Below are 41907 nucleotides of genomic sequence, written 5' to 3'. Positions count from 1 at the left end.
TTCTTGCCACCATCGCTGTGTTCAACGAACAAAACTTAGCGCCAGCGTCGGGGCGCCAGGACCACACGACTTCGCCGTCCGCTGATGTTGCGTTCGTCTTTCGCAACACCCGCGTCCACCGCATCTCACCGCAACGTTCGTGACGATCGCGACCCGCCCCTCATCTGCCGTGAGACGCGCGGAGTTAAATCACTGATTTGCCCGACGGCGGAAGCGGAATGTTTTTCGCTACAGGGCTGGACGGGGCAAATCAGGTTGAAATCGCAGGTGAATTTTTCTTCGTCATTCCGGGGCGATGCGACAGCGTCGAGCTATGATGTGCAATTGCACATCAGAGAATCCATTTCTCCGCTCGTGCATGCGGCTAGATGGATTCCGGGCTCGCGCTGCGCGCGCCCCGGAATGACGGAGAGTGAGGCGCGCGGCCTATCTTGAGACGCCGCTTGCAACGGCTCGCCGGGATTGGGCGAAGCCGAGGCAGCATCGAGCCATGACGCGCAATTGCGCGTCAGCGAATTGCATCACGAAAACCGGCGCACGGGCCGAGATGCAGACAAACGGATTTGATTCGTGCCCATCAAGCACTCCGCAGAATATCAGACGCTCCGCACAAGAAAAAGGAAACGACCGACGAGGAGCCGGCCATGCACAGGACACTCGATCCCACTCAAGACAGCAGGGCCCGAGAGCGGGCTCTCTCCCTGCCGCTGGAAGAGCTCGATCCCGCAGATCCCGAGCTGTTCCGCTCCAACACCCATTGGCCCTATTTCGATCGGCTGCGCAAAGAAGATCCGGTCCACTACACCAGCGACAGCATGTTCGGCCCGTATTGGTCCATCACCAGATACGAGGACATCATAGATGTTGAAGCCAATCATGCGGTGTTCTCCTCGGCCTCGGCGCTTGGCGGCATCACCCTGGTCGACGTGACACCCGACCTGCGCCGCGAGAGCTTCATCAGCATGGATCCTCCGCGCCATGCCGCTCAGCGCAAGACGATAGCTCCAGTATTCACGTCAACACATCTCGAACAGTTGGCAATCGGCATCCGTGAGCGCTCTGTCGAATGCTTCGACAATCTGCCGACCAGTGAGGTGTTCGACTGGGTCGGCCGGGTCTCGATCGAGCTGACCACGCAGATGCTGGCCGTCCTGTTTGATTTTCCCTTCGAGGATCGTCGAAAGCTGACGCGCTGGTCTGATCTGGCAACGACCATTCCGGGCCCCGGAGGTGTCGTTGCGACCGAGGACGAGCGGCAGGCTGAACTTGAAGAATGCGCGCGATATTTCAGCCGGCTCTGGGACGCGCGCATCAACCAGCCGCCGAAAAGCGATCTGTTGTCGCTGATGGCGCACAGCCCGGCCGCGCGCGACGTGGATCCGAAAAATTTCCTCGGTAATCTGCTGCTTTTGATCGTCGGTGGGAACGAGACTACTCGCAATACCTTGTCGGGCAGCATCTATGCGGTCAACCGGCATTGGGATCAGTATCAGAAGCTCAGGAAGAGCCCTGCCCTGATCGATAATTTCGTGCAGGAGGTGATCCGCTGGCAGACGCCAGTTGCCCATATGCGGCGGACGGCACTTTCCGACATCGAGTTCCGCGGCAAGCGGATCAGGAAGGGCGATAAAGTCGCGATGTGGTATGTCTCGGGCAACCGCGACGAAGAGGTCATCGAGAAGCCTTACGAGTTCATCATCGATCGGGAGCGACCGCGCCAGCATCTGTCGTTCGGCTTTGGTATTCACCGCTGCGTCGGGCTTAGGCTCGCCGAGCTGCAGCTCAAGATCATCTGGGAAGAAATCCTGAAGCGTTTCGAGCGTATAGAAGTGGTCGACGAACCGAGGCGAGTGTATTCGAATTTCGTCAATGGCTACGAGACCCTGCCTGTTCGGATTGCCAGATAGCGAACGCCGGAGTCCGCTCATGGCCCGAGGCGGTGAGTGGCTTTCAGGAACTCGCCGGCACGCTCGCCGATGACGACGCATGGGGCCATGGTATTGCCGGTCGTCACCCGCGGCAGGACCGATCCGTCGGCGATCCGCAAATGATCGAGACCGTAAACGCGCAAGTCGTGGTCGACCACCGACATGGCATCGCGCCCCATCTTGGCAGTGCAGGTTTGGTGCGAGTGGCTGACCGTCGCGTTACGGATGAACGTTTCCAGCCCGGAATCGTCGACCGGTCCCGGCACGAGTTCTCTTTTCATGAAAGGTCGCAAGGCCGGTGAATTGCCGATAGCCCTGCAGAACTCGACACAGGTCTTCAGCGCCTTCAGATCGGCGGGATCGTCGAGGCAGTTTGCATCGATCTCGACTGGGTCGTCTGGATTGGGTCCGGTCAGTCGGAGGCAGCCCCGGCTGGCGGTGCTCAGCACCGCATTTGTCAGTGACCAACTATCGGGCGGCAGCGGATCCTTGGCGGCCTGCGGACTGGCATAGGGTGCCTCGACCATGAGCGTCTGCAGGTCCGGCACCTCGAGCGCGGAGTCACTGCGCCAAAGTGCGGTCGCTTCCGTCAAATTGTTGCGGCGTTCAATAGGCCCACACGACTCCCAGACGCATGGTGCCATGAAGTGATCCTGGAAGTTCTGGCCAACGCCGGGCAGATGCTGGACAAGAGGAATGCCGAAGCGTTTCAGCTCGGCCTCATCGCCGATACCGGACTGCATGAGCAGCTTGGGCGTGTGAATGGCGCCCAGCGACAGCACGACTTCGCCAGCACCGATGCGACGCATCTTGCCCTCATACGCGACCTCCACGCCGGTCACTCGCTTGCCGGCCAACGTTAGACGAGTGACGAGTGCGCCTGTCAGGACCGTGAGATTTGAACGATCCATGATAGGATAGACATAGGAACGGAAGATGGATTGCCGTCGGCCATCGCGGACGCACAGGTTGGTGAGGGCGGCGCCTCCATGGCCCTCCATCATCACGCCGTTCTGGTCATCGAACGTCGGAACGCCGGCGGTGGCAAAGGCCTCGATCATCGCGGCGGCGAGAGGATGCGGATCAGGCGCCGGTTGCACGAAGACCATCCCCCCGGAGCCGCGGCGGGCTGCATCCGGTGCGCCGTGCCAGTCCTCGATGCGCCGATAGATCTGCAGCACGGATTGATAGTTCCAGCCGTCATCACCGGCTTCCGCCGCGAAGCCATCCCAATCCGCTTTGTGGCCGCGCGACCAAACCATCACGTTGATACTGGATCCGCCACCGAGCACCTTGCCCATGGACATGGGAATGGCGCGATCGTTCAGCCGAGGATTTGGCATCGCGTTGAAGGACCAGTCGTGTTCGCCACGGCGAAGGGCGGGCCAACGCGACGCGCTCATGATGTCAGGCACGTCATCGCTGCCGCCGGCTTCGAGCAGGAGAACGCTGACGTCGGCATTTTCCGCCAAACGCCGCGCCACTACTGAACCCGATGACCCCGACCCGCAAATGATGAAGTCATAGTGGGACTTCAACTCAGCTCTCAGCTTCTGCTGATTGGCCTGAACACGAGCGGCAAGGTCGTCGGCCATGATCTTCCTCTTGCACGATCGCCGTCGTGGGGCGGCGCTTGCCTGATCTTCCTCGGCGAATTCTATCAGGAGTCCGAAGCGCCGCTGTTATCGATGAGCGGCATCACCGAAGTGTGTCCCGCCCAGGCAAAGGTTACAGCCGCAACACTTGGCGTCTGAGGACGCGAGAATCACGGGGTGGGTTGGTCGAGCCACACGCATCGTAACTTCCACGCGTGAGAGTGATGGCGTAACGCACGGGTGAGAGGCGCAACGGATGGCGGATTACGTTTTTTGGCTGCACTCGTTGAAGCGACGGAGAACGGGACGCTGGATCATGAACCGATTAGACGGAATCGGATCATGATCTCATCTTTGTTCAAGCATGAGTTCCGTGCAAACGGTTCCCGTTTGTCGGATGCGGAGCGCTCGCCGCTTTAACAAGTTGTAAACTTCTCCCGATCAATTTGACGGACTTCGCCCACATAGCAAGGAGCTCCAAATGTTGCGCCGCGAGCGTAAAGAGTTGGAACAAAAGCTTGCGCAAACCCGAAGGCTGGCACAGGAACCGACCGATCTGTTTACGCGCGAACGGTTGGCGGAGCTTATCGAGGACTTGGAGTTTCAGTTGGAGGCCGGTCGCGTCGCCGCCTAGGCTCGCGTATCGGAGCGATCTTCCGTCCGCAGATGATGCGCTCATCGGTGGCGAAAGCGTTTACCGTATTTCTCAGTCGGCTGCCGTGACGATGTAGTCGGCGAATTGTACGTGGCTATCGGCCTTTGACCACAGGCCGACGCGACCCGAGACGGGCTGCGCCAATGTGTGCTCGAGATAGAGCTTGCCATCGAGATAGCCCTCGACCTTTGTACCGATGATGCGAACCTTGAGGTCGTGCCATTGGCGCGTGGCGGTCGGCGTGTTGCGCACCCATTTGACCGACGAGCGCTTGCCGTTCTCGAACTTCCAGAGCACGAGGTTGTTTTCCAGACAATTGGCGCGGACGGTCAGGTAATTGCCGTTCGGCTTCAGGTTGAACAGGATTCCGGCACCCTGATCGATGCGGCCGGACAATCCCTGGAAGCGCACGGTGATCTCGCCGTTGGTGAAGTTTTCGATGTTGGGCGCGATCACGTAGGGGAAGTAGGCATAGGCCTGGACCCGATCGAGGAATTCGGCGTAGCGCTCGCCATACAGCGCGCGCGCCTTGTCGGCGATCCCGGCAGACGATTGTCCCTCCTTCCACTGCCGGCCGTCCACCGCAAGCACCTTCTTGCCGCTATCGCTCTCGATGTGCCAGATGCCGACGACCGGCACGAGCGATTTCGGCTCAGTGCCCACGGTTTCGTCGACAAAGTCGATTTTTGTCGGCTGCCCGGCGAGTGCCGGCAGCGCCAGCGCTGCGAGAACCATCGCAGCAGCGATGGGCTTGATGCTTCCTCCTGCGGTCATGATTGGGCTCCTTTGCAGGTGAACAGGGATTTGGCCGGCGGGCGCCGGCTCCACCACCAGGCGCCCGCGATCAACAGCGGCAGTCCGCCGACGAACCAGAACAGTGCAGCATCTGCCGTGGCGACCAGCGGATAGCCCGGATATTCGTCACTGGGTGCGGGCGCGAGCGGTTGCTTGCCGGCGAGGGAATACAGCAGCGGCAGGACTTCGCGCGGACTGGTCGAGCGGCTGACATCCGATCGGGCGCCGTATGAGTATTCGATTTCGCCATAAGCATCATTGGCCGGTTGGCTGGCGGCATCGCGATGGCTGCCGGCGACAATGATCGAGACGTTCGGCATCGCGCGATCGAGCTTTGCCAGCACGTTGCGTTGCAGATCGGCGTAGCGTGGATCCTCGGGGGCGAGATTCACCTTGATGATCAGAGGCAGTCGGAGCGTGGCGAGCAGCCGCTGATCGGCAGCCGGGAAGGAGTTTCGCCGGTCCTCGGTGACATCGACCGATTGCCTAATCTGCGTCGCCAGACCGAGCGCCAGCAAGATGGCGAGCACGCATGGGGCAGAACGCATGCACTTGGTTTGCGTTGGGACGCCGGGCGGCAACCAGATGGACGCGAGGGCGGACAGGCCTGCGATTGCGCCGGTCACGCCGAGCACCAGCCCGGCGGAGAGCAAGCCTTGTTCGAACGGGCGCAGCGCCTGCGTCAGTGATAGTTGCGCGACAAAGGCCGCGAGGCCGGAATGGCCGGCGAGGGTGAAGTCGAGCACCCATGATCCGATCGTCACTGCCAGCGCGATGATGGCTGAAGTGGCCGCGCTATCGGCAATGGTCGCGGCGAATAATGCAATCGCGCCCACGAGCAGGCCGTAGAGCAGATGGCCGAACAAGAGGTTCACGGTCTCGGACGCCGCAAGATGCCCGCCCAGCATCGCCCAGATCGCGAGTGCTGAAAGGGCGGGAATGCTTACCAGAATCCAGGCCGCGAGCACGGCGGCGAGCTTGGCAAGAATGAGCGTCGAGGATCGATAGGGCAACTGGACCAACAGGCGCAGCGCGCCCGATTCCTTTTCCTGGCCCAGCGCGCGGATCGCCACGAATGGGAACAGCAGCGTGACCGCGACGTAGAACGCGCCGAATGTCGGCACCAGGACGCCGTCGAGCGGCGACAGGCTTGCCGCCAGTACCGGAGATTGCTGCGCCGACGCGCTCGCTTCGCCATAGAGCGAGACGGCTTGAACGAAGCTGTAGCCGATCAATGGACAGACCAGGAGCAGCATCGTCCAGAGCGCCCGGCCGCAGACAATCTCGGCCAATTCCTTTGCAAGCAGCGGAGCAAGCGGCGCCTCGCGAGCGAGATGTGGTTCAGGTGAGCGCAAGAAAAATCTCCTCCAGCGAGCCGTTCGCCAGCGCGGTTATCGCGCGCAATTCGCCGAGAGTGCCGATACCGCGTACCTTTCCTCCGGCGAGGAGCAGAAAGCGGTCGCAGGCACGCTCGGCATCCGCGAGCTGGTGGATGGCGAGGATGAAGGTGCGTCCCCGCGCCGCTTCCTGGCGGATCACGTCGATGATGGTGCGCGTCTGCCTGATGTCGAAGCCATCGAACGGTTCGTCCATCACCAGCACGTCATGCGGGGTCAGCAGACCGAGCCCGAGCAGCAGCCGGCGGTTGTAGCCCTTGGACAGCGCATGCACGCGCTTGCCGAGGGCCGGCGTCAATCCGACGGCAGCGATCGTTGCGGCCGTCTGCGCTGCCGTTCGCTTGTAGACCTGCGCAAAGAAAGTCATGACGTCGATCGCGAACCGGTCCTGATAGGGCCGTATGCCATCGGGCAGATAGAACAGCGCTTCCTTTCTCCGCGGTGGGGGCAATTCCTCGCCGCACCAGAAAACAGTGCCTTGCTCCGTCGCGAGCAAGCCCACAAGCGATTCCAGCAAGGTCGTCTTCCCGGCCCCGTTCGGACCGACAATGCCGAGGATTTCACCGGCCGCGACGGAAAATGAGACATGCGCGACCGCCGCCTCCTGGCCGTACCGCTTAACGAGGTCTTCCACGCGAAGGAGCTCGCGGGACGTATCGTGAGCAGTAGCAGCCGCGGAGATCATGGACCCGGCCCAATCGCGGCGGGCGTACCCATGGGCGGCCCTCTCACTTCTGCGCCACCGCCGTTTTATCGAGCGCGGCGCGGATGCCTCGGGCGAGCTTTTGCGCGTCGTCGTTGGCCCAGAAATGGATGAAGAACATCCGCGGCTGCTCGTCGAGCATGTGGCTGTGGATCGCGGTCACCTCGATGTCGCCGGCGCGCAGGGCTCGGATCAGCGGATTGACCTCGTCGCCGGTGACGAGGAAGTCGCCCGTGATGGCGGCTTTGCCGCCGCCGGTCGGCTGGAAGTTGATGCCGTTGGCACCGCCCATCGCGGGGGTGACCGTCATGCCTGCTTCGGTCGCCGGCTCGCGGCGCGGGATCGTGAACTGATCGACGCCGCCGGTGACGTTCCCTTTGGCGTGCATGATCTCGTCGAGCTTCGCGGTGTCGAGGTCGACGGTGGGGGCAGGGCCGGCTGATGTCGCCGGCGGTTCGAACGGCGTCTTGCTGCCGGTCGACAGCGCCTCGTGGATCGCGCTAGCCAGCTTCACCGGATCGCCATGTCCGGCGACATGCATGTAGAACGTTGCCGGCGAGGCGCGCAGGATGTGGTTGTGGACCGCCGTGATGTCCAGTCCGCTGTTCAAGAGCTTCGTCATGACTGGCGTGATCTCGGATTCGAGCAGGACGAGATCGCCCATCACCATCGCCTGACCATCCATGGGAGTGAAGGCCACCCAGCCGCCGAGCGCGAGCGCGGGCTTGATCGTCACGCCGTCGAGCGTGACATGCAGATCGGACCGCGGCAGGCCATAGCGATGGGCCTCTCCGCTGACGGTAGCGGTCTTGCCGAGCGCTGTATCCACCTTTTTCCAATCGATCGACTGCGCGTGAGCTTCCGAGATGAACGGCTCCGCAAAGATGTTCCAATCGACGGACTGCGCCGATGCGAGGCTCGGTAACAGCAAGGCCGCGGCGATGGCGGCAAAACGAGGTTTCATGGTCATGGGGATTGGCTCCTCTTGTTGGCGTTCCTGTAGTCGAGATGCTTGTGCTTGCGACCGCGGCGCGCGGCCCTACCGCCGTTCCTTGATTTGACCGCTGCTGTCGACGACGATCTGGACCTCCTTGCCGTCTTTGACGGCCTTCACGACGATGCCTTCGGCGGTCGATTTCATCTCACCGACCTGCGAGTAGCCGGCCGACTCGAGCTTCGCGACGAGTTCCTGTTGCGTCAGGGCATAGGCAGGCGACAGCACGCCCGCCATCGTCAGGCAAAGGGCTGCGCCAGAGATCAGTCGCATCATGGTCCTTGCTCCCAGCTTGTGCCTCCAGCCCATTGTTTACTGCTATCGTCATTCGGCTCGCCGCCACATGCGCTTCGGTCAGATGATGCCAGTCAGGCGCCACAGGACGCCGGTGATGCAGGACGCTGCGAGGACGAAAAGCATTCCTACATTGAAGCGAAAAATCGCAGTCGCCGCCGCGAGCGACAGCGCAAGCGCCGGCCGATCCACGCTGCGCAGTACCGGCGCATCGAAGAAGAGACCGAAGCCTTGCACCGGAAAAGTCTGCCGGAAGATCGTGTGCAGCGCGAACCAGATGGAGAGATTGAGAATGACGCCGACGACCGCGGCGGTGATCGCCGAGAGTGCGCCGGCGAGCGCCTTGTTGCCACGTAACGCCTCGATGTAGGGCGCCCCGACGAAGATCCAGAGAAAGCACGGCGTGAAAGTGACCCAGGTCGCGAGCAATCCGCCGAGTGTGCCGGCCAGCATCGGGGATAGCCCGCTCGACTCACGGAACGCGGCCATGAAGCCCACGAACTGGACCACCATGATGAGCGGCCCCGGCGTGGTCTCTGCCATTCCGAGGCCGTCGAGCATCTCGCGCGGGGTTACCCAGTGATAGTATTCGGCGGCCTGTTGGGCGACGTAGGCCAGCACGGCGTAAGCCCCGCCGAACGTCACCATCGCCATCTTGCTGAAGAAGATCGCTATCTGGCTGAACACATCGCTCGGTCCCAGGGCGATAAGCAAGGCGAAGACAGGAACAAGCCAGAGCGCAAGCCAAGCCGCGCCCACACGCAGGGTGCGCGCGGCATTCGGCCGGACGTGATCCGGCACAGCTTCGCCGAGCATGCTGTCGATCACGGCAGAACTCTTTCCGCCGTGTTCGAGGGCTGCGAACTCCGGCCTTCCGAGCCGGGCGCCAACGAAGCCGGTGATGGCGGCGGCAACGATGATGACCGGAAACGGCACCCCGAAGAAGAAGATTGCGATGAAGGCGATCGCCGCCAACGCAACCATGACCGGATTGCGGAGCGCGCGCCTGCCGACGCGGACCACCGCCTGGATCACGATGGCGAGCACCGCCGCCTTCAGGCCGAAGAACAGCGCCTCGACGAAGCCGACATTGCCGTAGGCGGCGTAGATGTAGCTCAGCGCCATGATGGCGAAAACGCCAGGCAGGATGAACAGGCCTCCCGCCACGATCCCGCCGACGGTCCGGTGCAGGAGCCAGCCGATATAGGTCGCAAGCTGCTGCGCCTCGGGTCCGGGCAGCAGCATGCAGTAGTTGAGCGCGTGCAGGAAGCGCGCTTCCGAAATCCAGTTCTTCTCCTCGACGAGGATACGATGCATCACCGCGATCTGCCCGGCCGGGCCGCCGAAGCTCAGGATCGCGACGCGCAGCCAGACAACGAGCGCATCGGCAAAAGAGATGCCGTGCACCTCGTTGTGCGAAGTGGCCTTCGATTCGGCGGTGAGCGCGGTCATGGCTTCACCTTGCTGGTCGGCCAGTTGTGGGTCTCCTTGGTCGCGTCGCGGCACCAGCGGTAGAAGGCATCGTAGAGAAGCATGCCGGCGTTGAGCTGCTCGAGGTCGTCGTCGTACATGCGCGACAGGCCGAGCGAGACCGCGAGCAGGCCCGACGCCTCCGGAGAAAGATCGAGACGCGCGGTGTCGGCCCCGCGCACCATGACGGCCAGCCGCTCCAGTGCAGGCGTCGACAGGCCGAATTCCTGCACCATCACGTCGAACGTGCAGAGTTCGCCGCGGTGGCTCCAGAACACATTCTCGATGTCGAACGGCGTTGCCGCGAAGCGCTCGCCGACCGCAACCACTTCCGCAGGTGCGACGAACAGGAAGACCGCGGCGGGATCGACGAAACGGCGGATCAGCCAGGGGCAGGCGATGCGATCGATCTTCGGCCGCGATCGCGTCACCCAGACAGTGCGCCCGCGCCCGTCACGCCGTGGAATCCTGTTGGCGGGCACGGTGGGCAGTTCCGCCTGCTTCCAGCCGAGATGGCCGCCTTCCAGGATTTCCGCCGCGATGCCGTTGTGACGGAGCCAGGCGGCGGCGCCTTCTGAGAGCTTCTCGCCCTTGTTGCAGATGACGATGGCCGACCGTCCGGCCAGCTCTCGTGCCCAGTCGTTGATGTCGAGATGCGAGCGGCGCGTCGCGCCCGGGATCAGGCGCGGGTCCGCCGCGAAGTCCTCATCGAGGCGGACATCGATCAGAACAGGCGCACCGGCGGTGCCGATCCGTCGTGAAAGCTTGTCAAGGGAAATGGATGTGTATGAAGACATGCTGCGTCCCTCATCGTTAAGGACGCGATACTTGGGCATGTCGCCTCGCGGGGAGATCGCTTAATCCCCGGAAGACAAAATAAACTCCTTGCGGCCGGCCATGTCAATCGATGCCGCGATGCGTCGGTAGTCCTGACGAATCCTTGATCTGATAGTTCCGACCGGTTCCGCGCCACTCGGCGCTCCGCGGCCAATTTGGCGGTGGCCTGATGCAGCGAACCGGCTCGCCATGCGGTGTCGGCAATACTCTCAATTGCCGGCAGTGTGAGCTAGATCAAAGATACCTCCCTGCCGATCTGCGACACGTAGATTCGCGACGAGGAAATGCGGTGGCCGAAATGCCTTATCTCGACTCTGAAACCCTCGGGTGTTAGGAACTTGATGGGGTGGGGCTGATGCGGCAGCGGTTGCAAAGATTTTTTCCGATCGTTCTGATCGCGCTGGCGGTTCAGGTTCTGGCGCCGATCGCCACCTGCTGGGCTGCGGCCATCGCCATTTCCGATCCGGTCGGCTTCGCTGAAATCTGTCACAGCGATTCAGTCGCGTCGGCAGCAAACGCCAATCGAGATGCCAGCCAGCGCGCGCATGGCATCGCCTGTCTGATTTGCTGCGCGGCTCAGGCAAATGCGTCATTTGATGCGCCGCAGGCCATCGTGTTCGCGACGCCATATCGGCAACCGGTCCGGATGGTCTGGCACGCGCGCAGACATACCGATGTAGCCTCCCGCGCAGGCTCCAACACGCAGGCGCGCGCACCGCCTTCGATGTCGTAAGGCGAGCCGGCGCCGCCGCTTCGACAATTCATCGAAACGCGACGCCTTTTCCTTCAACCAACATGCATCGCTCGATCGCTGTCCTCGACGGCGCGCGAAGGCATGTCCCGATTTCGTTTGCCTGTCCGGCCCGATCCGCCGGGCAGGGGCGTCACCCCTATGCGCGGCGATGCCGCGCCACACCCGAGTCCTTTTCATCATGAGCAAGCCTTCGTCCGGCCTTGGCCGATCCACTCTCTACCTGTCCAGCGCCCTCATCTCATCGGCGCTGACCGCCACCATCACGCTGGCGCCGCCGGCCGTGACGAGCGTCGCGGCACAGTCGGCCCATACGCTTCCCCCGGTCGACGTTGCCGCACCGCATCGACGACATTCCGCGCATCAACGATCGAACGCGCGTCATCCGACGAGTCCCGCGGCGGGCCATCTCGCGGAGGCATCCCAGCGCCCGGCCGAGTATCCGCCGCAGCCTGCGGGCAACGCGACCGTGACGGCGCGGACCGCGTTCGATCGGGGTCTGTCGACGAGCGATTCAGCTTCGCTCGTCACGGAATTGCCGGGAGGCGCAGTGTGGGGCGCCGGCGGCGTATCGAGCCTGCCCGCGATCAACGGGTTCGGCGCCGACCGTGTCCAGGTCGCGATTAACAGCATGTTGATCAGCCCCGCATGTCCGAACGAAATGAATCCGCCGCTGTCTTTCGTCAATCCCACCATGATCGCGAAGATGCGAGCCTATCTCGGCATCGCGCCGGTCAGCACCGGCGGCGACTACATCGGGGCGCGCATCGACGTCACGACCGCGCCTCCTGTGTTCGCGAACGACGCGTCCGGTTGGCTATCGACCGCAACCGTCTCGGGCTTCTTCCGCAGCAACGGCAATGCCTACGGCGTCGATGCCACCGCAACGCTCGCTGGTCGTGACACCAGCGTCACCTACACCGGCGGCTGGGTGCGCGCCGGCAACTACAAGGCGGGCGACGGCAGCACTATCAAATCGACGCTCTACGAGACCCAGAACCACGCGCTCAGCATTTCCAAGCGTACCTTTGGCAACCTGTTCACGTTCCAGGTCGGCGGCCAGTTCATCCCCTATCAGGGCTACGTCAACCAATACATGGACATGGTCTACAACCGCGGCCTGTACGCGAACGGCCGCTACGAAGGTGACTTCGACTGGGGCAAGTTAGAGGCCAGCGCTTTCGTCCATCAGATCCGGCACACGATGGGTTTCATCGCCCCGGACAAGACCGGCAACATGCCGATGGACACCGACGGGATCGATGGCGGATACGCCGTCAAAGCCACGTTTGCGGCGTCCAACATCGACCTGCTGCGGGTCGGCAACGAGCTGACGCTCAACCGGATTGACGACTGGTGGGATCCGGTTGCGGGCTCGATGATGATGGGGCCGAACAGCTTCATCAATCTCAATGGCGGCCAGCGCGACCGCGTCGGCACCTTCGCCGAATGGGAGCGGCACTGGGACAGCAACTGGACCACCGTCGTCGGCTTGCGCAACGACGTGGTGTGGATGAACGCCGGAGACGTCCATGGCTACAATGCGATGATGTATGGCGCGGATGCCGCCGCCTTCAACGCCCAGGACCGCGCTCGGACCGATGTTCATTTCGATGGCTCCGCCCTGGTGCGCTATGAGCCCGATCAGTCCAGCCATTACGAACTCGGCTTTGCGCGCAAGACACGCTCGCCGAACCTCTACGAACGCTATGCCTGGTCGACCAACGCCATGGCTATGAACATGATCGGATGGTTCGGCGACGGCAACGGCTATGTCGGCAATCTCGACCTGAAGCCAGAAAAAGCGCACACGGTGAGCTTCACCGCGGGTTGGCACGATCCGGCGCACAAGATCTGGAGCTTCAGCGTCACGCCCTATGCGAGCTACGTCCAGGACTATATCGACGTCGATCGCTGCGCGACCGGCAGTTGCCTTGCCAACAATCCGGACAACCTCTCCGCCACCAGTGGGTTCGTCTATCTGCGTTTCGCCAACCACGACGCCACATTATATGGCGTGAACCTCGAAGGCCGGCTCGCTTTGTGGGACAATGCGAGCTACGGCCGGGGCGAGCTGCGCGGAACGCTCGGCTATGTGCGCGGCCAGCGGCAGGACGGCGTCGACCTCTATCACGTGATGCCGATCAACGCGAAGCTTGCGTTCGATCATATCATCGGCGGCTGGACCAACGGCATCGAACTGCAGCTCGTCGGCTCCAAGGACCAGGTCAGCCAGGTTCACAACGAACTGACGACGCCTTCCTACGCGCTGGTCAATCTGCGCACCGGCTATCAATGGCAGCACGTCCGGATCGATCTCGGTATCGACAATTTGTTCGATCAGAATTATTACCTGCCGCTCGGCGGCGCCGATCTGGTCGACTACAAGGTGGTCTCGATGATGGGATCGTCGGCGGCCTATGGCTACAATGTCAAAGGGCCGGGGCGCTCGATCAACGGCCGGCTGACGGTTAGTTTCTGAATCCTTGGCGAGGCGACGCGGTTTTCCGCGTCGCCGACGCGCATTTCGCGGACGAACCGCTAGAGCATTTTCGGTTCTGATTGCATCAGAACCGAAGCTCTAGATTCTTGTTTTGACGCGTTTTCTTCACGCGAACCGGTTTCCACTTCGCTCGAAAACGCTCTCACGCACGTCTTGTTGACCGCCTCTCCCGATTGACGCCCCAGATTTGTGGTTCGATGTTGGTCCTGGACCTGGCAATAGGGCCGGGATGGAGATCATGTGATGAGTCCGGCGAACGCAGTTTCTAGTCCCGTCGTAACTGCTGTTGCGCCCGCCGATATCGAGCGGGCCATTTCCGTTTTGGTGCTTGCCTTCAGCGCCGATCCGGTGACGCGTTGGGCCTATCCGGATCCGGATCAGTATCTCGCATCTTTCCCGGCCCTGGTGCGCGCATTCGGGGGCCGCGCCTTTGAGCAGGACACGGCGCGCTGCGTCGACGATTATGCAGGCGCGGCACTGTGGCTGCCGCCGGGCATCGAACCCGACGAGGCGGCGCTCGCAGCGACCATGCCGGCCGGGCGAGAGTCCGAGATGGCTGCGGTTTTCGAAGGGATGGCGGCCTATCATCCCAAGGAAACTCATTGGTATCTGCCGCTGATCGGCGTCGATCCGGCGCATCGACGCAAAGGCCGTGGTGGGGCGTTGCTGGGGGACGCCGTTCGGCTGTTCGATCGGGATCATGTCGCGGCCTATCTCGAATCCACCAACCCGGCCAACATCCCGCTGTATCAGCGACACGGCTTCGAGGTCCTCGGCACGATCCAGGTAGGGGCATCGCCGCCGCTGTTTCCAATGCTGCGCCGGGCTCGCTGAGGGCGCCGGTTCACCAACGTTAAGTCCAATCCGGGCCACGGCTTCTACCTCATCCCGAGGAGGCCGCACTGCGGCCGTCTCGAGGGATGAGTTCCGGGCGAGATCGGGGCCTCATGGTTCTCAAGGCGATGCGAAGCATCGTCCGGAGACGCGCGAAGACGCGCTCCTCACCATGAGGGTCTGTCATCGCGCTCGACTGTTTCCCAACAAGAACAAAGAGTAGCTGCAGCGCACCAACCAAAGATTGAATTGTCCGATGACAAGCCGAGGGAAGCAGATGTAGCCTCACGAAAAATCAAATGCACGGGAGGATGGCATGCCAGACGCAATGGTTGCAGCACGTGCTTCTGAGGCGACAAACGGCACGGCGCAACAGGTCGACGTCGCAGTGGTAGGGGCCGGCTTTGCGGGTCTCTATCTCTTACACCGGTTGGCCAAGGCCGGCTTCACGACGGTGGCATTGGAGGAGGCCGGCGACGTCGGCGGAACCTGGTACTGGAACCGCTATCCCGGCGCACGTTGCGACATTCAGACCATCGACTACAGCTACACGTTCGATCCGGAGCTGGAACGCGCGTGGCAATGGTCGGAGAAATACGCGACGCAGCCTGAAATCCTGCGCTATCTCGGCTTCGTCGCTGATCGTTATGATCTCAGGCGCCATATCCGCTTTGGCACCAAAGTCACGGCGGCGATGTGGGATGAGTCCATCGAACGCTGGCTGCTCACGACAGACAATGGCGCAGCCGTCTCCTGCCGCTACTACATCATGGCCACGGGCTGTCTCTCCGCGCCGAAGCCGCCGGAGATCGATGGCGTCAAGGAGTTCAAGGGCGACGTCTATTTCACCAGCCGCTGGCCGCATGACGGCCTCGATCTTGCCGGCAAGCGCGTCGCGGTCATCGGCACGGGATCGTCGGGGATCCAGTCGATCCCGTTGATCGCGGAGCAGGCGGCGCATCTCACAGTTTTCCAGCGCACGCCGAATTTCGCACTGCCCGCGCACAACGGCCCTCGGCCGGCTGATCGGCTTTCCATGCTGGAGGGCGATCGCGCCGGCTACCGCGAGCAGGCGCGCTGGTCGCTCACGGGCGTGCCATATCCGCAGCAAACTGTCGTCAGCTGGCAGTTGAGCGATGCCGAGCGGCGCGAGCGCTTCGAAAAGGCATGGGCCGCCGGCGATCTCGTTCACGTGCTCACGCAACTCTGGGCCGACCAGGGCGTGGACGTCGATGGGAACGCGCTGGTCAGCGAACTGATTCACGAGAAGATCCGTGCGGCCGTGAAGGATCCTGATACGGCCGAGGCGCTCACTCCGCACGATCATCCGTTCGGCGCCAAGCGTCCCTGCCTCGATACCAACTATTACGCCACCTACAACCGTCCCAACGTCACGCTAGTGAATTTGAGGCAGGAGCCGATCAAGGAGATCACCGCGACCGGCATCACGAGCGACAAGCGCAGCTTCGATCTCGATGTGATCGTGTTCGCCACCGGCTTCGATGCCATGACCGGCGCCATCAAGGCCGTGCATCCGATCACGGGGCGTGATGGAAAATCGCTGTCCGACGTCTGGGCTCAGGGACCGCAGACCTATCTCGGGCTCACCGTTGCCGGATTTCCCAATTTGTTCATGATCACGGGGCCGGGCAGCCCGTCGGTGCTGTCGAACATGGCGGTGTCGATCGAGCAGCACATCGACTGGGTGGTCGATCGATTGACCGCATTGCGCGAAGCGGGCTTCACCACGATGGAAGCCACCGAGACGGCGCAGGCCGGCTGGGCGCGGCACATGGCCGACTGCGCGACGGTCACGCTGCACCGGCTCGCCAACACCTGGTACACGGGCGCGAACGTTCCGGGCAAGGCGCGCGGCGTGATGCCCTATACCGGCGGCGTCGGCCCGTATCGCAGCATCTGCAACGAGATCGTCAGCCGCGGCATGCTCGGCTTCAAGCTCACGGGTCCGAACGTTGCCGAGCAATGCAATGACGGCGAGGTCGTTCGCCTGCAGCCGGATGTGCGGCTGGTGCTGAACATGCTGGCGGATATGAAGTTGCCGCCGATCGAGTCCCTCGGCGCCCAGGGCGCGCGCGACTTCCTCGACGAGTTCAACAAGGGCCGTCCCGCGGGCCGGCCGGTCGGCGAGATCGTCGACGGCACGCTTCCCGGCAATGACGGTCCGCTGCCTTATCGGCTCTATCGGCCGGCGACGCCGGGACCGCATCCGGTCGTGGTCTATTTCCACGGCGGCGGCTGGGTGCTCGGCGACGAGCAATCGGACGAACCGTTCTGCCGCGACATGTGCCGGCGCAGCGGAATGATCTTCGTCAGCGTCGGCTATCGGCATGCGCCCTGGCACCGCTTCCCGACGGCAGCGCAGGACGGCTTTGCCGCGACGCGCTGGATTGCCGAGCATGCGGCCGAGCTCGGCGGTGCGCCAGGACCGGTGCTGGTCGCCGGCTGGAGTGCCGGTGCCAACATCGCGGCGGTCACCTGCCAATTGGCGCGCGATCGCGGCGGCCCCGAGATTGCGGGCCAGCTCCTGCTGACCCCGGTCACCGACTGTACGTTCGAAAGGCCCTCGTATGCCGAGAATGCGACGGACTATTTCGTGACGCGTTCGCTGATGTATTGGTTCTGGGATCTCTACTGCTCGCCCGGCGACCGCACCGATCCGCGCGCCTCGCCGCTACGCGGCAAGCTGGAGGGCTTGCCTCCGGCCTTCGTGGTGACCTGCGAGTTCGATCCGCTGCGTGACGAGGGCATGGCGTATGCCGAAGCGCTCGCCGCCGCCGGCGTGCCGGTCGAGCAGCTCAACGCGCGAGGTCACTTCCACTGTTCCTTCACCATGGTCGACGTGATCATCACCGGCGTCAGCGGACGTGTACGGATGGCCGAAGCCTTGCGCCGGTTTGCCGGGCTGAGTAACGAGGGGAGAGTGCCTATCGCCGTGGCCGCGGAGTAGCGAGACAAGGAGTAGGATGGGTAGAGCGAAGCGAAACCCATCGCGATGGAGCAAGCGGCATGAATGATGGGTTTCGCTGCGCTCTACCCATCCTACGCGCTACGCGTTATCGCCTGACGTCCGCCTCGATGTGGCGAAGATTTCCCAGCTCACCATGAAGATGGCGGCGATCAACGGGCCGATGACGAAGCCGTTCAGACCGAAGACTTCGATTCCGCCCAGCGTGGAGATCAGCACGACGTAATCGGGCAGCTTGGTGCCCTTGCCGACCAGGAAGGGACGCAGCAGATTGTCCACCAGGCCGATGACGAGCACGCCATAGGCAATAAGACCGAGGCCCTGCCATATGGCGCCGGTGGCCAGGAAATAGATGGCAACAGGGATCCAGACCAGTCCGGCGCCGATCGCCGGCAATAGCGACAGGAACGCCATCAGCACGGCCCACAAGATCGGCGCGTGAACGCCCAAGAACCAGAACGCCAGTCCGCCGAGCGCGCCCTGGGCCATCGCGACCAGCACGCCACCCTTGACGGTGGCGCGGACGACATCGGCGAAGCGCGTGAACAGCGCGGACTTCCGATCGGCCTCGAGTGGAACGGCCTCTCTGATCCTATCAGCCACTGCCTTGCCGTCGCGCAACAGGAAAAACAGAAGATACAGCATGATGCCCAGGCTGATCACGAAGTCGAATGTGTTCATCCCGATGCTGAGCGCCTGAGGCGCCAGGACCTGTCCGCCCTTCATGAGGCCGGACGTCAACGCTTCGCGCAGGGCCGAAAGATCGCCCAGATTGAAGCGATCCAGCCAGCCGGTCGCCCACGCAGGCAGCGCATCGAAAACCCGCTGGACGTAGGCGGAGAAGTTGTACTCCCCGGACTGGATCTTTGCGTAAAGACCGGCAGCTTCTCGAGCCAGGGAGGTCGCGATGATCGCGAGCGGCAGCAGCACCATCGCGATGATAAGCAGGACCGTGATCGAGGCGGCGAGGGTCTCCCTTCCGCCCACCGATCTCAATATCCTCCGGTTGGCCGGCGCAAAGATGACGGCCACGACGATGGCCCAGAGCACCGCGCCATAGAACGGCTGCAGGATCCAGGCGAACGCCAGGGTGACGACGAACAGCAGCAGCAGGAAACCCTGGTCTTCAATCCTTCGCACGGCCGTCTCGCTTTCACCTTTGCTGCGCCGCTGTCGATACAACGAACCCGGCGCCGACTTTGTTCACGGCCTGTATATTGCTTTATTGCGTCCCGGTCCCCTCGAAAAAATCGCGCTCGCTTGCGCACGGCGTCGCAGCCCGCTGCCATTCTCCCACAAGATGCCTCCGTCCCATTTGCCGGAGATGTCGCATCGTACAAACGCGGTCATAGTCCGCCCGAAAAAGAAACGTGGAGGAAACATGACCGAGAGCGCCGTTGAGACGATAGCGTCGGAGGTCGCGGAGGGCGGGGCGGTATCGCCCAGGAAAGTGTTCTGGGCGACCTGGTTCGGATGGATGCTCGATGGCTTCGACTCCTCCATGTACAGCTACATCCTGGTCGGCGCGCTCTCGGAATTGTTGCCGGCGAGCGGGATCGAGGCGAATCACGCCAATATCGGCATTTATGGCGGCCTCCTGTTCTCGATCTTCATGCTCGGCTGGGCTTGCTCGATGGTGTGGGGCTGGGCGGCTGACCGCTATGGCCGGGTCCGGATCATGTGCTGGACGGTGCTGGTCTATTCGTTGTTCACGGCACTGTGCGGCCTTGCGACCGGCGTCGTCATGTTCGCCCTGTTTCGCTTCATGGCCGGTTTCGGTGTCGGCGGCGAATGGGCGGCGGGCACGCCGCTGCTGCAGGAATCCGTGCCCGAACACACAAGGGTGCGGCTCGCCGGCTGGCTGCACACGGCAACGCCGACCGGACTGTTTCTCGCCGCAGCCGTCACGCTGATCGGGGGAAGCCTGCTCGGCTGGCGCGGCATGTTCATGCTCGGCATCTTGCCGGCGCTCTTGATCGCGTACTTGCGCAGAAATATTCCTGAGCCGGCGCACAGCCGCGCATCCAAGACGAAGACCTCGCTTGCGGCGCTGTTCTCGGGCGCGCAAGCGCGCACCACATGGGCGGCAGCGCTGATGATGGCCTGCATCATCTTCGGCCTATGGTCATCCAACTTCTGGGCGCCGACGGTCATCATCACCAAGCTCACCGCGGCGGGCGCGACGCCAGCCCATGCGCAGCAGATGGGCGCCGTGGCCGGTCTCATCACCAATGTCGGCACGCTGGCCGGTTGCCTGCTGATGCCCTGGATCACCGGCTATCTCGCGAGCCGCCGCCGGACGGCGGTGCTGTTCTTCATGGGCTCGCTGATCTCGGTGGTGGTGAGCTACGAGATCGCCATCGCGCGTCTCGACAATCTCGCGCTGTTCCTGGTCCTGCTTCCCGTGCTCGGCTTCTTCACCAACGGCGTGTTCGGCCTGTTCACGATCTGGCTGCCGGAGATGTTTCCGACCGCCTTGCGGGGATCCGGCTCCGGCTTCGCCTTCAGCATGGGACGCGTATTGGGCGCGGCCGGCCCGACCCTGATCGGCGCGCTCGCCGCAAAGACCGGGAGCTATCCGCTCGCGATCTCGCTGCTGTCGCTGATCTACGTGGTCGGCCTGCCCTTCATCGCGATGGCGCCCGAGACGGCGGGGAAGCCGCTGGCAAGATGAGGTCAGGCGCGCGCTTCGGCTCGCGTCATTCGGCCGGCTCCGGAACGCGCGCCTTGCTCGCCGTCGCCGGTGCTGCGGCCGGCGGCAGTGATTGGTCCTGATCGTCGGAAGGCAGGCCGAAGCCTTTGACGATGCCGAAGATCGCGGGGATCACGATCAGCGTCAGCAGCGTCGAGGAGACCATGCCACCGATCATGGGCACCGCGATCCGCTGCATGATCTCCGAGCCCGTGCCGGTGCTCCACATGATCGGCAGCAGTCCGGCCATGATCGCAACCACCGTCATCATCTTCGGCCGCACGCGCTCGACCGCGCCTTCCATGATGGCATCGCGCAGGTCGGCCCTAGTCAACGCGCGTCCCTCGGCGGCGCGACGCCCCCTGATCTCGGCCAGCGCCTGGTTGAGATAGATCAGCATCACGACGCCGGTCTCGGCGGCAACGCCCGCGAGCGCAATGAAGCCGACCGCGACGGCAACCGAAAGGTTGAAGCCGAGCCACCACATCAGCCAGAGACCGCCGACCAGCGCGAAAGGCAGCGACAGCATGACAACGCCCGTCTCGGTGACCGAGCGGAAGTTGAGGTAGAGCAGGAGGAAGATGATCAGGAGCGTTGCCGGCACGACGATCTTCAGGCGGGCCATCGCACGTTCGAGATATTCGTACTGGCCGCTCCAGATCACATAATAGCCCGGCGGAAACTGGACGCTTGCCTGCACCGCATGCTGCGCCTCAGTGACGTAGCCGCCGAGGTCGCGGTCGCGGATGTCGACATAGATGTAGGTCGCAAGCTGCCCGTTCTCGGTGCGGATCGAGGTCGGCCCGCGTGCCGGCTGGATGGTCGCGACCTCGCCGAGCGGCACCGCGCCTCCCGCCGGCATCGGCACCAGGACGTCGCTCCCGATCGCCTTCGGATTGTCACGGAGATCGCGCGGATAGCGCATATTGACAGTGAAGCGCTGCCGGCCTTCGACTGTCGTCGTCACCGTCTGTCCGCCGAGCGCGGTTGCGATCGTATCCTGTACGTCCTGGACCGACATGCCGTAGCGCGCGAGCGCCGTGCGGTCCGGCGTGATCTCGAGATAATAGCCGCCGATGCCGCGCTCGGCATAAGCCGATGATGTTCCCGGGACTGCCTTCAGAACCTGCTCGATCTGCTTGGCGAGACGATCGATCTCGACCAGGTCGGTACCAACGACTTTCACGCCGATCGGCGTGCGGATGCCGGTCGAAAGCATGTCGATGCGCGCCTTGATCGGCATGGTCCAGGCGTTGGAGACACCTGGGAACTGCAGCGCCTTGTCCATCTCCGCGATCAGGCTGTCTACGGTGACTCCCGCCCGCCATTGCTCCTTGGGCTTGAGGTTGACGATGGTCTCGAACATCTCGGTCGGCGCGGGATCGGTCGCGGTCGCCGCCCGTCCGGCCTTGCCGTAGACTGAGGCAACTTCGGGGAACGAGCGGATGATGCGGTCCTGCATCTGCATCAGCTCGGCGGCTTTTGTCACGGAGATGCCGGGCAGCGTGGTCGGCATGTAGAGCAGGGTGCCTTCATTCAGGTTCGGCATGAATTCGGTGCCGAGCTGCCGCGCCGGCCAGACCGTCACAGTGAGGACGGCGAGCGCGAGCAGCACGACCAGCGTCTTGGCACGCAATACGCCCTTGATGATGGGCCGATAGATCCAGATCAGGAAGCGGTTGATCGGATTCTTGTGCTCCGGAACGATCTTGCCGCGGACGAAGATCACCATCAGCGCCGGCACCAGCGTGACCGAGAGCAGCGCGGCGGCCGCCATCGCAAACGTCTTGGTGAAGGCAAGCGGGCTGAACAGACGGCCCTCCTGCGATTCCAGCGTGAAGATCGGCATGAAGGAGACGGTGATGATCAATAGGCTGAAGAACAGCGCCGGCCCGACTTCGGCGGCGGCGTCGATCAGGATCGAGACGCGGGACTGGCCGGGCCTGGCCCGCTCGAGATGCTTGTGGGCGTTCTCGATCATGACGATGGCGGCGTCCACCATGGCGCCGATCGCAATGGCGATGCCGCCGAGACTCATGATGTTGGAGCCGATGCCGAGCAGCTTCATCGCGCCGAACGCCATCAGCACGCCGACCGGCAGCATCAGGATCGCGACCAGCGCGCTGCGGACATGGAGCAGGAACACGATGCAGACGACGGCGACGACGATGCTCTCCTCGGCCAGCGTGTGCTTCAAGGTATCGATGGCGGCATTGATCAGGTTCGAGCGGTCGTAGACCGGCACGATCTCGACCGATTTCGGCAGGCTGGTTGCGATCTCCTGGAAACGCTTCTTGACGTTCTCGATGACGTCGAGCGCATTGACGCCGAAGCGTTGCAGCACGATGCCGCTTGCAACCTCGCCCTCGCCATTGAGCTCGGCGATGCCGCGCCGCTCGTCGGGGCCGAGCTCGACGCGGGCGACATCGCGCAGCAGCACGGGCGTGCCGTTGGTGGCCTTGAGCACGATATTGCCGAGGTCGTTGACATCCTTGATGTAGCCCTTGCCGCGGATGACGTATTCGAATTCGGACAATTCGACGGTGCGGCCGCCGACATCGGCGTTGCTGGCGCGGATCGCCTCGCGCATCCTTTGCATGGGGATGCCGCGGTCGCGCATCCGCTGCGGATCGAGGATCACGTTGTACTGCTTCACGAAGCCGCCGATGCTGGCGACCTCTGCGACACCTTCGGCCTTGGCGAGCGCGAATTTCAGATTCCAGTCCTGGATCGCGCGGGTGTCGGCGAGGTTCAGCTCTTTCGAGATCACGGCGTATTGGTAAACCCAGCCGACGCCCGTCGCGTCGGGTCCGATCGTCGGCGTTACGCCGGCCGGCAGGCGCGAGGATGCGCCATTGAGGAATTCGAGCACGCGCGAGCGCGCCCAATAGATGTCGGTGCCGTCTTCGAAGATCACATAGACGAAGGAAACGCCGAAGAACGAGAAGCCGCGCACGACCTTCGACTTCGGTACCGTCAGCATTGCTGATGTCAAGGGATAGGTGACCTGGTCCTCGATCACCTGGGGCGCCTGGCCCGGATATTCGGTGTAGACGATCACCTGCGTGTCGGACAGATCTGGGATCGCATCGAGCGGCAGATGAAGGAGCGCATAGAGCCCGGCCGCCGCGGCGAAGCCGGTGCCGAACAGCACCAGCACGAGGTTACGTGCCGACCAGGCGATGAGGCGGGCGATCATGGCTGTCCTCCCATGCCGCTGGTCGAGGATGTCTCATGCACACTGCGTGCATCGGAAAAGCCCTTCAGTGCCGCCTTGAGATTGCTCTCGGCGTCGATCAGGAAATTGGCCGAGGTCACGACGATGTCGTCTTCGCTGACACCCTCCGTGATCTCGACATAGCCGCCGCCGCGATGTCCGACCTTGACCTCGCGCGGCTCGAACCGGCCGCCGCCCTTGTCGATGATGACGGTCTGCCGGCTGCCGGTATCGAGCACGGAGCTGTCGGGTACGGCGATCACGGGGTTCTGGCTGCCGACTTCGATCTCAGCATCGACATACATGTCGGGAAGCAGCGCGAGGTCGGCATTATCGAGTTCGATCCGGAGGCGGACGGTGCGCGTCTCCCGGTTGACCTGCGGATAGATCACGCTGACCTTGCCGGCGAAAGTGCGGCCCGGAAAGCTACGGGCGCGCACGGTGACGGGCTGGCCGACAGCCACGCCGCCGACATCGCGTTCCGCCACGTCGACCACCGCCCAGACCAGCGAGGTGTCGGCAACACGAAACAGCACGTCGCCGGGCTGCGCACGCATGCCCTCGATCGCATTGCGCTCCAGCACGATGCCGTCGCGCGGCGCGGACCATTCGATCACGATCGGGACGGCCTTGGTCTTTTCCATCGTCGCGATGGCGGCTTCCGGCACGTCGAGATTCATCAGCCGCTGCCGCGAGCCGCGGCCATAGCTTTCGATCGTCGCCGTAGTCTTCGAGGTGATGGTGGCGAGATATTCGGCGGCGGCCGATGAGACCGCGGGGCTATAGATCTCCATCAGCGGCTGGCCTTTTGTCACCCGGCTGCCGGTGGTCACATTGGCGACCTTCTGCACATAGCTTTCGGCGCGCATGGCGATGACGGAGACGCGGCGCTCGTCGAGCTGGATCGTCCCCGGTGCACGCACCAATGTGCTGACGATATGGAGCATCACCGGCTCGGACTTGACGCCGGTGCGCTGGATCCGGCCCGGCGACAGCCTGATCGAGCCGTCGTCGGTCTCCTCGCCCTCGTAGACGGGGATGTAGTCCATCCCCATCGAGTCCTTCTTCGGCGCCGGCGACGTATCCGGCAGCCCCATCGGGTTGCGGTAGTACTTGATCTTGCGGCCGGAGGTCGTGTCCGTGTCGGCTGCGGCCGCGTGCGAGATGGCGTAACCCGCGGGCTTCGGCCACGGGATTCCGCCGGCGAAAATGGCGAGACCCGCCGCTGCGAAGGTCGCAGCGGCGGCGCCGATCACGATGGCGCGGGTCATTTCTGCGCCGTGACGACGAGCTTGTTTTCGACCGCGCCGGTTTCGCCCTGCACCTTGGCGCCGAGCGAAAGCTGCCACCGGCCGGCCATGCCCAGGGTGGCCTTGAACTTGTACAGTCCGGGCTCGCCGCCGGGCACGGCGGTAACCTTGGTCGCCATCTCCTGCATGCCGTCGGGGGCCATATCCAGCCGCGTGGCGAAGATCACGGCATCCGGCACCGGCTTGCCGGTCTTCTTGTTGACCAGCCGAACCGCGATGATCTTGTCCGCTCCCGCCTGGACGGTCTGATCGACCAGTTGGAATTCGTAATCCTTGATCTCGGCCCGCGCGGTGCCGGCCGTGCCCAGCATGGCCATGCCGATGAGCGCTGCCGAGACGGCGCGCTTGGTGTTGAACGATTTCATTTTTCCATTCCTCGATTGCTTTGGTCTGCTGCTCGCGCAGCACGTGTCATCCGCGCGGCGTCTCAAGCCACGCGGCAGCGCTCGGCGCCGTGACGCCGGTCAGGCCAAAGTTCGAGGGGGATGGTCGGGAGGTGGGCGCGCCAGCCCGTCAGCGATGATGTCGTTGAGCGGACGGAGCTGTTCGCCCGGCCGTCGGATCACGTCCACCATGCTGGTCGATGGGCCGGCCAGCATGACCTGCATCATGCAGATCGCAACCAGCGGACAATCCTGGCAAGCCGGACTCTTCTCTTTGTCCGGGCAGCAGGGCATGTCCGCCATGTCCTGATCGTCCGCCATCTGCATGCCAGCGGACGACAGCATATGCTCCGCCGCGGCCGGGGTGGCGAGCGGCGCCAGGGTCAGGCTTGCCGTCACCAGCAGCGCGACCAGGAGCTTGAGCAGTTGGCGGATATCCACGGTGCGAGTTTCGCATAGTTGGATGGTTGCTGGAAGGGCCCTATTGCTCACGAAGTTGGTGGCAGCGTGAGAATGCCGTCATTCCGGGATGCGCCGTGAGGCGCAGGCCCGGAATCCATTGTGCCGCAGGCACGGTGGTGAAGTGGATTCCGGGTTCTCGCTGCGCGAGCCCCGGAATGACGGGAGTGGCGGAGGGCATTTCCGCATGCCCAATATTTCGCCAAAGCGCTTGACCAGGAGGCAATTCGCGACGAAGTTTGGCGTCGCCGTGGAAATTCCTTCTCAGATCAGCCCAAATTCGGACCAGTTCATTCCCGATTCGCGCCGGGCATGGCTGCGGCTCGCTGTCGCCGTGGTGATCGGCGCGCTCGGCAGCGTGGGTATGTGGTCCGTGGTGGTGGCGCTGCCGGTGGTGCAGGGGGATTTCGCCGCCACGCGAGGGACCGCCTCGCTCGCATTCACCCTCGTCATGATCGGCTTCGGCTCGGGCGGGGTTTTGACCGGCAAGATCACCGATCGCTACGGCATCGTCACCGCGATCGGGCTCGGGATCGGCATCCTCGGGCTCGGCTATATTGGCGCCGGCTACTCGCCGTCGATCTGGTCGTTCATCCTGTTTCATTTCGCGATCGGACTGTCGTCATCGGCGACCTTCGGGCCGTTGATGGCGGAAGCCTCGCACTGGTTCGACCGCTACCGCGGACTCGCGGTCGCGATCGCCGCCAGCGGCAACTATATCGGCGGCACGATCTGGCCGCCGCTGGTGAATCTCGGCATGCAGCAGTTCGGCTGGCGCACCACGCATGTCGCGATCGGCATCTTCACGGCGGTGGCGATGACGGTCGCGCTGTTGGTGCTGCGGCGCCTGACGGGCGCGGCGAGCCGGCGCAGCCATCTCAACGCGGCGCCGCCGCGCGTCAATGTGCGGCTCTCCACCAACGCGCTGACGGCGATCCTGTCGCTGGCCGCGATCGCCTGCTGCGTGGCGATGGCGATGCCGCAGGTGCATATCGTCGCCTATTGCGGCGACCTTGGCTATGGCGTGGCGCGCGGCGCCGAGATGCTGTCCCTGATGCTCGGCTTCGGCATCATCAGCCGCATCGGCTCCGGCTTTCTCGCCGACCGGATCGGCGGCATCCGTACGCTGCTGCTCGGCTCGGTCGCGCAGGGCACGGCGCTGCTGTTCTATTTATTCTTCGACAGCCTGACCTCGCTCTACATCATCTCGGCGATGTTCGGCCTGTTCCAGGGCGGCATCGTGCCGAGCTACGCCATCATCATCCGCGAGGCGATGCCGGCCGCGGAGGCCGCCACCCGGGTGGGCATCGTGATCTTCGCCTCGGTGATCGGCATGTCGCTGGGCGGCTATATTTCCGGGGTGATCTTCGATGCCACCGGCTCCTACGCCGCCGCCTTCGCCAACGGGCTCGCCTGGAACGCGCTCAACGTCACCATCATGCTGATGCTGCTGATCCGCTCGCGGCAGCGGCTGGCGATGGCCTAGGCCTACCATCCTTTCGGATTTGATCGAGCGCAAAGCGCTGCGGCGGCAATCCGCTAGCTTTTCTCCATCAGCCACGGAGAGAAGCCATGACCCTCGATACCATCCTGGTCGTTATTGGCGTGACGGCGATATTCGTGACGATCGCTGCGGCCATCGCCTGGGGCGACAAGCAGACCCGGAATCTGTGAGGCGCCGCGCGGCGCCTGCCACGTTCAGAACGTCGGCGGGGTGCAGGCGCTGATCACCTCGCAGGGCTTGCCGCCGACGCAGCGAAAGCGATGCGGGCGGCGGCTTTCGAAATAATAGGCGTCGCCGGGATTGAGGATGCGGCGCTCGTCATCGACGGTGACCTCGAGCTTGCCGGAGACCACGATGCCGCCTTCCTCCCCGTCATGCACCAGCGGCACGCGGCCGGTGTCGCTGCCGGGCTCGTAGCGCTCTTTCAGGATCTGCAGGCTGCGGCCGAACAGATTGTCGCCGACCTGGCGATAGGAGATCGGCTTCTTGCCGATCTCGGTCAGTTCGTCGGAGCGGTAGAACACCTTGCGGCGGCGCTCCGGCTCAAGCGCGAAGAATTCCGCCAGTCCCATCGGAATTCCATCGAGGATGCGCTTCAGCGCCCCGACGGATGGGTTCATCTGGTTGGACTCGATCAGCGAGATCGTCGAATTGGTGACGCCGGACCGCTTGGCGAGTTCGCGCTGCGACAGCTTCTGCTGCGCGCGAATGAATCGCAGCCGGCCACCGATATCGACGCTCATGGAGAGAATCCCTGTTGCAGGTGTTGCGGATCGCGCAAATATGCCGCGTCCGCCCCAATGAGATCAATGGGTTGCGGCGGCACAGAAAAGGGCTTGTTGCGCGTTTGGGAGCATGTTCGGCTGCGGCGTCAGCAGTGGAGCGACGCCGTGACCGTTCATCAGATTCCGAACACCATCAAGCTCGATTCGTTCTGGATGCCGTTCACGGCCAACCGGCAGTTCAAGGAGACGCCGCGGCTGTTCGCCTCCGCCGAGGGCATGTATTACACCAGCGTCGATGGGCGGAAGGTGATCGACGGCTCGGCCGGGCTCTGGTGCGTCAATGCCGGCCACGGCCGCAAGCAGATTGCTGCAGCGGTCGAGCGGCAGTTGATGACGCTGGACTTCGCGCCGTCGTTCCAGATGGGCCATCCGATCGCGTTCGATTTCGCCGAACGCCTCGCCGCGCTGGCGCCCACGGGATTGGACCGCGTCTTCTTCACCAATTCGGGATCGGAATCGGTCGATACCGCGCTGAAAATCGCGCTCGCCTATCACCGCGCCGCCGGCCAGCCGACCCGCACGCGCCTGATTGGCCGCGAGCGCGGCTATCACGGCGTCGGTTTTGGCGGCATGTCCGTGGGCGGCATGGTGGCCAACCGCCGCGCCTTCGCGACTCATCTGCCCGGTGTCGACCATATCCGCCACACCTATGATCTCGCCCGCAACGCGTTTGCAAAGGATCAGCCGGAGCACGGCGCCGAACTCGCCGACGACGTCGAGCGGCTGGTGGCGCTGCACGGTGCCGAGACCATCGCAGCCGTCATCGTCGAGCCGGTGCCGGGTTCGACCGCGGTGCTGCCGCCGCCGAAGGGCTATCTGCAGCGGCTGCGCGAATTGTGCGACAAGCACGGCATTCTGCTGATCTTCGACGAAGTCATCACCGGGTTCGGCCGGCTCGGCACGCCGTTCGCGTCGCAGTTCTTCGGCGTGACGCCTGACCTGATGACGACCGCCAAGGGCATCACCAACGGCACCGTTCCCTGCGGCGCGGTGTTCGCCAGCCGTAAGATCTACGACGGACTGATGACCGGGCCGGAAAGCCAGATCGAGTTGTTCCACGGCTACACCTATTCGGCGCATCCGGTGGCCTGCGCCGCCGGCCTTGCCACGCTCGACATCTACAAGGACGAAGGCCTGCTGACGCGCGGCGCTTCGCTCGCCGAATACTGGCGCGATGCGCTGCATCAGCTCAAGGGGCTGCCGAACGTGATCGACATCCGCAATGTCGGCCTGATGGGCGCCATCGAAGTGGCACCGCGCAAGGACGCGATCGGTGCACGCGGCTATGACATGATGGTCGATTGTTTCAATCGCGGCCTCTACCTCCGCCAGAGCGGCGACTCCTTGGCGATGTCGCCGCCTTTGATCGTCGAGCGCAGTCATATCGACGAGATCGTGTCGATCCTCGGCGACGTCATCAAGCGCGTAGCCTGACCTTGCTCCAGCCGTTGCGGAGATTATTTGCAGCGGCAAGTCATGCCGCGGCGGGAGCCTGAAAAGCGTGAAAGTCATCATCCTCGGCAGCGGCGTCATCGGCGTCACGTCAGCCTATTATCTCGCGCGCGCCGGTCATGAGGTGACGGTTGTCGACCGCCAGCCCAAGCCCGCGCTGGAAACCTCTTTTGCCAATGCCGGCGAAGTCTCGCCCGGCTACTCTTCGCCCTGGGCCGGTCCCGGCGTGCCGATCAAGGCCATCAAATGGCTGTTGATGAAGCACGGTCCGCTGGTGGTTCGCCCGAAGCCCGATCCCGCGATGTGGATCTGGCTGCTCAAGATGCTGCGCCACTGCACCGCGGAGCGGTACGCGGTCAACAAGAGCCGGATGATCCCGATCGCGGAATATAGCCGCGACTGCCTGCGCGCGTTGCGCAGCGAGATCGGCATCCACTATGACGAGCGTTCCCGCGGCACGCTGCAATTGTTCCGCTACGCCGCCCAGCTCGACCACACCGCCGATGACATTGCGGTGCTCAAGCAATATGGCGTTCCGTTCGAGGTGCTCGATCGCGAGGGCTGCATTGCCGCCGAGCCGGCGCTCGCCGCGGTGAAGGAGAAGATCGCCGGCGGACTGCAGCTGCCGCAGGACGAGACCGGCGATTGCCACATGTTTACGCAGGCTCTGGCGCTCGAGGCCGAAAAGCTCGGCGTGCGCTTCGAATTCAACGTCGCCATCGATGGCTTGATCGCCGACGCCTCGCGCGTCACCGGCGTTGCGACCAGCAAGGGCATGCTGCAGGCCGACGCCTATGTCGTCGCGCTCGGAAGCTGGTCGCCGCGACTGCTCAGGCCGCTCGGCATTTCGCTGCCGGTGTATCCGGTGAAAGGCTATTCGATCACGGTGCCGATCGTAGATGCCAGCGGCGCGCCGGAATCGACCGTCATGGACGAGAGCTACAAGGTCGCGATCACGCGGCTCGGCGAGCGCATCCGCGTCGGCGGCACCGCGGAGATTTCAGGCTATTCCGACAGGCTTTATGCGGCGCGTCGGGCGACGCTCGATCATTCGCTGACAGATCTGTTTCCGCGCGGCGGCGATCTCGCCAAGGCGACGTTCTGGAGCGGCTTGCGCCCGATGACACCGGACGGACCGCCGGTGATCGGCGCGACAAAATACGGCAATCTCCATCTCAACAGCGGCCATGGCACGCTTGGCTGGACCATGGCCTGCGGCTCGGGCAGGGTGCTGGCAGACCTCTTGTCCGGACGCAAGCCGGAGATCGATGTGAGCGAGCTGTCGATCACGCGCTACGATCATAGATTTGGGTGAGTTGCACTGTCGTCATTGCGAGGAGCGAAAGCGACGACGCAATCCATATCTCGGCTTGCGGCGACATGGATTGCTTCGCTGCGCTCGCAATGACGGTGCTTGGAGCTAGCGCTTTCGCTTTACCGCATTCTTCGTCGGCTTCTGTTTCGGCAGCGTCGCCTTCCGCGCCGGTTGCAGGCGCAGTCCGTCGATGAACACATCCAACAGCCGCAGCACGGTCGATTGCCAGCCTGCCTGGTCGTGCATGTAGCACAGGCCGATCAGCGCGCGCAGGACGTCCTCGGCGCTGATATCGGCCCGGATCTCGCCGGCGGCGACGGCGCGCGCAAGCAGCGCGGCGATCGCCTTGGTCAGGCGGTCGAGCGAGTAGGCGTGAAGCTCGGGAGAGCCGTGCGCGACCAGCGCCAGCGCGGCCGCCATGCCCTTCTTGGTGGCGACGAATTGCACGTTGGCATGCAGCCAATGCCGCAGCGCTTCGACCGGGTCCGCCTCTTCGTTCAATTGCTCCGCGAGGTCGCCGAGCTGATCCACCTCGCGCCGATACACTGCTTCATACAGTGCTTCGCGCGTCGGAAAGTGACGGTAGAGCGTTCCAATGCCGACACCAGCGTGCCGCGCGACGGCCTCCAGGCTAGCCTCGGGACCACCTGCGCTGAACACGGCTTTCGCCGCTTCCAACACGCGCTCCCGGTTGCGCACGGCATCTGCGCGTGGCTTGCGAACTATTCCTGCGAACTGACTGGCCATCAGATTTGTGATCACCCTCCCTTGTAAAACGGAGGATGCCTCCGTATATGCGATGAGTACCCGGCCTGCAAAGGTCCGCCGATCGACACATTGGCGGACGCCGGCGGCGCATTACCACTGTAACAATCCCACCATAGCACTGATCGGAGCCCTGCATGAATTTCTCCATCAGCCTCACCGTGAACGGTGTGCGGCGGGAGATCGAGCTCGACGACCCGCGCGTCACCCTGCTCGATCTCTTGCGCGAACGTCTTGATCTGACCGGCACCAAGAAGGGGTGCGACCGCGGCCAGTGTGGCGCCTGCACCGTCCTGGTCGACGGCCGGCGCATCAATTCCTGCCTCGCCTTGGCGGTGAGCCAGGACGGCGCCGACATCCTCACCATCGAAGGTGTCGCGCATGGCGACCAGCTCCATCCGGTGCAGGCCGCCTTCATCGCGCATGACGCCTTTCAATGCGGCTTCTGCACGCCCGGACAGGTCATGAGCGGAATCGGACTGATCACCGAAGGCCAGGCGGGCGATGATCCCGAGCGCGTGCGCGAAGGCATGAGTGGCAATCTGTGCCGGTGCGGCGCCTACGCCGGCATCACCGAAGCCGTGCTTGAGGCCCAACAAACTCTCGCGAACTCCGAACAGAGGCGCTCCGCATGATGAATTTCGACTATGTCAGGCCCGCCACTGTCGCCGAGGCGGTCGCGGCCGCGTCCGAGAAGGGCGCCACTTATCTCGCTTCCGGCACCAACCTGCTCGACCTGATGAAGGGCGGCGTCTGCCATCCGAGCCGGCTGGTCGACATCACGCGCCTGCCGGGGCTCGACCGCGTCGAATATCTTGCCGACGGCGGCGTCCGGATCGGCGCGCTGGTCCGCAATGCCGATCTCGCGCATGATGCGGAGTTCGCCCGCGCCTTTCCGTCGGTGGCCGAGGCGCTGCTGTCGGGCGCGTCCGCGCAGCTTCGCAACGCAGCGACTGTCGGCGGCAACGTGCTGCAGCGGACGCGCTGTGCCTATTTCTACGACGCCCCCAGCGCCTGCAACAAACGCTGGCCCGGTGCTGGCTGCGACGCCCGCCATGGCGAAAACCGCCTGCATGCCGTGCTCGGCTGGAGCGAGGCCTGCATCGCCACGCATCCTTCTGATTTCTGCGTTCCGCTGGTTGCGCTCGATGCGGTCGTCGAGATCGAGGGCAAGAGCGGGCGGCGCGAGGTCGCGCTCGAGGCGCTGCACCGCCTGCCCGGCGACACGCCGCAGCGGGAGACTTTGCTCGAGCGCGGTGATCTGATCGTCGCGCTGCGGCTGCCGGCGGAGGCACGCGGCTTTGCCGCGCATGCACGCTATATCAAGGTTCGCGAACGCACCTCCTATGCATTCGCGGTCGTATCGGCCGCCGCGAGCCTGCAGCTGGAGCAAGGTCTGATCCGCGAGGCACGGCTCGCGCTCGGCGGCCTCGCGGCAAAGCCCTGGCGCGCGCGGGCCGCGGAGCAGAGTCTTGCCGGCGTTACGCCCGATGCTGCGGGCTTCCGCGAGGCTGCGCGCATCGCGCTTGCCGATGCAAAGCCGTCTGGCGACAACGCGTTCAAGATCGAACTCGCAGAGCGTATCGTGGTCCGGGCGCTGACGCTCGCCACCGCGGGCACGCCGGCGCGCATTCCCGCGCTTCCCGGCTCTCCCTTCTCATCAGGAGTGCGCCATGTCGCTTGAGCTCACCCGTGATCCTGCCCATCTCAGGCACGGCTCGAATATTGGCCAGCCGCTGACCCGCCGCGACGGCGTCCTGAAGGTCAAGGGCCAGGCCCGCTATGCCGCCGACAATCACCCGGCGGGCATGCTCTATGCCGTGATCGCCGTCTCCACCATCGCGCGCGGCCGCGTGACCTCCCTCGATGTCGATGCCGCCAAGCGCTATCCCGGCGTCGTCGACGTGATGACGCCCTCGCACAAGCCGCCGCTTGCCGAAGATCCGGACGGCAAGCCCAATCCTTTCGCATTCAAGATGGAGCTCCTGCAGAACGACGAGGTGCGCTATGCGAACCAGGCGATCGCAGTCGTGATCGCCGAGACGCTGGAAGCCGCGACCGAAGGCGCGGCACTGCTGTCGCCGCAATATCACATCGAGTCCGCGCGGGTCGGCCTTGATGGTGCCGAGAGCTATGTGCCGCCGGTGGTCGGTATCGGCAATCCGGCCGAGGTCCGGCATGGCGATGTCGATGCTGCGCTCGCCGGTGCATCGAACCGCATCGAGGCGACGTATGAAACGCCGGCGCAGTATCACAATGCGATGGAGCCGCACGCGATGGTCGCGGCCTGGGACGACGACAAGCTCTCGATCGATACGCCGAGCCAGGGCATGGCGATGGCACAGATGCGGCTCGGCGGATTGCTCGGAATTCCGCCTGGCAATATTCATATCCGCAGCCCGTTCCTCGGCGGTGGTTTCGGCTCGAAGGGACTGGTCTCCGGGCCGCAAGTGCTGGGCATCATGGCGGCCAAGCTGGTGGGACGTCCGGTCAAGCTCGTGCTGCGCCGTGACCAGATGTACGGCCCGGTCGGCCATCGTCCGCCGACCCGGCAGACGCTGCGCATCGGCGCCGACGGCGAAGGTCGCCTGACCGCGATCGATCATCACGCCAAGGTCACGACCAGCACGTTCGATGATTTCTACGAGCCGGCCGCCGACGCCTCGCACACGCTCTATGCAAGCCCCGCGATCAAGACCTCGCATGAAGCGGTGCGCGTCAATACCGGCACGCCACTGTTCATGCGGGCGCCGGGAGAGGCGACCGGCTCGATCGCGCTGGAGAGTGCAATCGACGAAATTGCCGCCGCCTGCGGCATGGACCCGCTCGATTTTCGCCTGAAGAACTACGCCGAGGTCGAGCCGATCTCCGGAAAGCCGTTCTCCTCGAAGGCGCTGCGGCAGTGTTATGCCAAGGGTGCCGAACGCTTCGGTTGGGCAGGGCGTCCGCTCGCGCCGCGGCAGATGCGCGACGATGATGGTTTCCTGGTCGGGTGGGGCATGGGCACCGCGACCTTTCCGGCGCTGATGTTCCAGGCGCAGGCGCGCGCCGTGATCCGCAGCGACGGCTCGGGCGTGATGGAGACCGGCGCGCATGACATGGGGCAGGGCGCGTGGACCGCGCTCGCCCAGATCGCGGCCGACGGACTCGGGCTCGGCATCGACCAGGTCGAATTCAGGTCGGGCACGTCGGATCTGCCGGACGCGGGCATTGCCGGCGGCTCGGCCCATACCGCGACCGCCGGTGCTGCGATCCACAACGCCGGCGCGGCGGTGATCGCAAAGCTCGCCGATCTCGCGACCTCCGACCAGCGCTCGCCGTTGTTCGGTGCCGGCAATGCCGGCGTGGTCGCGCGGGAAGGGCGGCTATTCCGCCGAGACGATGAAGCGCGTAGCGAGAGCTATGCCGACATCCTCAAGCGCGCCGGCGTCGCCGAAATCGAAGCCAGCGGTGGCGGCGCGGCAGATCCTGCGGCGCAGTCGAACTATGCCATGCACGCCCATGGCGCTGTTTTCGCGGAGGTGAAGGTCGATCCCGAACTCGGCCAGATCCGCGTCACGCGCCTGGTTGGCGCCTTTGCAGCCGGCCGCATTATCAATCCCAGGCTGGTGCAGAGCCAGCTCTTCGGCGGCATGATCTGGGGCGTATCGTTCGCGCTGCACGAGGAAGCCGTCATGGACCACCGTTCCGGCCGCATCCTGAACGCGAACCTCGCCGAGTACCATATCCCTGTGAATGCCGATGTGCCGTCGCTCGATGTGCTGACCGTCGACGAGCACGATCCGCATGTGAATGCGCTCGGCATCAAGGGCGTCGGCGAGATCGGCGTCACCGGCAGCGCCGGTGCGGTCGCCAATGCGGTCTGGCACGCCACAGGCGTTCGCGTGCGCCGCTTCCCGATCCGGATCGATGATCTCCTGACGCAGCTTTAGGTTCAGCCGCGTCAGCGTCCCTGGAACACCGCAGCCCGCCGTTCGATGAAGGACTGAATGCCTTCGCGGGCGTCGGCGCTGTTCAGGACGCGTTCGCGGATCGACGGAATAAAGGCGATCGCGGCGGCCTCGCCGCCCTCGATATATTTTACGGCTGCTTCCTTGGTTGCCTGGATGCCGAGCGGCGCGTTGCGCGCGATCGCGGCGGCAAGCTCCATCGCGCGGGCGATCTGCTGGCCCGCTGGCACCACTTCCTGGACCAGGCCGATCTCGCGGGCGCGCTGCGCCGTGAATTCGTCGCACAGGAACAGGTGATACATCGCATTGCCCCATCCGGTGCGCGACAGGAAGCGGAAATGCGCGCCGCCGAGGGGCGCGATACCGCGCTTGGCCTCCATCTGGCAGAACCGGCTGTCATCGGCGGCAACGACGATGTCGCCGGCCAGCATCAGCTCGATGCCGATCGTGAACACGATGCCCTGCACGGCCGTGACGATCGGTTTCCTGCAGCGCTTGGAAAGGCCGAACGCATCGACATTGCCCTCCTTGATGTTGCGTTTCTCGGCGGTGGGACCGAAGAATTTCGGCATGTCGAGACCGGCGGTGAAATCCTTGCCTTCGGCGCAGATGACGCCGACCCAATAGGTATCGTTGTTGTGCAGCTCGGTCAGCGCGTCGGAGAGCTGCTCCATCATCGCCGGCGAGAAGGCATTCTTCTTGGCCGGGTTGTCGATGACGATCTTGAAGATGTGGTCGTGTGCTTCAGTCCGGATGCTGCCTGGCGTGGTCATAGTTCCTCCCTTTCGTTGTCAGCATTCGTCATCGCGCCACTCTCGCCCGGCCAGCTATGACATTTGACATAGCCGCATATCGGGCTGGCTATGTCAAGTGTCATAGTCTAGTCTGGATCGACGAATCCACGAGGCAAGGATGATTTCCAGTACGAGAGCAAAGATGGTGGCGGGAGCGGCCGACCTCTTGAGCCGCCGTGGCGTCAACGCCACCAGCATGCGCGAGGTGGTCCGCCATACCGGCACGCCGCGCGGCTCGATCAGCCATCATTTTCCACGCGGCAAGCAGCAATTGATCGAAGATGCGATCGTCTATGCCGGCGCACAGGTGAGCAAGCCGCTGGAGCAGTTCACGCGCGAGCGCGGCACGATCGATGGCTTGCGCGCCTTCATCGCATTGTGGCGAAAAATTCTCGAGCGCAGCAGGTTTCAGGCCGGTTGCCCGGTGCTCGCCGTGGCGGTCGAGCGATATGTCTCCGACGCCATGGACAATGCGGGAGCGCCGGACGAAGCCGCGCAGCGCCACTTGCTCGATCTCGCCGATGGCGTGTTCGCGGACTGGCAGCAGATCATGATCGCCGCGCTGCGCCGCGACGGCGTGACGCCGGCCCGCGCGCGGCGGCTGGCCGCGCTGGTCGTCGCCTCGATCGAGGGCGCGCTCGCGCTGTGCCGCGCCGCCCGCAACGCGCAACCGCTCGACGATGTCAGGCAGGAACTCGAAGCGGTACTGTCGGCGGCGATATCGGCTTGAATTGAGCCGATGAGATGAGATCGAGTTGGTGCTATGCGGGAGGTGCAAAACCTCTCCCCATCGGGGAGAGGTCGGATCGCATCGCAAGATGCGAATCGGGTGAGGGGCTCGAGTGCCCATGAGAAACCGTAACCCCTCACCCGGCGCTGCGCGCCGACCTCTCCCGATGGGAGAGGTGAAGAGAGAGACATCAACCTTCCGCCACCGCTTCGCTCCAGACGTGGAACGGCTCCGCGGCGCCGCTGTTGCTGGCGCCGTCGCGCAGCACGACGCTGGGGCAGGCGAATTTCAGCGGCATCGTCTGCATCCGCGCTTCTTCATAGTCGAACCGTGCGCGCAGCGCCTCGCGCGCCGCTGGCGGCAGCCGCGCATCGCCGATCACGATCGCGCCTTCGCTGGCATCGATCCTGGGCTGGTGGATCGCGGCATCAAGGTCCATGCCGTAATCCATCACGAAGGAGAGAAGCTGCGTCACCGCTGGAAGAATCCGCCGGCCACCTGAGGCGCCGACGGCGAGGCGCCGGCCGTCAGCAGCCTGCGCCACGACCGGCGTATAGTTGGTCAGGCAGCGCTTGCCCGGCGCCAGCGAATTCGGCGTGCCCGGCGTCGGATCGAACCACATGATGCCGTTGTTCATGGTGATGCCGGTCTGTGGCGTCACGAATTTGGAGCCGAAGGTCGACAGCAGCGTTTGCGTCACCGCCGCCATGTTGCCATCGCGGTCGACGACGGAGAAATGCGTGGTGCAGGCGGGCGCGACCGCTTCCGCGCCGAGCGAGCGGCGGCCATCGGCATCGCCCATGCCTTGCAGGCGTTCGCGATAGGCGGTCTGCAGCGCCTGTGCGTAAGCCGTGTAGGCGGCGGCCTCCGGGGAGGGCGAGGGTTGGACGCTCTGCTGCAGCAGGCGCAGCGTATGCGCGAGCGTCGGCCCTGCGGTCAGTTCGGGCGTCGCATAGACGTAGCCGCCGCGATAGGGGATGCGCAGCGGCTCGCGCACATGGGCGCGGAACGCAGCCAGATCCTCGACCGATAGCGCGCCGCCGCTCTCCCGGATGTCGGCGGCGATGCTGCGCGCCAGGCCGCCCTCATAGAAGTCGCGCGGTCCTTCGGCCGCGAGCTGCGCCATGGTTGCCTTCAGCCGGTCCTGCGATAGCCGCACTACCGACTTGATGCCCCATTGCGCGTTCGGCGGCAGGCCGTCCTGCAGATAGGCGGTCGCACTCGCCGGATAGCGGCGGAGGTCGGCGGCTGAGCTTGCGATCATCAGCGTGGTCCACCAGTCGACCAGCAGGCCTTCGCTGGCGAGATCGACGCTCGGTTTGAGCAAGTCCTTCCACGGCAATTTGGCATGGCGGCGATGCGCCTCCTCCATGCCTGCCACCACGCCGGGCACCGCGACCGAGCCGGGGCCATGCAGGTTGCGGTCGTCCTTCACCCGCGCCCAGGGAAACAGGTCGGAAGCGGTGCCGTCGCCGGTCAGCGGATAGTCCTCGATGCGAAGGCTGTTCGGAGCCCGCATGCCGTAGTCGATCACCTCATAGCGGTTTTCGCGGGCGCGGTAGAGCACCATGGCGCCGCCACCGCCGATCCCGCTCATCCACGGCTCCACCACGCCGAGCGCAAAGGTGGTCGCGACCACGGCATCGACGCAATCGCCACCCGCTGCAAGCACGGCCGCACCGACCTCGGCGGCTCTTCGCGATTGCGCGGCAACGATGCCGCCCTTGGAGGTGACGGCCGGTTTGCGGATCTGCTGGGTGTTGGAGAACTGGTCGGACATTGCGGTGTTCAGGCCTTCGCAGGGAGGGATCGAGGAGGCCTAGCATGCCGGGCACCGCAGGGTTAGGCAACCAGCCGCCAGATCGGAGGTTTAGGCCGAATCCGCATAGGTCGTGAGCTGTCAATCCTTCTCGGTTCAATCGGTTCGCATCGAGGAGATGCTTTCGTTATTCCGACCATTTCGAGTTGAGGATGACCTCGCAGAAATTGATCCGGTGGTAGGTCGGGTCGCGCAGCGCCAGCACGTCCGCCTTGACGTTGCCGAAAGTCGTCTGCGGCTTCTTGATCGTGCCGGCCGCAAACGCATCGATGATGCCGTTCTTGAAGTCGTGGCCGCGCGGATGGTGGGCGCAGACCTCATGGCGCTGTGCGGCGGTGAAGGAGTCGAATTCCAGGCCCAGCACATCCATCTCGACGCCGGCCGTCACCAGCGCCACCACCGGCCGCTTGTGCTGCGGGATGCCTGGCGTGGTGTGCAGCGCGATCGCGTCCCAGACGTCCTCGACGTCGCGCTCATTGATGCGATGGGCGCGGAGGAAGCTTGCGGCGGCATTGGCGCCGTCGACCTCGAAACGCTCGCTTGTGCTGGCATAGGGTGCCTGCAAGCCCATGTCGTGGAACATCGCACCGACATAGAGCAGTTCATGATCGACCTTCAGCCCGCGGCGCTGCCCGGCCAGCGCTCCGAACAGGAAGACGCGATTGGAATGGTGGTAGAGCAGTTCGGATTCGGTGTCGCGAACCAGTTCGTCGATCTCGCGCGCCAGCTTGCTGTCGGGAACGGTGATACCGGCAATGATCCTGGTCATGATCTGATGTCCTTATGGTCTTGTGAATAGCTCACCTCACAATTGACGCTTTACGTTGGCGCGAACAACGCCGCCGATCCCTGCGAAACCGTCAAAACACCATGCTTTTCTGCCGATGGCGTTCGTGCAAGAAGCCGCTGGCTGAAATGCATGGCCGGCTGGCAGGATTCCATGCATAGTCATGGCGCGCATCCACGCGCAGCAACTGGATTGTTGGTCGATGAAGGCGGTCGCGCTGGCGATCTTTCCGGAAGTGCAGGCGCTCGATGTCGCTGGCCCGCTTGACGTGTTCGCCGAGACTAACGCGTTCGTCGGAACGGATCGCGGCTACGTCCTCACGCTGATCGGTGCCGAACGGCAGCCGTACCGCGCGTCGAACGGGATGTCGATCACGCCGGAGATGACATTTGCCGATGCGGAGCAGGCGTTCGATCTCGCGCTGGTCGCCGGCGGACCGGCGCTTCCGACCACGCCGCCGGATCCGCGGCTTGTCGACTGGCTGGGCGAGAGCGCCTCGCGCTGTCAGCAATATGGCTCGATCTGCACCGGTGCGTTCGCGCTCGGCCATGCCGGCCTGATCGACGGCAAGACGGTGACGACGCATTGGCAGAATGCGCCTAGTCTTGCCCGCCAGTTCCCGAAGGCGAAGGTCGAGTTCGACCGCATCTATCTCCGCGACGGGCCGCTGCTCACCTCGGCCGGCGTCACGGCAGGAATCGATCTCGCGCTCGCGATCGTGCAGGATGATCACGGGCCGGAAGTCGCTCTCGCGGTCGCCAAGCGGCTCGTCGTGGTGGCGCAGCGGCAGGGCGGGCAATCCCAGTTCAGTCCCTATCTCGTGCCGCCGGCCGAGAAGGATTCGCCGATCGCGCGCGTCCATACTCATGTGATGGCGCATTTGCGTGAGCGGAACGGTGTTGAGGTGCTGGCGCAGGTCGCCGGAATGAGCGCACGCAGTTTTGCGCGCGCGTTCAAGCGCGAGACCAATGTGACGCCGGCCGAATTCGTCGAAAGCGCGCGCGTCGATGCCGCGCGCAACCGCCTCGAAGGCTCCGACCTTGCGCTGAAAGTGGTCGCGCATGAAAGCGGCTTTGGCAGCGCCGAGCATATGCGCGTCGTGTTCGTCAAGCGCCTCGGGATCACGCCGAGCCAGTACCGCGCAAGCTTTCGCAAAGTCTGACCCGCCCCGTTCTGCGCGGGTTTCGCAGCCAATTCGGAAGAATGTCCCGAAATCCGTGCGAATCCGAAAGAGTCCGCAGGCTCTGGAAAGATACGCTCTGAGATGCACGGTATCGCAACCGTCGAGGACGGCCCGGAAATGCTGCGGCCGCCGACCAAGAAACAAGGATGGCACGAATGCTCAAGTCCACGCGCCCCGAATTGCAAAGCCCGACCGATCTCAAAGCCGAGGCGACACGCGATATCTCCGCCGCGCTCAGCGCCCTGCTGGCCGACGTTTTTGCGCTCTATGTCAAGACCAAGAACTTCCACTGGCATATGTCGGGCAGGCACTTCCGCGATTACCATCTTCTGCTCGACGAGCAATCTGACCAGATCTTCGCGATGACCGACCCGATCGCCGAACGCGCGCGCAAGATCGGCGGCACCACGATCCGCTCGATCGGTCAGATCTCGCGTCAGCAGCGCATCCTCGACAACGACGCCGATTATGTCGATCCGCAGGACATGCTCGCCGAACTGGGCAGCGACAACCAGCAGCTCACGCGGGAGATGCGCCAGGTGCACAATGTCTGTGACGAATATGGCGACGTCGCCACCGCGAGCCTGCTGGAAAACTGGATCGACGAGACCGAGCGCCGGACCTGGTTCCTCTACGAGGCGACGCGGAACAGGAACTCCTGACCTGAGCCGTGTAGCCCGCCGCGCATTCGACGCCGAACCCGAGCTGAGGTGATCATGGCCGCCGATGGTGCTTTCATCGAACGAACCGGCCTGAACTGGCGGGGCGGCCGCGCGAGCTCTTCGTCACGAGCGGTGGCGGAAGAGACCGCCATCGCGCTGACCTTCGACGGATCGACCTATGCCGTGATGATGGCGACGCCTGCTGATCTGAAGGATTTCGGCGTCGGCTTCGCCGTGACGGAGGGCATCGTTGCCCGCGCTGAGGAGATCAGGAGTCTCGATCTGATCGAGACTGATCTCGGCATCGAGGTCCGGATCTGGCTTGCAGAAAATCGGACGGCGGCCTTGTTCGCGCGGC

37 protein-coding genes (1 of these 37 cut by a window edge) are annotated in these 41907 nt (G+C 64.0%); 18 read left to right on the top strand and 19 right to left on the bottom strand.

Annotation, left to right across the window (positions count from 1 at the left end):
- Window positions 1–644: 644 nt before the first annotated feature.
- The gene (locus AC5ZG5_RS22460) at window positions 645–1907 is read left to right on the top strand and encodes a cytochrome P450 (RefSeq protein ID WP_456642767.1); all 1263 of its coding nucleotides are present in this window, start codon (window positions 645–647) and stop codon (window positions 1905–1907) included.
- A gap of 17 nt (window positions 1908–1924) precedes the next feature.
- Here the strand turns inward: AC5ZG5_RS22460 and AC5ZG5_RS22455 are convergent, their stop codons facing one another.
- Window positions 1925–3523 (bottom strand): GMC family oxidoreductase, encoded by a 1599-nt coding sequence (locus AC5ZG5_RS22455; protein ID WP_456642766.1) that lies wholly within the window; start codon window positions 3521–3523, stop codon window positions 1925–1927.
- On the opposite strand from AC5ZG5_RS22455, the gene AC5ZG5_RS22450 reads away from it, so the two are divergent.
- A complete protein-coding gene (locus tag AC5ZG5_RS22450) occupies window positions 3455–3682 on the top strand; it encodes a hypothetical protein (RefSeq protein ID WP_456642802.1) in 228 nt (75 codons plus the stop codon). The genes AC5ZG5_RS22455 and AC5ZG5_RS22450 overlap by 69 nt on opposite strands.
- Before the next feature lie 322 nt (window positions 3683–4004).
- Window positions 4005–4157 carry a hypothetical protein gene (locus AC5ZG5_RS22445; protein WP_456642765.1) on the top strand — a complete coding sequence of 51 codons (153 nt, stop codon included), beginning with the start codon at window positions 4005–4007 and terminating at the stop codon, window positions 4155–4157.
- Between the two features lie 72 nt (window positions 4158–4229).
- On the opposite strand, the gene AC5ZG5_RS22440 is transcribed toward AC5ZG5_RS22445, so the two are convergent.
- The 8 genes from AC5ZG5_RS22440 to AC5ZG5_RS22405 form a co-directional block, all read right to left on the bottom strand.
- Window positions 4230–4952, bottom strand: coding sequence for a hypothetical protein (locus AC5ZG5_RS22440; RefSeq protein WP_456642764.1), 723 nt, complete (start codon window positions 4950–4952; stop codon window positions 4230–4232).
- Window positions 4949–6328 (bottom strand): ABC transporter permease subunit, encoded by a 1380-nt coding sequence (locus tag AC5ZG5_RS22435; RefSeq protein ID WP_456642763.1) that lies wholly within the window; start codon window positions 6326–6328, stop codon window positions 4949–4951. The genes AC5ZG5_RS22440 and AC5ZG5_RS22435 overlap by 4 nt, the downstream gene beginning before the upstream one ends.
- The gene (locus AC5ZG5_RS22430; protein ID WP_456642762.1) at window positions 6315–7004 is read right to left on the bottom strand and encodes an ABC transporter ATP-binding protein; all 690 of its coding nucleotides are present in this window, start codon (window positions 7002–7004) and stop codon (window positions 6315–6317) included. Before AC5ZG5_RS22430 ends, AC5ZG5_RS22435 begins: the two co-directional genes overlap by 14 nt.
- 94 nt (window positions 7005–7098) lie before the next feature.
- Window positions 7099–8043, bottom strand: a complete 945-nt coding sequence (locus AC5ZG5_RS22425) for a DUF1259 domain-containing protein (RefSeq protein WP_456642761.1) — start codon at window positions 8041–8043, stop codon at window positions 7099–7101.
- 69 nt (window positions 8044–8112) lie between these two features.
- Window positions 8113–8343: a PepSY domain-containing protein gene (locus AC5ZG5_RS22420; RefSeq protein ID WP_409334847.1), complete on the bottom strand. Its 231-nt coding sequence runs from the start codon at window positions 8341–8343 to the stop codon at window positions 8113–8115.
- A 78-nt stretch (window positions 8344–8421) separates the two neighbouring features.
- On the bottom strand, window positions 8422–9813 hold the full coding sequence (gene chrA, locus AC5ZG5_RS22415; protein ID WP_456642760.1) for a chromate efflux transporter: 1392 nt from the start codon (window positions 9811–9813) through the stop codon (window positions 8422–8424).
- Window positions 9810–10628 carry a chromate resistance protein ChrB domain-containing protein gene (locus AC5ZG5_RS22410; RefSeq protein ID WP_456642759.1) on the bottom strand — a complete coding sequence of 273 codons (819 nt, stop codon included), beginning with the start codon at window positions 10626–10628 and terminating at the stop codon, window positions 9810–9812. Before AC5ZG5_RS22410 ends, chrA begins: the two co-directional genes overlap by 4 nt.
- Window positions 10629–10897: 269 nt before the next feature.
- Complete coding sequence (locus AC5ZG5_RS22405) at window positions 10898–11158, bottom strand: hypothetical protein (protein ID WP_165435331.1); 261 nt, start codon at window positions 11156–11158, stop codon at window positions 10898–10900.
- Between AC5ZG5_RS22405 and AC5ZG5_RS22400 the strand changes: the two genes are divergently transcribed.
- From AC5ZG5_RS22400 to AC5ZG5_RS22385, 4 genes are all read left to right on the top strand, one after another.
- Window positions 11054–11401, top strand: coding sequence for a DUF2946 family protein (locus AC5ZG5_RS22400; protein WP_349645094.1), 348 nt, complete (start codon window positions 11054–11056; stop codon window positions 11399–11401). The two genes, AC5ZG5_RS22405 and AC5ZG5_RS22400, sit on opposite strands and share 105 nt — an antisense overlap.
- 199 nt (window positions 11402–11600) lie before the next feature.
- The gene (locus tag AC5ZG5_RS22395; protein ID WP_456642758.1) at window positions 11601–13901 is read left to right on the top strand and encodes a TonB-dependent receptor; all 2301 of its coding nucleotides are present in this window, start codon (window positions 11601–11603) and stop codon (window positions 13899–13901) included.
- 264 nt (window positions 13902–14165) lie between these two features.
- The gene (locus AC5ZG5_RS22390) at window positions 14166–14756 is read left to right on the top strand and encodes a GNAT family N-acetyltransferase (RefSeq protein ID WP_456642757.1); all 591 of its coding nucleotides are present in this window, start codon (window positions 14166–14168) and stop codon (window positions 14754–14756) included.
- A gap of 316 nt (window positions 14757–15072) precedes the next feature.
- Window positions 15073–17724 (top strand): flavin-containing monooxygenase, encoded by a 2652-nt coding sequence (locus AC5ZG5_RS22385; protein ID WP_456642756.1) that lies wholly within the window; start codon window positions 15073–15075, stop codon window positions 17722–17724.
- Between the two features lie 99 nt (window positions 17725–17823).
- On the opposite strand, the gene AC5ZG5_RS22380 is transcribed toward AC5ZG5_RS22385, so the two are convergent.
- On the bottom strand, window positions 17824–18882 hold the full coding sequence (locus AC5ZG5_RS22380; protein WP_130227454.1) for an AI-2E family transporter: 1059 nt from the start codon (window positions 18880–18882) through the stop codon (window positions 17824–17826).
- A 241-nt stretch (window positions 18883–19123) separates the two neighbouring features.
- On the opposite strand from AC5ZG5_RS22380, the gene AC5ZG5_RS22375 reads away from it, so the two are divergent.
- Window positions 19124–20416, top strand: coding sequence for an MFS transporter (locus AC5ZG5_RS22375; RefSeq protein WP_130227453.1), 1293 nt, complete (start codon window positions 19124–19126; stop codon window positions 20414–20416).
- A 25-nt stretch (window positions 20417–20441) separates the two neighbouring features.
- Here the strand turns inward: AC5ZG5_RS22375 and AC5ZG5_RS22370 are convergent, their stop codons facing one another.
- The 4 genes from AC5ZG5_RS22370 to AC5ZG5_RS22355 all read right to left on the bottom strand — a co-directional run bounded on the left by AC5ZG5_RS22370 (window position 20442) and on the right by AC5ZG5_RS22355 (window position 25785).
- Window positions 20442–23633: an efflux RND transporter permease subunit gene (locus tag AC5ZG5_RS22370; RefSeq protein ID WP_456642755.1), complete on the bottom strand. Its 3192-nt coding sequence runs from the start codon at window positions 23631–23633 to the stop codon at window positions 20442–20444.
- Complete coding sequence (locus AC5ZG5_RS22365) at window positions 23630–24922, bottom strand: efflux RND transporter periplasmic adaptor subunit (protein WP_456642754.1); 1293 nt, start codon at window positions 24920–24922, stop codon at window positions 23630–23632. The genes AC5ZG5_RS22370 and AC5ZG5_RS22365 overlap by 4 nt, the downstream gene beginning before the upstream one ends.
- Complete coding sequence (locus tag AC5ZG5_RS22360; protein ID WP_456642753.1) at window positions 24919–25326, bottom strand: FixH family protein; 408 nt, start codon at window positions 25324–25326, stop codon at window positions 24919–24921. The genes AC5ZG5_RS22365 and AC5ZG5_RS22360 overlap by 4 nt, the downstream gene beginning before the upstream one ends.
- 99 nt (window positions 25327–25425) lie before the next feature.
- Window positions 25426–25785 carry a hypothetical protein gene (locus AC5ZG5_RS22355; RefSeq protein ID WP_456642752.1) on the bottom strand — a complete coding sequence of 120 codons (360 nt, stop codon included), beginning with the start codon at window positions 25783–25785 and terminating at the stop codon, window positions 25426–25428.
- Between the two features lie 268 nt (window positions 25786–26053).
- On the opposite strand from AC5ZG5_RS22355, the gene AC5ZG5_RS22350 reads away from it, so the two are divergent.
- Complete coding sequence (locus AC5ZG5_RS22350) at window positions 26054–27289, top strand: MFS transporter (protein WP_456642751.1); 1236 nt, start codon at window positions 26054–26056, stop codon at window positions 27287–27289.
- 212 nt (window positions 27290–27501) lie between these two features.
- Here the strand turns inward: AC5ZG5_RS22350 and AC5ZG5_RS22345 are convergent, their stop codons facing one another.
- On the bottom strand, window positions 27502–28050 hold the full coding sequence (locus AC5ZG5_RS22345; protein ID WP_130227448.1) for a cupin domain-containing protein: 549 nt from the start codon (window positions 28048–28050) through the stop codon (window positions 27502–27504).
- Between the two features lie 147 nt (window positions 28051–28197).
- Between AC5ZG5_RS22345 and aptA the strand changes: the two genes are divergently transcribed.
- Complete coding sequence (aptA, locus tag AC5ZG5_RS22340; protein WP_456642750.1) at window positions 28198–29526, top strand: omega-aminotransferase AptA; 1329 nt, start codon at window positions 28198–28200, stop codon at window positions 29524–29526.
- Between the two features lie 67 nt (window positions 29527–29593).
- A complete protein-coding gene (locus AC5ZG5_RS22335; protein WP_456642749.1) occupies window positions 29594–30859 on the top strand; it encodes a D-amino acid dehydrogenase in 1266 nt (421 codons plus the stop codon).
- 105 nt (window positions 30860–30964) lie between these two features.
- On the opposite strand, the gene AC5ZG5_RS22330 is transcribed toward AC5ZG5_RS22335, so the two are convergent.
- Window positions 30965–31606 (bottom strand): TetR/AcrR family transcriptional regulator, encoded by a 642-nt coding sequence (locus tag AC5ZG5_RS22330; protein ID WP_456642748.1) that lies wholly within the window; start codon window positions 31604–31606, stop codon window positions 30965–30967.
- A gap of 155 nt (window positions 31607–31761) precedes the next feature.
- On the opposite strand from AC5ZG5_RS22330, the gene AC5ZG5_RS22325 reads away from it, so the two are divergent.
- Genes AC5ZG5_RS22325 through AC5ZG5_RS22315 form a run of 3 tightly spaced genes read left to right on the top strand, consistent with a single transcriptional unit; the run spans window position 31762 to window position 35556 of the window.
- Window positions 31762–32259 carry a (2Fe-2S)-binding protein gene (locus AC5ZG5_RS22325; protein WP_456642747.1) on the top strand — a complete coding sequence of 166 codons (498 nt, stop codon included), beginning with the start codon at window positions 31762–31764 and terminating at the stop codon, window positions 32257–32259.
- Window positions 32256–33308: an FAD binding domain-containing protein gene (locus AC5ZG5_RS22320; protein WP_456642746.1), complete on the top strand. Its 1053-nt coding sequence runs from the start codon at window positions 32256–32258 to the stop codon at window positions 33306–33308. The genes AC5ZG5_RS22325 and AC5ZG5_RS22320 overlap by 4 nt, the downstream gene beginning before the upstream one ends.
- Window positions 33298–35556 carry a xanthine dehydrogenase family protein molybdopterin-binding subunit gene (locus AC5ZG5_RS22315; protein ID WP_456642745.1) on the top strand — a complete coding sequence of 753 codons (2259 nt, stop codon included), beginning with the start codon at window positions 33298–33300 and terminating at the stop codon, window positions 35554–35556. Before AC5ZG5_RS22320 ends, AC5ZG5_RS22315 begins: the two co-directional genes overlap by 11 nt.
- Window positions 35557–35567: 11 nt before the next feature.
- Here the strand turns inward: AC5ZG5_RS22315 and AC5ZG5_RS22310 are convergent, their stop codons facing one another.
- Window positions 35568–36347 carry a crotonase/enoyl-CoA hydratase family protein gene (locus tag AC5ZG5_RS22310; protein ID WP_456642744.1) on the bottom strand — a complete coding sequence of 260 codons (780 nt, stop codon included), beginning with the start codon at window positions 36345–36347 and terminating at the stop codon, window positions 35568–35570.
- 139 nt (window positions 36348–36486) lie between these two features.
- Here AC5ZG5_RS22310 and AC5ZG5_RS22305 point away from each other — a divergent pair, with 139 nt between their 5' ends.
- A complete protein-coding gene (locus AC5ZG5_RS22305) occupies window positions 36487–37098 on the top strand; it encodes a TetR/AcrR family transcriptional regulator (protein WP_456642743.1) in 612 nt (203 codons plus the stop codon).
- A gap of 190 nt (window positions 37099–37288) precedes the next feature.
- On the opposite strand, the gene AC5ZG5_RS22300 is transcribed toward AC5ZG5_RS22305, so the two are convergent.
- Together AC5ZG5_RS22300 and AC5ZG5_RS22295 are read right to left on the bottom strand one after the other, a co-directional pair.
- Complete coding sequence (locus AC5ZG5_RS22300) at window positions 37289–38878, bottom strand: gamma-glutamyltransferase family protein (protein ID WP_456642742.1); 1590 nt, start codon at window positions 38876–38878, stop codon at window positions 37289–37291.
- Between the two features lie 166 nt (window positions 38879–39044).
- Window positions 39045–39686, bottom strand: coding sequence for an HD domain-containing protein (locus AC5ZG5_RS22295; RefSeq protein ID WP_456642741.1), 642 nt, complete (start codon window positions 39684–39686; stop codon window positions 39045–39047).
- A 181-nt stretch (window positions 39687–39867) separates the two neighbouring features.
- On the opposite strand from AC5ZG5_RS22295, the gene AC5ZG5_RS22290 reads away from it, so the two are divergent.
- The 3 genes from AC5ZG5_RS22290 to fdhD form a co-directional block, all read left to right on the top strand.
- Window positions 39868–40866 (top strand): GlxA family transcriptional regulator, encoded by a 999-nt coding sequence (locus AC5ZG5_RS22290; RefSeq protein WP_456642740.1) that lies wholly within the window; start codon window positions 39868–39870, stop codon window positions 40864–40866.
- Between the two features lie 176 nt (window positions 40867–41042).
- Window positions 41043–41549, top strand: a complete 507-nt coding sequence (locus AC5ZG5_RS22285) for a Dps family protein (RefSeq protein ID WP_456642739.1) — start codon at window positions 41043–41045, stop codon at window positions 41547–41549.
- Between the two features lie 54 nt (window positions 41550–41603).
- Window positions 41604–41907: the start of a formate dehydrogenase accessory sulfurtransferase FdhD gene (fdhD, locus tag AC5ZG5_RS22280; RefSeq protein WP_456642738.1), read on the top strand. Its footprint extends 554 nt past the window's final position; only the first 304 of its 858 coding nucleotides appear in the window; its start codon is at window positions 41604–41606; the stop codon falls past the right edge of the window.

The organism is Bradyrhizobium sp. Ses1 (assembly GCF_059512365.1).
The sequence above is the reverse complement of the archived record's forward strand: the minus strand, read 5'-3'. Positions and strand labels throughout refer to the sequence as shown.

Excerpts from the sequence above, each read along its gene's own strand:
- AC5ZG5_RS22445 (WP_456642765.1), top strand. The coding sequence starts at position 4,005 with ATGTTGCGCCGCGAGCGTAAAGAGTTGGAACAAAAGCTTGCGCAAACC.
- AC5ZG5_RS22305 (WP_456642743.1), top strand. The coding sequence starts at position 36,487 with ATGATTTCCAGTACGAGAGCAAAGATGGTGGCGGGAGCGGCCGACCTC.
- AC5ZG5_RS22345 (WP_130227448.1), bottom strand. The coding sequence starts at position 28,050 with ATGAGCGTCGATATCGGTGGCCGGCTGCGATTCATTCGCGCGCAGCAG.
- AC5ZG5_RS22285 (WP_456642739.1), top strand. The coding sequence starts at position 41,043 with ATGCTCAAGTCCACGCGCCCCGAATTGCAAAGCCCGACCGATCTCAAA.
- AC5ZG5_RS22330 (WP_456642748.1), bottom strand. The coding sequence starts at position 31,606 with ATGGCCAGTCAGTTCGCAGGAATAGTTCGCAAGCCACGCGCAGATGCC.
- AC5ZG5_RS22365 (WP_456642754.1), bottom strand. The coding sequence starts at position 24,922 with ATGACCCGCGCCATCGTGATCGGCGCCGCCGCTGCGACCTTCGCAGCG.
- AC5ZG5_RS22410 (WP_456642759.1), bottom strand. The coding sequence starts at position 10,628 with ATGTCTTCATACACATCCATTTCCCTTGACAAGCTTTCACGACGGATC.
- AC5ZG5_RS22295 (WP_456642741.1), bottom strand. The coding sequence starts at position 39,686 with ATGACCAGGATCATTGCCGGTATCACCGTTCCCGACAGCAAGCTGGCG.
- chrA (WP_456642760.1), bottom strand. The coding sequence starts at position 9,813 with ATGACCGCGCTCACCGCCGAATCGAAGGCCACTTCGCACAACGAGGTG.
- AC5ZG5_RS22320 (WP_456642746.1), top strand. The coding sequence starts at position 32,256 with ATGATGAATTTCGACTATGTCAGGCCCGCCACTGTCGCCGAGGCGGTC.
- AC5ZG5_RS22425 (WP_456642761.1), bottom strand. The coding sequence starts at position 8,043 with ATGACCATGAAACCTCGTTTTGCCGCCATCGCCGCGGCCTTGCTGTTA.
- AC5ZG5_RS22360 (WP_456642753.1), bottom strand. The coding sequence starts at position 25,326 with ATGAAATCGTTCAACACCAAGCGCGCCGTCTCGGCAGCGCTCATCGGC.
- AC5ZG5_RS22440 (WP_456642764.1), bottom strand. The coding sequence starts at position 4,952 with ATGACCGCAGGAGGAAGCATCAAGCCCATCGCTGCTGCGATGGTTCTC.
- AC5ZG5_RS22300 (WP_456642742.1), bottom strand. The coding sequence starts at position 38,878 with ATGTCCGACCAGTTCTCCAACACCCAGCAGATCCGCAAACCGGCCGTC.
- AC5ZG5_RS22420 (WP_409334847.1), bottom strand. The coding sequence starts at position 8,343 with ATGATGCGACTGATCTCTGGCGCAGCCCTTTGCCTGACGATGGCGGGC.
- AC5ZG5_RS22290 (WP_456642740.1), top strand. The coding sequence starts at position 39,868 with ATGGCGCGCATCCACGCGCAGCAACTGGATTGTTGGTCGATGAAGGCG.
- AC5ZG5_RS22310 (WP_456642744.1), bottom strand. The coding sequence starts at position 36,347 with ATGACCACGCCAGGCAGCATCCGGACTGAAGCACACGACCACATCTTC.
- AC5ZG5_RS22315 (WP_456642745.1), top strand. The coding sequence starts at position 33,298 with ATGTCGCTTGAGCTCACCCGTGATCCTGCCCATCTCAGGCACGGCTCG.
- AC5ZG5_RS22455 (WP_456642766.1), bottom strand. The coding sequence starts at position 3,523 with ATGGCCGACGACCTTGCCGCTCGTGTTCAGGCCAATCAGCAGAAGCTG.
- AC5ZG5_RS22390 (WP_456642757.1), top strand. The coding sequence starts at position 14,166 with ATGAGTCCGGCGAACGCAGTTTCTAGTCCCGTCGTAACTGCTGTTGCG.
- AC5ZG5_RS22460 (WP_456642767.1), top strand. The coding sequence starts at position 645 with ATGCACAGGACACTCGATCCCACTCAAGACAGCAGGGCCCGAGAGCGG.
- AC5ZG5_RS22375 (WP_130227453.1), top strand. The coding sequence starts at position 19,124 with ATGACCGAGAGCGCCGTTGAGACGATAGCGTCGGAGGTCGCGGAGGGC.
- AC5ZG5_RS22395 (WP_456642758.1), top strand. The coding sequence starts at position 11,601 with ATGAGCAAGCCTTCGTCCGGCCTTGGCCGATCCACTCTCTACCTGTCC.
- AC5ZG5_RS22325 (WP_456642747.1), top strand. The coding sequence starts at position 31,762 with ATGAATTTCTCCATCAGCCTCACCGTGAACGGTGTGCGGCGGGAGATC.
- AC5ZG5_RS22385 (WP_456642756.1), top strand. The coding sequence starts at position 15,073 with ATGCCAGACGCAATGGTTGCAGCACGTGCTTCTGAGGCGACAAACGGC.
- AC5ZG5_RS22370 (WP_456642755.1), bottom strand. The coding sequence starts at position 23,633 with ATGATCGCCCGCCTCATCGCCTGGTCGGCACGTAACCTCGTGCTGGTG.